Origin of the sequence: Candidatus Parakkermansia intestinigallinarum (assembly GCF_944389695.1) — a bacterium.
GTDB classification, from domain to species: Bacteria; Verrucomicrobiota; Verrucomicrobiia; order Verrucomicrobiales; family Akkermansiaceae; genus Akkermansia; species Akkermansia intestinigallinarum.
This window is the reverse complement of record NZ_CALXNG010000007.1, coordinates 57,672-106,078: the sequence shown is the minus strand read 5'-3', so window position 1 is coordinate 106,078 and position 48,407 is coordinate 57,672. Positions and strand designations below refer to the sequence as shown.

At 63.4% G+C, this 48,407-nt stretch carries 44 protein-coding genes (1 of these 44 only partly in view); 21 read left to right on the top strand and 23 right to left on the bottom strand.

Annotated elements, in window-relative coordinates:
* The first annotated feature begins 326 nt into the window (after positions 1 to 326).
* Positions 327 to 806, top strand: a complete 480-nt coding sequence (locus AC6UAL_RS03555; RefSeq protein ID WP_500681985.1) for a GNAT family N-acetyltransferase — start codon at positions 327 to 329, stop codon at positions 804 to 806.
* A 131-nt stretch (positions 807 to 937) separates the two neighbouring features.
* Positions 938 to 2,008 carry a dTDP-glucose 4,6-dehydratase gene (gene rfbB / locus AC6UAL_RS03550; protein WP_500681984.1) on the top strand — a complete coding sequence of 357 codons (1,071 nt, stop codon included), beginning with the start codon at positions 938 to 940 and terminating at the stop codon, positions 2,006 to 2,008.
* 149 nt (positions 2,009 to 2,157) lie between these two features.
* On the opposite strand, the gene AC6UAL_RS03545 is transcribed toward rfbB, so the two are convergent.
* The 3 genes from AC6UAL_RS03545 to AC6UAL_RS03535 form a co-directional block, all read right to left on the bottom strand.
* A complete protein-coding gene (locus AC6UAL_RS03545; RefSeq protein ID WP_500681983.1) occupies positions 2,158 to 3,882 on the bottom strand; it encodes a hypothetical protein in 1,725 nt (574 codons plus the stop codon).
* 203 nt (positions 3,883 to 4,085) lie between these two features.
* Positions 4,086 to 6,251, bottom strand: a complete 2,166-nt coding sequence (lnt, locus tag AC6UAL_RS03540) for an apolipoprotein N-acyltransferase (RefSeq protein WP_500681982.1) — start codon at positions 6,249 to 6,251, stop codon at positions 4,086 to 4,088.
* 14 nt (positions 6,252 to 6,265) lie between these two features.
* Positions 6,266 to 6,901, bottom strand: coding sequence for a hypothetical protein (locus tag AC6UAL_RS03535; RefSeq protein WP_500681981.1), 636 nt, complete (start codon positions 6,899 to 6,901; stop codon positions 6,266 to 6,268).
* A 109-nt stretch (positions 6,902 to 7,010) separates the two neighbouring features.
* On the opposite strand from AC6UAL_RS03535, the gene AC6UAL_RS03530 reads away from it, so the two are divergent.
* Positions 7,011 to 7,244 carry a ferredoxin gene (locus AC6UAL_RS03530; RefSeq protein ID WP_500681990.1) on the top strand — a complete coding sequence of 78 codons (234 nt, stop codon included), beginning with the start codon at positions 7,011 to 7,013 and terminating at the stop codon, positions 7,242 to 7,244.
* Positions 7,245 to 7,308: 64 nt separating this feature from the next.
* Positions 7,309 to 7,812 (top strand): DciA family protein, encoded by a 504-nt coding sequence (locus AC6UAL_RS03525; RefSeq protein WP_500681980.1) that lies wholly within the window; start codon positions 7,309 to 7,311, stop codon positions 7,810 to 7,812.
* Between the two features lie 101 nt (positions 7,813 to 7,913).
* Here AC6UAL_RS03525 and AC6UAL_RS03520 read toward each other — a convergent pair whose 3' ends face one another.
* The 9 genes from AC6UAL_RS03520 to trmB all read right to left on the bottom strand — a co-directional run bounded on the left by AC6UAL_RS03520 (position 7,914) and on the right by trmB (position 17,289).
* Positions 7,914 to 8,267: an SEL1-like repeat protein gene (locus AC6UAL_RS03520; protein WP_500681979.1), complete on the bottom strand. Its 354-nt coding sequence runs from the start codon at positions 8,265 to 8,267 to the stop codon at positions 7,914 to 7,916.
* Positions 8,268 to 8,283: 16 nt separating this feature from the next.
* Complete coding sequence (locus AC6UAL_RS03515) at positions 8,284 to 10,626, bottom strand: beta-N-acetylhexosaminidase (protein WP_500681978.1); 2,343 nt, start codon at positions 10,624 to 10,626, stop codon at positions 8,284 to 8,286.
* A gap of 119 nt (positions 10,627 to 10,745) precedes the next feature.
* Entirely contained in the window at positions 10,746 to 11,519 is a 774-nt protein-coding gene (locus tag AC6UAL_RS03510) for an MBL fold metallo-hydrolase (RefSeq protein WP_500681977.1), read from the bottom strand.
* Positions 11,520 to 11,533: 14 nt separating this feature from the next.
* Entirely contained in the window at positions 11,534 to 12,991 is a 1,458-nt protein-coding gene (locus AC6UAL_RS03505) for a cytochrome c peroxidase (protein WP_500681976.1), read from the bottom strand.
* A gap of 107 nt (positions 12,992 to 13,098) precedes the next feature.
* Entirely contained in the window at positions 13,099 to 13,995 is an 897-nt protein-coding gene (locus AC6UAL_RS03500) for a shikimate dehydrogenase family protein (protein WP_500681975.1), read from the bottom strand.
* Positions 13,973 to 14,917, bottom strand: a complete 945-nt coding sequence (locus AC6UAL_RS03495) for an EF-hand domain-containing protein (RefSeq protein WP_500681974.1) — start codon at positions 14,915 to 14,917, stop codon at positions 13,973 to 13,975. The genes AC6UAL_RS03500 and AC6UAL_RS03495 overlap by 23 nt, the downstream gene beginning before the upstream one ends.
* A 109-nt stretch (positions 14,918 to 15,026) precedes the next feature.
* Positions 15,027 to 15,563 carry a preprotein translocase subunit YajC gene (yajC, locus tag AC6UAL_RS03490; protein ID WP_500681973.1) on the bottom strand — a complete coding sequence of 179 codons (537 nt, stop codon included), beginning with the start codon at positions 15,561 to 15,563 and terminating at the stop codon, positions 15,027 to 15,029.
* The gene (tgt, locus tag AC6UAL_RS03485) at positions 15,560 to 16,690 is read right to left on the bottom strand and encodes a tRNA guanosine(34) transglycosylase Tgt (protein ID WP_500681972.1); all 1,131 of its coding nucleotides are present in this window, start codon (positions 16,688 to 16,690) and stop codon (positions 15,560 to 15,562) included. The genes yajC and tgt overlap by 4 nt, the downstream gene beginning before the upstream one ends.
* Before the next feature lie 5 nt (positions 16,691 to 16,695).
* Positions 16,696 to 17,289: a tRNA (guanosine(46)-N7)-methyltransferase TrmB gene (trmB, locus tag AC6UAL_RS03480; RefSeq protein ID WP_500681971.1), complete on the bottom strand. Its 594-nt coding sequence runs from the start codon at positions 17,287 to 17,289 to the stop codon at positions 16,696 to 16,698.
* A 271-nt stretch (positions 17,290 to 17,560) separates the two neighbouring features.
* Between trmB and thiM the strand changes: the two genes are divergently transcribed.
* Together thiM and thiE are read left to right on the top strand one after the other, a co-directional pair.
* Positions 17,561 to 18,325 carry a hydroxyethylthiazole kinase gene (gene thiM / locus AC6UAL_RS03475; protein ID WP_500681970.1) on the top strand — a complete coding sequence of 255 codons (765 nt, stop codon included), beginning with the start codon at positions 17,561 to 17,563 and terminating at the stop codon, positions 18,323 to 18,325.
* 109 nt (positions 18,326 to 18,434) lie between these two features.
* The gene (gene thiE / locus AC6UAL_RS03470) at positions 18,435 to 19,088 is read left to right on the top strand and encodes a thiamine phosphate synthase (RefSeq protein ID WP_500681969.1); all 654 of its coding nucleotides are present in this window, start codon (positions 18,435 to 18,437) and stop codon (positions 19,086 to 19,088) included.
* A 116-nt stretch (positions 19,089 to 19,204) separates the two neighbouring features.
* On the opposite strand, the gene AC6UAL_RS03465 is transcribed toward thiE, so the two are convergent.
* Complete coding sequence (locus tag AC6UAL_RS03465; RefSeq protein WP_500681968.1) at positions 19,205 to 19,705, bottom strand: hypothetical protein; 501 nt, start codon at positions 19,703 to 19,705, stop codon at positions 19,205 to 19,207.
* Between the two features lie 239 nt (positions 19,706 to 19,944).
* On the opposite strand from AC6UAL_RS03465, the gene gap reads away from it, so the two are divergent.
* From gap to AC6UAL_RS03445, 4 genes are all read left to right on the top strand, one after another.
* Complete coding sequence (gap, locus tag AC6UAL_RS03460) at positions 19,945 to 20,952, top strand: type I glyceraldehyde-3-phosphate dehydrogenase (RefSeq protein WP_500681967.1); 1,008 nt, start codon at positions 19,945 to 19,947, stop codon at positions 20,950 to 20,952.
* 221 nt (positions 20,953 to 21,173) lie between these two features.
* Positions 21,174 to 21,617, top strand: coding sequence for a hypothetical protein (locus AC6UAL_RS03455; protein WP_500681966.1), 444 nt, complete (start codon positions 21,174 to 21,176; stop codon positions 21,615 to 21,617).
* Entirely contained in the window at positions 21,614 to 22,732 is a 1,119-nt protein-coding gene (locus tag AC6UAL_RS03450; protein WP_500681965.1) for a cysteine desulfurase family protein, read from the top strand. The genes AC6UAL_RS03455 and AC6UAL_RS03450 overlap by 4 nt, the downstream gene beginning before the upstream one ends.
* Before the next feature lie 55 nt (positions 22,733 to 22,787).
* Positions 22,788 to 24,938, top strand: coding sequence for a ComEC/Rec2 family competence protein (locus AC6UAL_RS03445; protein WP_500681964.1), 2,151 nt, complete (start codon positions 22,788 to 22,790; stop codon positions 24,936 to 24,938).
* On the opposite strand, the gene eno is transcribed toward AC6UAL_RS03445, so the two are convergent.
* The 4 genes from eno to pyrC all read right to left on the bottom strand — a co-directional run bounded on the left by eno (position 24,905) and on the right by pyrC (position 28,735).
* Positions 24,905 to 26,206 carry a phosphopyruvate hydratase gene (gene eno / locus AC6UAL_RS03440; protein WP_500681963.1) on the bottom strand — a complete coding sequence of 434 codons (1,302 nt, stop codon included), beginning with the start codon at positions 26,204 to 26,206 and terminating at the stop codon, positions 24,905 to 24,907. The two genes, AC6UAL_RS03445 and eno, sit on opposite strands and share 34 nt — an antisense overlap.
* Before the next feature lie 111 nt (positions 26,207 to 26,317).
* Positions 26,318 to 27,229 carry a 1,4-dihydroxy-2-naphthoate octaprenyltransferase gene (gene menA / locus AC6UAL_RS03435; protein WP_500681962.1) on the bottom strand — a complete coding sequence of 304 codons (912 nt, stop codon included), beginning with the start codon at positions 27,227 to 27,229 and terminating at the stop codon, positions 26,318 to 26,320.
* A 147-nt stretch (positions 27,230 to 27,376) separates the two neighbouring features.
* The gene (locus AC6UAL_RS03430) at positions 27,377 to 27,670 is read right to left on the bottom strand and encodes a DUF3820 family protein (protein WP_500681961.1); all 294 of its coding nucleotides are present in this window, start codon (positions 27,668 to 27,670) and stop codon (positions 27,377 to 27,379) included.
* Between the two features lie 54 nt (positions 27,671 to 27,724).
* Positions 27,725 to 28,735: a dihydroorotase gene (gene pyrC, locus AC6UAL_RS03425; protein ID WP_500681960.1), complete on the bottom strand. Its 1,011-nt coding sequence runs from the start codon at positions 28,733 to 28,735 to the stop codon at positions 27,725 to 27,727.
* Positions 28,736 to 28,831: 96 nt separating this feature from the next.
* Here pyrC and AC6UAL_RS03420 point away from each other — a divergent pair, with 96 nt between their 5' ends.
* Together AC6UAL_RS03420 and AC6UAL_RS03415 are read left to right on the top strand one after the other, a co-directional pair.
* Entirely contained in the window at positions 28,832 to 30,301 is a 1,470-nt protein-coding gene (locus tag AC6UAL_RS03420) for an alpha-L-fucosidase (protein WP_500681959.1), read from the top strand.
* Between the two features lie 38 nt (positions 30,302 to 30,339).
* Positions 30,340 to 31,197 (top strand): hypothetical protein, encoded by an 858-nt coding sequence (locus AC6UAL_RS03415; RefSeq protein ID WP_500681958.1) that lies wholly within the window; start codon positions 30,340 to 30,342, stop codon positions 31,195 to 31,197.
* A gap of 174 nt (positions 31,198 to 31,371) precedes the next feature.
* Here the strand turns inward: AC6UAL_RS03415 and argH are convergent, their stop codons facing one another.
* On the bottom strand, positions 31,372 to 32,742 hold the full coding sequence (gene argH, locus AC6UAL_RS03410; protein WP_500681957.1) for an argininosuccinate lyase: 1,371 nt from the start codon (positions 32,740 to 32,742) through the stop codon (positions 31,372 to 31,374).
* A gap of 128 nt (positions 32,743 to 32,870) precedes the next feature.
* On the opposite strand from argH, the gene AC6UAL_RS03405 reads away from it, so the two are divergent.
* The 5 genes from AC6UAL_RS03405 to AC6UAL_RS03385 all read left to right on the top strand — a co-directional run bounded on the left by AC6UAL_RS03405 (position 32,871) and on the right by AC6UAL_RS03385 (position 38,320).
* Entirely contained in the window at positions 32,871 to 34,085 is a 1,215-nt protein-coding gene (locus tag AC6UAL_RS03405; RefSeq protein WP_500681956.1) for a pyridoxal phosphate-dependent aminotransferase, read from the top strand.
* A gap of 302 nt (positions 34,086 to 34,387) precedes the next feature.
* The gene (locus AC6UAL_RS03400; protein ID WP_500681955.1) at positions 34,388 to 34,876 is read left to right on the top strand and encodes a ferritin; all 489 of its coding nucleotides are present in this window, start codon (positions 34,388 to 34,390) and stop codon (positions 34,874 to 34,876) included.
* Between the two features lie 186 nt (positions 34,877 to 35,062).
* Positions 35,063 to 35,884, top strand: a complete 822-nt coding sequence (gene dapF / locus AC6UAL_RS03395) for a diaminopimelate epimerase (RefSeq protein ID WP_500681954.1) — start codon at positions 35,063 to 35,065, stop codon at positions 35,882 to 35,884.
* 139 nt (positions 35,885 to 36,023) lie between these two features.
* On the top strand, positions 36,024 to 36,605 hold the full coding sequence (locus tag AC6UAL_RS03390) for a shikimate kinase (RefSeq protein ID WP_500681953.1): 582 nt from the start codon (positions 36,024 to 36,026) through the stop codon (positions 36,603 to 36,605).
* Between the two features lie 206 nt (positions 36,606 to 36,811).
* Positions 36,812 to 38,320 carry a pyruvate carboxylase subunit B gene (locus AC6UAL_RS03385; protein WP_500681952.1) on the top strand — a complete coding sequence of 503 codons (1,509 nt, stop codon included), beginning with the start codon at positions 36,812 to 36,814 and terminating at the stop codon, positions 38,318 to 38,320.
* Positions 38,321 to 38,689: 369 nt separating this feature from the next.
* Here the strand turns inward: AC6UAL_RS03385 and AC6UAL_RS03380 are convergent, their stop codons facing one another.
* From AC6UAL_RS03380 to msrB, 3 genes are all read right to left on the bottom strand, one after another.
* Positions 38,690 to 39,376, bottom strand: a complete 687-nt coding sequence (locus AC6UAL_RS03380) for a response regulator transcription factor (protein WP_500681951.1) — start codon at positions 39,374 to 39,376, stop codon at positions 38,690 to 38,692.
* A 24-nt stretch (positions 39,377 to 39,400) separates the two neighbouring features.
* Positions 39,401 to 40,054 (bottom strand): PhoU domain-containing protein, encoded by a 654-nt coding sequence (locus AC6UAL_RS03375; protein ID WP_500681950.1) that lies wholly within the window; start codon positions 40,052 to 40,054, stop codon positions 39,401 to 39,403.
* Between the two features lie 257 nt (positions 40,055 to 40,311).
* Positions 40,312 to 41,289 carry a peptide-methionine (R)-S-oxide reductase MsrB gene (gene msrB / locus AC6UAL_RS03370; RefSeq protein WP_500681989.1) on the bottom strand — a complete coding sequence of 326 codons (978 nt, stop codon included), beginning with the start codon at positions 41,287 to 41,289 and terminating at the stop codon, positions 40,312 to 40,314.
* 363 nt (positions 41,290 to 41,652) lie between these two features.
* Between msrB and AC6UAL_RS03365 the strand changes: the two genes are divergently transcribed.
* The 3 genes from AC6UAL_RS03365 (at position 41,653) to AC6UAL_RS03355 (ending at position 44,667) form a co-directional block, all read left to right on the top strand.
* The gene (locus AC6UAL_RS03365; protein ID WP_500681949.1) at positions 41,653 to 41,862 is read left to right on the top strand and encodes a hypothetical protein; all 210 of its coding nucleotides are present in this window, start codon (positions 41,653 to 41,655) and stop codon (positions 41,860 to 41,862) included.
* Between the two features lie 6 nt (positions 41,863 to 41,868).
* Positions 41,869 to 42,147 (top strand): ankyrin repeat domain-containing protein, encoded by a 279-nt coding sequence (locus AC6UAL_RS03360; protein ID WP_500681948.1) that lies wholly within the window; start codon positions 41,869 to 41,871, stop codon positions 42,145 to 42,147.
* Between the two features lie 303 nt (positions 42,148 to 42,450).
* On the top strand, positions 42,451 to 44,667 hold the full coding sequence (locus AC6UAL_RS03355) for an inorganic phosphate transporter (RefSeq protein ID WP_500681947.1): 2,217 nt from the start codon (positions 42,451 to 42,453) through the stop codon (positions 44,665 to 44,667).
* A gap of 190 nt (positions 44,668 to 44,857) precedes the next feature.
* Here AC6UAL_RS03355 and AC6UAL_RS03350 read toward each other — a convergent pair whose 3' ends face one another.
* Positions 44,858 to 45,679 carry a hypothetical protein gene (locus AC6UAL_RS03350; RefSeq protein WP_500681946.1) on the bottom strand — a complete coding sequence of 274 codons (822 nt, stop codon included), beginning with the start codon at positions 45,677 to 45,679 and terminating at the stop codon, positions 44,858 to 44,860.
* Between the two features lie 233 nt (positions 45,680 to 45,912).
* On the opposite strand from AC6UAL_RS03350, the gene AC6UAL_RS03345 reads away from it, so the two are divergent.
* A complete protein-coding gene (locus AC6UAL_RS03345) occupies positions 45,913 to 47,022 on the top strand; it encodes a tyrosine-type recombinase/integrase (RefSeq protein WP_500681988.1) in 1,110 nt (369 codons plus the stop codon).
* Between the two features lie 127 nt (positions 47,023 to 47,149).
* Here the strand turns inward: AC6UAL_RS03345 and AC6UAL_RS03340 are convergent, their stop codons facing one another.
* Positions 47,150 to 48,407: the 3' portion of an alpha-galactosidase gene (locus AC6UAL_RS03340; protein WP_500681945.1), read on the bottom strand. Its footprint extends 794 nt past the window's final position; 1,258 of the gene's 2,052 nt are visible here — the last part of the coding sequence; the start codon falls outside the window, past its right edge; the stop codon is at positions 47,150 to 47,152.

The window sequence follows — 48,407 nt, the reverse complement described above, 5'->3', positions numbered from 1 at the left end:
GGTCGCGCGGCGGTGGAGTCGGCGCAGGTGGGTGTGTTTGGCGTGGAGTTGGGCGCGGGTGTGTCGGTGCCGCTGGGCGAGGGCTGCGGTTCCGTGTTCGCGGATGTGAGTGCGGAGTTTTACCGCGAGTACAGTTCGGTGGATGCGTCGGTGGGTTACCGCTTGCGCTTCTGAGGGCTGAAAGTTGGTGTGCGTTTTTCTCTGTTGCCGGGGGGAAGGGGCCTTGTGCTCCTTCCCCCTGATTGTTTTGCCGAGGCGTTATTTGCTTGTCTGTTGCGGGGGGCTGTGGCATGATGCCTTCGTGCGTTGTTGGCGCACTTGTTGAGATGATGCGTTTGAGTGTGGAGATAAGGCCTTACGCTGTTGCGGATTTGCCGGCGTTGTGCTCTTTGTTTTATCAGACGGTGCATGCGGTGAATGCCCGTGATTATTCGCCGGAGCAGTTGCAGGTCTGGGCGCCTGAGCTGCCGGACCTGCGGCGCTGGAATGCTTCGCTGCTGGCGCATCGGTCTTATGTGGCTGTGTATGAGGGGTGCTTGGTGGGCTTTGGCGATATAAGTCCGGAGGGGTATTTGGATCGCTTGTATGTGCACAAGGATTATCAGGGCCGGGGTGTTGGGTCGGCTTTGTGCGATGTGCTGGAGTCTTGTGTGTCGGCCGGGTGTTTGACGGTTCATGCGTCGCTGACGGCGCGGGGATTTTTTGAGCGGCGCGGTTACGAGCTTGTTTGTGAGCGGGAGGTGGTGTTGCGCGGGGTGTCGCTGAGGAATTTTTTGATGAGAAGGTGCCGCGAGGGGAAGGGCTGAGGACGGGGACGTCGGACGGCGGGGGCTTGTTGCGTTTCGGCGCGTTTTCCTTTGGTGTTCGGCGCAGGTGCGGAATGTGTTTGACGCGGGCTGTGTCTTTTGCTAGGATGCAGGTGCTTCTTTGTTTTTGTATGTCTACGGGTGTTCATCGCTGTGTTTTGGTGACGGGTGGCGCGGGTTTCATCGGGTCGCATGTGGTGCGGCGTTTTGTGCTGCAACATCCCGATTGGTGTGTGGTGAATTTGGATAAGCTGACTTACGCCGGCAATTTGGATAATCTCCGGGATGTGGAGCATGCGCCGAATTATCGTTTTGTGCGGGCTGATGTTGCGGATTTTGAGGCGCTGCGCTCGATTTTTGCCGAGTATGGCGTTGATGGTGTGGTTCATCTGGCGGCTGAGAGTCATGTGGATCGTTCGATACGGGACCCTTTTGTTTTTGCCCGTACGAATGTGATGGGGACGCTCAGTTTGCTGGAGGCGGCTCGCGAGGCGTGGCGGGGGGACTGGGGCGGGCGGCTTTTTCTGCATGTTTCGACGGATGAGGTTTACGGGACGCTGGGGTATGAGGGGGCGGCGTTTACGGAGTTGTCGCGCTATGAGCCTCACAGTCCCTATGCTGCGTCGAAGGCTTCTTCGGATCATTTTGTGCGGGCTTACCACGATACGTACGGTATGCCGACGCTGGTGACGAATTGTTCGAATAATTACGGGCCTTATCAGTTCCCGGAGAAGTTGATTCCGCTCTTTATCAATAATATTCGCTTGGGGCGGCCGCTGCCGATTTACGGCCGCGGTGAGAATGTGCGCGATTGGCTTTATGTGGAGGATCATGCGCGCGCGCTGGAGTTGGTTTTTCTCCGGGGACGCCCCGGTGAGTCATACAATATCGGCGGGTTTAATGAGTGGCGCAATATTGATTTGGTGCGCTTGCTGGTTGAGACGACGAATCGTTTGCTGGGGCGTGCGCCCGGTTTCAGCGAGGGGTTGATTTCATTTGTGACGGATCGGGCGGGGCACGATTTGCGTTATGCGATGGATTCGTCGAAGCTGGGTCGGGAGTTGGGCTGGCAGCCTTCGGTGCCTTTTGCCGAGGGGCTGGAGAGGACGGTGCGCTGGTATCTGGAGCATCAGGAGTGGGTGGATCGCGTGACTTCGGGTGAGTACGCGCGATATTATGAGGAGATGTACGGCGGGCGCTGAGGTGGGCGGGGCAGCGTGGGCGGGGCGGCTTTTGCCTGTCGCGGAGGGGTGCGCGGGTGAGGTTGCTGCGGCGGCGCGGCATAAAAAGCCCCCGCTGTCGCCGAGGGGCGAGGCAGCGGGGGATGATGGGGGGGTGTTGGCGGACGCGGTCAGTCGTCGATTTCCTCCGTGGTGACGGTTTCTTCGTCGTATTCGTCCGGGCTTGTTTCTTCGTCGGCGGGGGCGTCATCCATGGGCTCAAGGGCGGGGGTCGGCCGGATGTCGACGGTGGGCAGGGGCATTTCCGAGCCTTTGAAGCTGATGTTCAGGGTGAGTTTCCCGTCTCGGTCACAGAGGGTTCCGGTGACGCTTTCTGCCGTTTCGCTGAGGTCTCCGAGCAGGTAGCCGATGGTGGAGACCATGTTGTTGTCGATCGCCGTCAGCAGCTCGCCGAGTGCTCCCGGTTTGAAGGTGAAGACGGCTCCGCTGTAGGCGTCGATGCCGGTGACGTCGGTCGTGAGGGCTGCGGCGCTCTCGTCATGGCTGCTGAGGACGAATTTTTGGCCGTCGAGTTTGCCGGTGAGGGTGAGCTCGGGTGTGACTTGCCAGCGGATGGCTTTGCTGAGGTCAAAATCCTGCCCGGTGATCTGCTTGCAGATGCGGGAGAAGGCGGGGGCGTCTAGGATGTTGAGGCTGAGGGCGGCGGCGGGTGCGCCTGCCTGTGTCATGCCGATGAGGCTGAAGCCTTCGCTCATGGTGCCGATGGCTGAGGCGATGTTTTGGTCAAGGCCTTCCGAGTTGATGCTCATCGGGCCGGCGGCGACATAGAGGAAGGTGTCGTCTTGTTCGGCTGCCTTCGGCAGGTTCAGCTGCGCGGGGCGGAAGTTGATGCCTTTGAGGCCGAAGTTGATGCGGACTTGGCCATCGCGGCCCTGATCCGTGAGGCCGATGGAGAGGTCTTCGCAGGAGAGCAGGTTGAAGAGGCCGGAGGCGAGGCGGAGCATGTCGGTTGCTTCTTCCGTGCTTTCCGTTTGATCGTAGAGGGTCGCGACGCTGTTTATCTCTCGGCTGAGGGAGGCGAGTGTGTCTTTGCTCATCTGCAAGGCGGCGGCGCAATGGCCGTCGGGCAGGGAGTTTTGAACGATCGAGTCGCTGAGGCGTGAGTCGGCGATGCCGGTGGGCCACTGCATCCGGGTCGGATCGGTGCAGATGCAGATGCGGATGACCTTGCCTTCGACACGGTAGCAGATGTGGATGCGCACGCCCTCAAACATGGGGCGCATCCATTGGCGCATCTTCTCACTTTCTCCGCCTGAAACGGCTTCGCCGTAGAGGTCTATGGCCAGATCTTTCCAGCCGTCGGGGCGTTCTTCCAGACTGACGGATTGCTTGGCGAGCATGACCATGCCTTCTTCAAAGTCTGCAACGGCGATTTCAGCTCGATCTCCTTCCAGCACGGTGGCTATGTAGATGGGCTCGATGCTCAGGGGGGCGGCGCTAGCGATCAGTTGGCGGAGGTTCTCTTCCATCGCTTGGATCACGGCTTTTTCCTGCTCGTTATCCGGATTCGAGAAGGCCAATTCCTCCATGAGGAAGGTGAAGTGGGCGTACTCGAGGAGCGTGCCGAGGTCGCCCGCGGTGCCGATGGCGACGGAGCCGGCGGATTGGATGATGTAGTTGTGGTCTCCGAGCTTGATGGTAAAGGAGGCGCTGAGCTTTGAGGGAAGCAGGGCAAGGGCGGGCATTCGTTCCGCGAGTTGCTCTGCGGTGGCGGCCGAGGCGCTGTTTTGCTGCGTGGCTTTGATGTTGTCCTGCAAGGGGGTGGCGGCCGGTTGCTGGGCGTAGACGGGGCTCGTCGCGATGGCTAGGGTCAGTAGGGCTGTACGGATGTTCATGGTGTTTTGTTGTTGGGATGTTGCAAGTGAGGTGCCGCCTTTGTCGGGCGGCTTGGCCATTCTACCTCATGTCGTTCCGTTGTGTCAATGATATTTGTGAGCGGGTCGGCCGCCCGAACCGAGGCCGGGGCGGTCGGGGCGGATGCGGGCGGGCGCACGCGGGAGGACGGGCGGATGCGGGTAGTCGGGCGGCTGCGGGGGCTTCAGGCTTGCTCGGCTCGGCGGCGACGGGCGGCGCGGCGGAGGAGTTGCCGACGGGTGATGAGGGCGATGACGCCGAGGGCGCAGAGGGCGCTGAACCAGTCTCCCCAGCGGGCGTAGAGGGTGATGCGGCCGCTGAGGTCTACGGGGAGTTCAGCGTAGCTGTAGCCGGCGGTCCATGGGCGGCCGTCGTCGCGGCGCAGTTCGTCGATGGGGGCTCCGTTGGGAGCGAGGCAGCAGGTGACGCCCATGTTGGCGGCTCGCACCATGGGGCGGCGCAGTTCGATGCAGCGGAAGGCGGCGGCTCGGGCCTGCTGTTCGCCGCAGGAGGAGTTGCGGAACCAGGCGTCGTTGGTGACGTTGACGATGACTTGGGCTTCGGGGCGCACGAATTGGGTCAGCAGGTCGCCGACGGTGTCTTCGTAGCAGACGGCGGGGATGATGCTGACGCTTTGCTCGCTGCCGGGCAGGGGGACGCTGATGGGGGCGGTGTTGCTGCCGGGGCGGATGCCGTCGCCGACTTGGGTGCCGGTGAGGGCGGAGTAGGCGCTGCCGATCCATTCGATGGTGGTGACCAAGGGGATGTATTCGCCGAAGGGCATGAGGTGCTGCTTGGCGGTGGTGCGGGCGCTTTCCAGCCCGTCGGGCATGATGAGGAGGGAGTTGTACATGCCGGCGGGGCGCAGGTGGCGCCCGTCGCTCATGGGGATGTCTCTCGGGCTGCTGCCGTCGCTTTCTTCCAGCAGGATTTCGTCGCCGCCGGCGAGGAGAACGAAGGGGGCTGCCCCGAGTTCTTCAGCCAGTTGTCGCCTCAGGCCGGGCAGGCCGTTTTCGCCGAGCAGGCGACGGGTGTTGAGGGCGTCGGGCAGCAGGCGGTCGCGGGAGACGTCGCGCCAGAGGTGGTCGGGCAGGGCGCTTTCCGGCCAGATGACCCAGAGGGGCAGGCGGGGGCTGAAGGCGTAGTCTTGGTTTTGGCGGGCACGGTCGACGGCGCGTTTGATGATGTCTCGGTAGGCGCTGCCTGTCAGGTTGATGTATTGTTCGTGGATTTTTTGCCGGAAGGCGGGGTCGTCGGCCATGCTCATTTTTTCGACTTGGTCGAGGTTGATTTGCACGGCCAGAACGGGGAGCATGAGGCAGCGGTCGGGGGCGCCGTTTTGCTCGGCTTTTTGTTGTGCGGCAAGCAGGCCGCTGACGGAGTTGTGACGCGCCATGAGCAGACCGCCGAGGAAGAGGACGAAGAGGGCGATGACGGTGGCGTAGAAGTCCCACGGGCGGTTGACGCGGCCGATGCCGCGCTGGTGCAGGTAGGCGCGCCGGGCGGCGCTCCGGATGATGATGCCGGTGGCGGCGGGTATGATGGACAGTCCGCTGACGCCGATGTATTCGGCCCACTGGGCGAAGGCGAGGCCGTCGTAGAGGCCGCTGCCGAGGCTGTTCCAGCTGAAGCCGAGGCAGAGGTAGTGGGCGCGCAGCCATTCGATGCAGACCCAGAGGGCGCCTAGGGCTAGGGCGCTGATGACGCTGCTGCGCGTGTCGGCGGCAGCCCAGCGGCTCCATGCTTCTTTGCGCTGTTCGTGCGAGGCGTTGCTGAGGTCTTGCTCGGGGCCTTTGCTGAGTGTCGGGCGCAGCAGGGTGCCGGCGATGCCGGCCCAGAGGGCGGGCAGCAGGGCGTAGAGCGCCATGAGGGGCAGGAAGGCGATGAGGGTGAAGAAGGTTTTGTTGAGGGCGGGCAGCAGGTCGGGGTTGTCGGCGAGCAGGGCGGGCATGTCTGCCGTGCTCCCGAAGCTGTTGTTGAGCAGGGGGAAGACTTGGCTGACTTCGGTGATCCACCAGAAGCTGACACAGTACCAGCCCATGCCGTAGAGCCAGCCCGCGCGGAAGCTCGGCCAGAATTTGGCGGGGCCCGTCCAGATGACGCTCAGGAGGGGGATGAGGGCAAACCAGACCAGAATGCTGTAGTCGTAGGGAGGGAAGGCAAGGGCGGTGAGGATGCCGCCGCCGAGGCAGAGCAGGCGCCGTTGCCAACGCCGGGATTTGGCGGCCGGGGGCGGCGCTGAGGGGGCCGGTGTGGGGGGCGCCGAGGGGCTGTTGTCGGAGGGGGAGGGGGCGTTGCCGCTTGCGGCCTCGGAGGAGGCGGGGGCTTGGGCTGTGGGGTCGGCGTTCATGCAGGGGCGGGGGCTTAGTCTTCCGTCAGTTCACTTGGGGTGACGGCGGCGGGGGCGATGGTGATGAGGCCGAGCTCGGTGGCGCGGTCTTGCCCGTCGGGTTGCACTTCGAGGCGCAGTGTCCAGAGTTTGAGGTCGTCGCGGATTTGCATTTCGCGCAGGTCGGCTTCGGTCGGCAGTCCGGCGGCGATGCTGATGACGGCTTTTTGTCCGGAGGCGTCGATGCCGGGGTCGTGTTTTTCTTCAAGGCTGCCGTCGCGGTAGCGCAGGACGATGAGGTCGCTGTAGCGGTTGCCGGCGCTGTTGCAGAAGGAGGCGTAGATGCGCCCGCTGCCCTCGGCTTCTTCCAAGTTGATGACGGCGGCGGGGACGTAGGCGGTGGAGTCGAAGTTGCCGCGCCGGCGCAGCAGGGGCTGGTCTTCTGCGGGGATCCAGCCGACGCGCACGTCGTCGATGGTGACGCCCGCTGCCTGCCACGGGAAGGGGGTGTGCATGTCTCTCCCCTCGCCGCGCATGTTGGTGTTGAGGGCGAGCAGGATGTTCAGGATGATGGCGGTGACGGCGACGGCTATCAGGGCTATGAGTGCTCGGCGGCGCAGTGTTCCGGCGGGTTTCGACGGGGCGGGCTCAGTTTCCGTTTCGTTTTGCACGTCGGTATTTTTACCCGAAAAAAGCTCTGTTGCAATAAAAAATGATTGCATTCCCGCCAAAATGAGCGAAAATACCTCGGGGAAGCATTACACCCCCCACATACACGCCATGGCCGATATCGACGAAAAGACAGAAAAGAATGTTCCCGGTAAGTTCTACGTTGACAGCAGCTGCATCGACTGCGATCTTTGCCGTGAGACGGCTCCCGATTTCTTCGCACGCGACGATGACGAAGGTGTCTCCTTCGTGCAGAAGCAGCCGGTGAGCGATGAGGAAGTTGCTCTTTGCCAGGAGGCTCTCGAGGGCTGCCCCGTGCAGGCTATCGGTGACGACGGCGAGTAAGGCGCAACGCGATTCATTTGAAACGGCCCGGGGGCCTTGCGCCTCCGGGCTCTTTTTTTGACTGATGCCGCCCCGTCGTCGAAAGGCGGATGCCTCGCGCGTTGAGGCCGATGCTCGTGCGCCGCTGCCGCCCGCACCGCCTGCGGCGCGCCGTTTCCGCATGGTGCGCTTCGAGGATGGTTCCGAGCGCGCCGTGCGCTGTGAGAGTCTGAAGCGCCGTTTCAACGGGCGTGCTTTGTCGGATTTTTACGGGGTGCCGCCGCGCTTGTCGCTTCGCGCCAATATGCGTTCCGTTGATTCCGTGCTCGGCGAGTTGCTCAGCGGGATGAATCTCAAGGTGGCGGAGTTGGCGCCCGAGCTTTTGGAAGAGGCTTGGCTGCGTGCGGCCGGTCCGGTGCTGGGGCCTCAGGCTGAGCTGGTGTCGGTGGTGAAGGGGGTGGCGACGCTGCGCACGATGCATCCTCTTGTGCACCGCGAGATTCTGACCTTGCGGCAGGTGCTCGTTCAGGCGCTCAACCGCGAGCTGGGCGAAGGGTCGGTTCGCAGTATTCGCGTGCGTTTCGGCTGAGGAGGCTGCGGCCGATGCCTCAGTCTCGACAAGCAAGCACCCCTCGCCGCTGCAAGATGTGAGCGGCGAGGGGTGCTGTGTTTTGTTTCGCGGTGTGAGCCTCAGCTCGCCTGCGTTCCGCGGAGCATGGAGGCCGCCATCAGGTTGCCTCGCTTGGCTGCGTGCTGCAGAACGGTCATGGCTTTATCCGTATCTTTGTCGATGAGTTTGCCGTCGATGAAGCACATGGCCAGCACAAACATGGCGACGTGGTCGCCGCTTTGAGCCGCTGCTTCAAGACGCCCGATGTCGTCTCGGCTTCGCGTCTGCGCGAAGTAGATGCGAGCCAGTTGGTTCTGGGCCTCGGCGTGCCCGGCAAAGGCGGCGCGGCGGAGGTGTTCGGCTCCCTCGCCGGCTCGCCCTTCGCGGAAGGCTTTGGCTCCGAGCTCGTACTCGGTCTCAGAATCGTCTTTCATGATGATGCGAGGCCTGTCACACGCCTGAGCCGGGGGTGGCCACGGCGTCTCCCGCAGGAGCTTCGGGCTCTTTGGCGTCAGATTTGAAGCGGTCGCGCAGGCTTTCCGGCGTTTCGTGCGTCACTTCCAGCGCGCTGACTTCGCCTTGGAAGGAGGGCGCGAGCATTTGCAGCGGCAGGATGAAGGTCGGCTTGAGCTTCTTGTTGCCGCCCTTGAAGGCCTTCATGGTGAGGCCTTCGGCCTTCTTGCCGTCGATGATCAGCTCGGTGCTGCCGGGCTTGCCGATGAGTTCCAGTGTCACTTCCTTGCCGACGGGCAGTTCGCAGTCCCAGTAGAACTCGATGGAGTCGTTGCGCTTGAAGCCCACTTTGCCCTCTTTGTTCACCGCCAGGAATTGCCCGTCCCGCGAGCTGAGCAGCACCTGCTTGCGGCCCTTGGGGGCTTTCTTGAGCGTCAGCTTCATCGTCAGGTGGTAGTTCGGGCCGACGGAGCCGAGGTCGAGCTTCTTGGCGCCCTGAACTTTCTGATCGAGCTTGAAGCTGGGCCAGGGCTGGAGTTTGTAGGGGTTCGTTCCCGGCGCGACGCCGAGTTTGGCGATCATGGCTTTGTGTTGCTCAAAGCTGACCGGGTTTTGCTCGGTGCCCCACATCTTCTGGCTGAGGATGTCAGCGGAGTCGCTGAACATGCCCCAGATGTCGTAGGGGGCGTAGCCGTTGTGCCGCATGTCCGTCATGTCATTCCAGATGGCGAAGGTGGCGCCCAGAAGCTTCGGGTGCCCGGCCGGCAGGGTTTCTCCGCCGATGACGTTGGGCTTCCAGTTGTTGTAGGTTTGTTTCGGGCGGAGATCCATGCGGTAGTAGTCGGCAAAGGGCACGATGTAGAGGGCGCCGTCATTGGTGTTGATGACGTCGAAGCCGTCATTGACCGAGTCCCAAGCCTTGGCCCAGCCGCTGCTCCAGAGGTTGAGCTGCACGCCCTCGGCTTGGACGGGAGTCTTGCCGGGTTTGTGGTTGAGGCTGCCCCAGACGCGCGGCGTGTAGCCGCGGCTGATGACGAACTTCACGAGGCCGTCCATGTATTTGCGGTAGTCCTCATTGGCGCCGTAGAACTCGTCCGCACCGATGTGCACCGTGCAGCCTTCGAAGACGGCCGTACCGATCTTTTTATCGGGTTTGAGGTATTCATCCCAGACCTTGCCGACGAACTTCAGGGCTTCGGGGTTAGAGGCATCGAGCATTTCGCAGCGGCGCTTCGGGTTGCTCATCGGGCCCTGATAAATGAGGTCGGGCCGCGTGCGCGTGAACGAGAGGGCGTGGCCCGGGGTGTCGAACTCGGGCACGATGTTGACGCCGCGCGCCCGTGCGAATTCGATCAGGGCGCGGAATTCTTTCTTGCTGTAGCTGAGGTCGCGCGAGGTGATGGGGCGCCCGTCGCGGCTCTTCATCCGAGACTCGAGGCGGAAGCCGTCATAGCTCTCGACGAAGGGATCCTTGCCGGCATCCACGTAGTTCTCGTGGAAGATGTAGTTGTCGTTGAGATGCAGGTGCAAGTCGTTCATCTTGTACCAAGCCATCGTGCGCACGACGTCGAAGAGGTAGTCCATCGGAATCGGGACGCGACCGACGTCGAGCATGAAGCCGCGCAGGCCGTAGCGGGGGAAGTCGATGGCCGTGCCGCAGGGCAGTTCTCCGTCGTGGAGTTGCAGAATCTGGACGAGCGAGCGCGTTCCCCAGTAGAGGGCTTGCTCGGTGCAGGCGGTGATGGTGACGCCGTTGTGCGAGATCTTGAGGATGTAACCTTCGTCGCCCAAGTTGTAGGCGGAGTCCTTCACCAAGTTGAGCTTCACGAGGGTGGTGGCGTCGCTTCCGGCCTCACCCGCTGCGCGTCGGCTGTTCAGTTCGTCCTGAATTTCCTTGATCGGCAGGGTCTTGATGCCCTTGCCGTCCGCCGTCACTTCGATGCGTCCGGGTTTCAGCGTGCCCTTGCCGCCCTTCCATTCGAGCAGGGCCGGAATGGTTTGCGGCTTCGGGTTCAGCCCTTCTTCCGCTGCCTTTTCCGGCCGGATGGTCAGGCCGTAGTCTTTGCTGACGGCGGTTTTGCCGTCTTTGGTCACTTTGAAGCTGATGTTGACGGGGGTGTCGGAAATGACGGGGCTGATTTTGCCTTTGTCGGTGATAATCTGTTCATAGTCAGCGCCGAGGATGGTTACTTCGGCTCCGGGCGCCTCCGGCACCGGAAACTGCGTGGCTCCGGGCTTCAGATCAGGCATTCTGAGATTATCCGCAACTTCTTTGGCACTTTGGGCAAAGAGTGTGCCCGCGCCGCACGCGGCTATCATCATGAGTGTGGTTGTTCTCATGCAACTATGTTACCAAATCCACCCCTCGGGTCAAGGTAAAAGAGCGCCGCTGCGCCGAGTATGTCAGAATCGCGCGCAGCGGCTGCAAGCTTCGGGGAGGAAGTGCGGGGAGGTCGGCTCTAGCTCAGCTCAATCCAGGGAAGTCGGTTGGCGGCGGGTGCACAGCGCACTTCTGCGGGGAGTCCCAGTTCGGCGACGGTGTGCTGCATGTTGCTCAGCGCGAGTTGCGGCGTGTTGCACTCTTCGCTGAGGTGCGCGAGCACGATGTGCCGAAGTCCCTCGTGAGCAATGTCTCGCACGAAGTCGCTTGCCTGACTGTTGGAGAGGTGCCCCCAGCGTCCGGCAATGCGGTCGATGAGCATGCGGGGACGCTGCGACTGCTTCAGCATGTCGGGATCGTAGTTTGACTCGAGGTAGAGCGCATCGACGCCCCGGAGCAGTTCGCGCATTTCGCGCATGATGCGTCCGGTATCGGTGACGTAGCCGAGGCGCTTCTCTCCGCTTTCGAAGAGGAAGCCCACCGGGTCAATGGCATCGTGGCTCGTGCAGAAGGCGGTTACGGTGATGTCCCCGATCTGAACGGGCTGCCCCGGCTCCAGACAGGTGAAGGGGGAATGAGGCGCCACGCCGAGCAACTCTTGCCGCATGTGGCGCGTGCAGAAAATAGGCAGGGGTCCGCGTTTGACCAGCACGCCCAGACCGCAGATGTGATCGTGGTGTTCGTGGGTGAGGCAAAGCCCGGCGAGCTTCGGCAACTCAAGGCCGCATTCCTTGAGCCCGGTGCGTATGCGCGTGGCGCTGATGCCCGCATCGACCAGCAGCGACGTTTTGCCGCTGCTGATCACCGTGGCGTTGCCCTTGCTGCTCGACGCCAAAACCGAAAATCGCAGCATGCCTGCCGTCTCCCTTACTTCTGGTTCACCTGCGGATTGAGATACTTGGCCGGCGTGACGTCTTCGGGGCGCAGCTCGCTGAGCTTTTTGCCCTTGTAATACCCCGTCGTCGAGCGAAGGAAGTCGGCCACCTGCTGCACCTGCTTCGCGGTGACGGGCGTTTCGGACTGCGTCTTGAACATGATGCGCACCGCCTCTTCGAGCGATGCCACCGTGCCCGTGTGGAAGTACGGAGCCGTCAGCTCGACGTTGCGCAGCGTGGGCACGCGGAAGAGGTCGCGGTGGTTCTCCTGCTTCGTGAAGTCCATGCGTCCGAAGGCGCCTTCCTTGTAGTCGGCCGGCGCCGCTTCGGCGCGCAGGTCGCCGAAGGTGTTGATGTATTCGAAGCTGTGGCCGCCCATGGCCGAGCCGCCGTGGCAGGTCGCGCAGCCGTGCGCCAGGAAGAGCTTCCAGCCTTCCTTCTGGTCATCCGTCAGCGCTTTGTCGTTGCCCATGAGGTAGTCGTCAAAGGCCGAGAAGGGCGTCACGAGCGTCTCTTCGAAGGCGGCGATGGCCTCGGTGATGGTCTCGGCCGTCATGCCGCGCTCGCCGAACACGAGCGCAAAGCGGGCGACCAGATCGGGATCCTGCTGCAATTTAGCGATGATGGCGTTCCAATCTTCGGGTTTGGCGTAGCCCATCTCGACCGGGTTGAGGGGAGGACCGCCGGCTTGCTCCTGAAGGTCGCGAGCGCGGCCGTCCCAGAACTGGCAGATGTGGCCCGAGGCGTTGAACACCGTCGGTGCGTTGACGCCGCCGAGCTGCGGTTTGCCGTCCGCTCCGGGGACGCCTTCCGACTTCGCCTTGTTATCCGTGCCGCCCTTGGTGAGGTCGTGGCAGGAGGAGCAGGAGACGGTGTTTGTCGTGGAGAGTCGGCCGTCGTAGAAGAGCAGGCTGCCGAGCTCTATCTTCGCTGCCTGTTCGGCGGAGGGAGTTTCGGCAGGCATAATGGGCCCGATGTAGGGATTTTCCCCTTCTTCGGGCATGGCGAAGGCCTTGCGGAGCACGGCGACGTCCCGCGGCGTCAGGCGGCTGCCCCAGTGAATGGCCGAATACGAGGTGGGCGGCATGTGGCGCCGCTCCAGCGTTCTGTTTAGCTTGAAGAGGTCGACGGCGTCGCGGCGGATGCTGCTGTCGCCTTCCATGAGCCATGCGCGCCGGGCACCCGTGACGTGGCGCTCCATCATGCCGAAGGTGAGGTGATTGAGGTCGCTGTTGTAAGCGGCATTCGGTCCGTGGCAGCTCGCGCACTTGTCCTGCAGAATCTGTTCGGCTTCCTGTTTGGCGTCTTGCTGAGACAAGCGCGAGATGCGCAGGTCTTCCGCCGACGGGGAGGTCAGCATGACGGAGAAGGCGGACACCACGGCCGCTGCGCCGCAAACCCCTACAAAGGCAGTCGCGTACGTGAGAAAGGAGGAGCGATTGTTGTTCATGACAATGGGAAAGGCTCGCTCATCCTAGCATGCGGGGCGGAGAAACTCAAGCCCAAACCGCCGTGAAAACGGCTTCCAAACGACAAAAGGGCGGAGATGTTGGTGCGTTATTCCGCATCGGCGAGCGCTCGTCGCATCAGGTCCGTATCGGGAAGTCGGCCGAACCAATGTTCGTACGAGAGGGCGCCCTGCCAGAGGAGCATGCCGAGCCCGTTGGCGGTGAGGCAGCCGCGAGCTTCGGCAGCCCGGCGCAGGGGGGTGTCGTGCGGCACGATGTCGCAGACGTACTGCCCGGGACGCAGCAGGGACGGATCCAAGGGCAGGGCGTCGCCTTCGCGCAGCCCGAGGCTCGTGGCGTTGACGATCAGCTCGGCTTCGGCCACTCGGTCGGCGAGAGCCGGATCGCCGAAGCAGGCGCAGCGGACGACGCCGCGCGTCAGCGGAGCGAGGCGCTCTGCCGCCACGCCCAGCTCCGGCCGAGGGCGGTTCACGATAGTCAGCGCCGGGCAGCCTTCGAGGGCGCACTGGCATGCCAGAGCCGAGCCCGCTCCGCCGCAGGCGCCGAGAATGAGGACGCGAAGCGAGGCGAGCGGGCGCGCCGTCTCCTCCTGAATCGCTCGCGAGAAGCCCGGGCCGTCGGTGTTGAAGCCTTCCCAGCTCCCGTCCTCGCGCCGTCGAAGGGTGTTGACGGCACCGCACAGTGCCGCCAGCGCATCCGTCGAGGCGCAGGCTTCGTATGCCTGCTTTTTGAAGGGAACCGTCACGTTGGCGCCGATGAAGCGCAGATCGGCGAGAAGGCGCAGCAGCGCGGCGAAGTCTCCCTCTCCGGTGCCGCAGAGCAGGCGCACGTAGCGCAGCGCGCGGCCGTCTGCATCGAGAGCGGCCTGTTGCATCTGAGGGGAACGCGAATGGGCAATCGGGTTGCCGATGACGCCGAGCCGTATCGGAGCGGCGGCATCTCGGCAGGCTTTTTCCAGCTCGTCAGGGCAGAGAAACGGATTCATGGTCGTCTGCGGAAATCAGTTTTACGCGAAAATCTCCCTGCTGATCGATACGGACTTCGATGTCGATGCCGTTTTCGCGGCAGAGGTTGAGGATGATTTCCAAATCGTAACAAGATTCGGAGAAGCGCTCATCCCACGCTCCTGCGTGCCGCATGGCTCGCGCGAAGCGGCGGTCGTGCTCGCACAGGGCAATGGCAATCTTCCATTCCGTGAGCGAGAGGCTTCCGTCGCCGTTGAGGTCGAATTGCTCGATGAGAGCCTGCTCGCGGGCGCGGTAGAGCAGCATGCCGTCCGCCTTGATCTTGAGGATCTCCGGCGGATCGAGTTTGCCGTTGCCGTTGGCGTCGTAGGTTTCGATGATCAGGTGCTGCGCCATGAAGGCCACCGGAATGCTCGAGCGCGGCAGGTCGGACGCTCGGGGCAGAGCCCGGGCTGTCGTATCGGGGGCGGCTTCCTGCCGCTGGGCGGTTTCGCCCGCGAGCCTAGCCTTTTGTCGCACGGTGGGTTTCGGTGCGGTGGCGGGCTCGACTTCATTGGCCGGCTTGCAGGCCAGAAAGAGGCTCAGGCGGCGTGATTCCGTTGCCTGAAGTTTTTCGCCGCCGCTCGCATCGTCGGCGGAGAGGAGGAGGCAGGCAAGTTTCTCCTGCTTGACCCGCGCGTCTCGTTTCAGCTTGGCGAGTTCCTGCTCATCAAGTTTGCCGTCGCGATTCAGATCATAGTTCTCGATGAGAAGTTTGCGAACGACGAGGCAGCAGGCAATCTGCTCGCGCCCCATGTCGTTCGGGCGACGGGGAGCTGCTGCGAGCTGCTGTCCCTCGTCGGCGGCTTCTCGGTTCGCATGCAGCTGCTGGGCGCTGAGGCCATCCGGAGCACTCTCGCTTCCTTTGTTGAGCCCCTCGTGTGCGGTGAACAACGGGGCCATAGAGGAGCAAAGCAGAAGAGGAGCAGAGAGATACAACATCAGCCTCATGACGAAAAGAACCCCGCGCAGCGCGCGGGGTTCTTGAAAAGATTGCGCCAAGTGCAAATCTTTACTTTTTATTCTCGGGAGAGCCGCTCTTCGAGATGTTCGCGGCAATCGAACGCTTGTCAACCTTGATCACCACGTTCGGCGCAAGTTCGAGGCGCACGGCATCCTGCATCACTTCGCGGATGATGCCGTAGAGACCGCCCGCCGTGATGACCTTGTCGCCCTCCTTCAGGCTGTCCTGACGCTCCTGCATCTCCTTCTGCTGCTTCTTCTGCGGACGAATGATCAGGAAGTAGAAGATGACGGCAATCAGGATGAAAGGCAGCAGCATGTCAAAGAGGCTGCCCCCTTCCTGCTGCTGATCCGCAGGGGGGACATCGTTGACGGGCTGCGTCGTCACGGCCTGCGTCTCATTGCCGGTCGGCGGAGTGCCGGCGGCCGGAGCGGCGTCTGTTGCCGGGGCGGGAGCAGGAGCCGGAGCGGCGTCTGTTGCCGGGGCGGGAGCAGGAGCCGGAGCGGGGGCGGGAGTCGGAGCGGGGGCAGGGGCGGGAGCGTCGGCTGCGGGAGCGGCCTGAGCGAGGATAACGGAGTTGTTCATTGTATGTTGTTGGCTTGGTAGCGCGCGATGAAGCTGCGCTTGAACGCAGCGAATTGACCGACCTCAATGGCGCTTCGCGCTTGCGCCATGAGTCGAAGATAGAAGTGAAGATTCTGAAACGAGAGCACGCGCAGGGCGATCATCTCTCCGGCTCGGAAGAAATGCCTGAGAGCCGCGCGCGTGAAGCGCGTCACATGCGGATGCCCCTCCGGATCCAGAGGGCTTGTGTCGGCCTTCCAGCGCTCATTTTTGATGTGAATCGGGCCGTCCGGCGTCAGCGCAACGCCGTGGCGTGCGAGGCGCGTCGGCATCACGCAGTCGAACATGTCAACCCCGCGCTCGATCATCTCGAGCAGCTGCACCGGCGTGCCGAGCCCCATGGCGTAGCGGGCTTTGTCCTGCGGCAGCCAAGGAGTGCTGTGCTCAATGGCTCGCAGCATTTCTTCCTCGGGCTCGCCCACGGACACACCGCCGATCGCGTAGCCGTCGAAGTCCATCGCGACCAGTTCTTCGGCGCAGCGGCGGCGCAAATCGGCGAATACCGAGCCCTGCACGATGCCGAAGTGCTGCTGAAGACCGTTGCCGCTGCGCGGTTGATGTTCGTCGATCCAGTTTTTGCAGCGGCGAGCCCAGCGCAGCGTCAGCTCCAGAGACTTCTCGGCGTAGCGCCGATCGCAGGGGTAGGGCGGGCACTCATCAAAAAGCATCGCAATATCGCTGCCGAGATTCGCCTGAATCTCCATGCTTTTCTCCGGGCTGAGCATCATGTAGGCGCCGTCGATGTGGTTGCAGAAGCGCACGCCCTCCTCCGTGATTTTGCGCAGCCTCGCCAAGCTCCACACCTGAAAGCCGCCTGAATCCGTCAGCATCGGGCGCTGCCAGCCCGCGAAGCGGTGCAGACCGCCCAGATCGCGGATGGCTTCATCCCCCGGGCGCAGGCAGAGGTGGTAGGTGTTGCCCAGAATGATTTGAGCCCCCAGCGCCTCAAGCTCGTCCGGATGCAGCGTTTTGACCGTTCCCTGCGTGCCCACGGGCATGAAAATCGGCGTCTGCACGTCGCCGTGAGGCAGGTGCAGGACACCTCGGCGCGCGCCGCTCGGGTCGGTATGAAGAAGCTCAAAGGACATGGCGGTCAGCTATTCGGCAGCTCGCAGCGGCGAAACTCGGCGGCGTAAATCGGCTTGCCCATCGCCTCCCACTGCTGTTGAAAATCCGTCTTGGGGTAAAAGGGCGCACTCCACTCGACCCGCTTGAAGAGCGGAGAGGCCTCCATGCGCTCGCAGACCCACTCGAAGTAGCCCTCGTGATCCGTCTTGAAGAGAAAGGAGCCGTCGACGGTGAGAGCCCGATGCAAGACGGGGATGAAATCCTCCTGCACAAGGCGGTTCTTGTGGTGCTTCTCCTTGGGCCAGGGATCGGGAAAGAGGTAGTGCAGCCGACTGACGGAGCCCGGCTCGATGAACCATTCGAGAAAGTAGCGGCTCTCGATGCGCAGCACGCGCAGGTTGTCCAGTTCGCGTTTTTGTGCATCGCGGCACACTTTGCGAACGCGACCGAGCAAGCGCTCAATGCCGAGGAAGCGGCGCTCGGGGTAGTGCTCGGCCATGGCGAGCAGAAAGCCGCCGTCACCGCAGCCGAGGTCGACCTCGCAGCTTTCGCCGTCGCCGAAGATATCGCTGACCCGATGTCGGCGAAAATAGTCATCCGGTACGTACGCGCTGTTCATGCGCGGGCATTCTATCTCACCTTGAGCAGAAAGTCAAAGACGAAATGCGGCATGACGAGTCAGCGGCCGCGTGCGGGGTGCCAAGCGGCGCGGGACGAGGGACGCGAGACGCGGAGCTCTTCCGGCCGCTGTGCCCTGCTGCTGTGCCCTGCTGCTGCGCCCGGCCGCTGCACACTACTGCGCGACTGAGGCTTGACAGGCGGGGGTGCGTCGGGCTAAGATTCGCCCCGATGCGGCCATGCTCCGCACGCTTGCAGACCTTTTCGACGCTATGGAAACCCTCAGTGACCAACTTTATCAAAGTCGGCTCGCGGCGCTGCGCGCCTGCCGACCGCTCGTTCATTGCATCACCAATGACGTGGTGCAGGAGATGACGGCCAACGTCTTGCTGGCCGCCGGCGCATCGCCCGCCATGATTGTCGCGCCGGAGGAGGCCGCGGATTTTGCGGCCGTGGCTTCGGTTGTGCTGATCAACGTCGGCACGCTGCGCGCGGATCTGGTGCGCGCGATGCGACTCGCCATCGAGTCGGCGAAGGCGCACGACAAGCCTTGGGTGCTCGACCCCGTCGCCGCCGGGCTGCTGCCCTGGCGCGATGCCCAACTGGCCGAGCTGTTGCGCTTCGGCCCGGCGGCCATCCGCGGCAACGGCTCGGAGATTCGCGCTCTCGCCGGACTGGGCAGCGGCGGCAAGGGGGTCGACAGCACGGAGGGTAGTGAGGCGGCTCTCGAGGCGGCGGGGCATTTGGCGCGCCTGCACGGCTGCGTCGTCTGCGTTACGGGTGCGACGGATTTCATCACGGACGGTGAACGCGTCTTGTCCGTCGGCGGAGGTTCGGAGACGGCCACGCGCGTGGTGGGTACGGGCTGCTCTCTCTCCGCTCTCGCGGCGGCCTTCATCGCCGCTTCGCCCGGGCAGAGGACGGAGGCCGTTGCGGCGGCCTGCATGATGGCCAAGAAAGCGGCGGAGGCCGCGGCCGCTCAGGCGCAGGGACCGGGCAGTTTCCGCACGGCCTACATCGATGCACTGAGTCGCTGATGATGAATGGGAACGGATGGTGAACGGATGGTGGGCGGATGGTGGGCGGATGGTGGGCGGACGCGATGGCGAGAGAAGCCGGACGTCGCCGAACGATTCAGGCAGGTGTATGAGAAACCCTGATTATTTGTCGCTCTACCTCGTGCTCGACCCCGAGCTCTGCGGCGGTGAGCGAGGGATGGTGGAGACGGCGCGGCTTGCGGTGGCCGGGGGCGCGAGCTGCGTGCAGCTGCGGGCTCCTCAGTGGGAGAAAAGTCGTTGGCTGAGCTGCGGACGCGCCCTCAAGGAGCTGCTGGCGCCGCTCGGCGTGCCGCTCATTGTCAATGACCATGCCGATGTGTGTCTCGCGCTCGATGCCGACGGGCTGCACATCGGGCAGCAGGATTTGCCCGCGGCTGAGGCGCGAGCTCTCATCGGTCCGCACCGTTTGCTCGGCCTTTCCGTCTCCTCAGAGCAGGAGATGAGGGCCGTGGACGCCTCGCTTGTTGACTACGTCGGCGTCGGCCCCGTTTTCGCGACGCCGACCAAGGCGGATGCCGCCCCGGCCATGGGATGGGTCGGCCTCGCGCGGGCACTGGCCGTCAAGCCCTGTCCGGCCGTGGCCATCGGCGGTATCAAGCTGCCGATGCTGCCGCAGATCGCGGCTTCGGGGGCGGACGGCGCAGCCGTTGTCAGTGCCGTCTGCGGGCAGCCGGATCCTCGCGCGGCCGCCGCTGAGCTTCGCCGCTGTTGGGATGCTGCCCGGCAGCAGCCGGGCACGTGAGAGCTCGAACAGCCGAGCACTTGAGCGCTTGGGGTAGGGCGGACTCCCCGTCGCGTCGGCCTCCGCTCCTTGTCAAGCTTGGCGTGCGGGGGGCCAAGGCGGAAACTCGGGCTGCTCTATTGCTGTTTTTCGCCGCAGAAGAGCGCGCGCCGGAGCGTGTCGGAACCGTAAAAGTCCTTGGCTTCCAAGTCGCTCGTCTGTTCGTCGATCTGCATCAGGAAGCGTCTGGTATCGTCGATGGCCTCGCGGACGTACGGGTTCTCGACACCGCCCTCCGCCAGCTCCGAGCATCCCAGTAGCTTGTCAAAGACGTCGGAGAGAGAGTCGTTGAGCTTTTCGAGTTCGTCGGCTGCCGCATCGGCCGAGGCGCGGTCGGTGACGCCCCTGAGCGTGGCGGATGTCGAGGACAAAAGCATGTTGAACTCCGTGAGCAACATGGTGGCTTCCGTGAGGACGTCGTAGTCGCCGTTGGCTTCGGCTTCGGCTTCGGGGAGAGCGTCGGCTTCGGGGAGGGCGGCGGATTCGGCGGCAGGGCCGGCGCCGTGCGGTGCAATCGGGCTTTCATCGGCAAGTGCAACGGCACAGGTGAGCAGGCAGCAGAGAAGGGGATTTTTCATGTCGGCAAAGGTCGGCTGGGACAACGCGAGACTAACACGTCCGCAGCAGCCTGTCAAACATGAAGAGTCTCGCTCCGGCGAAATTTTGTTGCTCGGGGCGTCGGATCGCGCAGCTTCGTGTTTTTTCTTTTTCACGCAAAATTTTAGTTGACGGAATCGCGGGGCCGCATTACAATCGGGTTGGCTCGCTGGGCCGGGTGGCTTGGCGGCAAAAGAAACAAGAACACATCCTTATACATATGGCTAAATACGCTATTAACGGTTTCGGTCGCATTGGTCGCAACGTGCTCCGCGCCATGTCCCAGACCGAGCTTGAGAAGGTTGTTGCCATCCACGACCTTACCCCCATCGAGACTACCGCTCACCTGCTTAAGTACGACTCCACGCAGGGCAAGTTCAACGGCACTGTTGAAATCGACGGCGACAACCTGATCGTCAACGGTCACGCCATCAAGATTCTCGGCGGTATGCTGGGCCCCGATCAGCTTCCCTGGGCTGAGCTCGGCGTCGACGTCGTCCTCGAGTCCACCGGTCTCTTCACGGATCGCGCCAAGGCTGAGGGTCACATCAAGGCCGGTGCCAAGAAGGTTCTCATCTCCGCTCCCGCCAAGAACCCCGACCTCACCTTCTGCATCGGCATCAACGATCAGGAGTACGATCCCGCCAAGCACAACATCGTGTCCAACGCTTCCTGCACCACGAACTGCCTCAGCCCGATGGTGAAGGTTCTCAACGACAAGTTCGGTATCGAGAAGGGCATGATGAGCACCATCCACTCCTACACGAACGACCAGCGCATCCTCGACCTGCCCCACAAGGATCCCCGCCGTATGCGCTCGGCCGCTATCAACATCATCCCCACCACGACCGGCGCTGCCAAGGCCATCGGTGAGGTGATTCCCCAGCTCAAGGGCCTGCTCAACGGCGCTTCCTTCCGCGTGCCGACCCCGACGGGCTCTCTGACCGACTTCGTGGCCATCCTCAAGAAGGATGTGACCGTCGAGGAGGTCAACGCCGCCATGAAGGAGGCTGCCGAGGGTCCGCTCAAGGGCATCCTCGAGTACTCCGAGGAGGCTCTCGTGCTTCAGGACATCGTCTCCAACCCGCACTCCTGCATCTTCGACTCCGGCTTCACCTACGTGGTCGGCGGCAACATGGTCAAGGTTTGCGGCTGGTACGACAACGAATGGGGTTACTCCAACCGCGCTGCCGAGGCTATGAAGAAGCTGGGCGATTCCATCGCCTAAGTTCTTCCTCAGCTAGCGTAGCTGCATGACTTTGTGCGGAGGGATGCTTCGGCATCCCTCTGCTTTCTTTTGTGATGAGGGAGGAGGGAGCGTGCGGAGGCCCAACAAGCTGACATTCGCGCGGCTCGTTCTTGGGGGCGGGGGAAGGCAGGGGCAAAAGCTGCCGGAGTTCGCGGAGGATAGCGCTTGACTTGACGGCGGCACTGTGCGATATTGGGCGCATGGTGAAATGCCTGATGACTGTTCTGGTTGCCTGCGTGGGCTTTGCGCCGCTGGCTGAGTATGCTCCTGCTGCCGTTGATCGCGTAGCCCTCAAAGAGGCAAAGGAATGGGTGAAGAATGACATGAAGCAGCTCCGCTCTGCTCTGTCGATCCTCAAGCGCGTGAAGGACGAGAAGTCCGCTGAAAAGGCCGGTAAGGCCTTGCAAAAGCTCTACGATAAGCCTGCGGGCAAGTCGACGGCCATGGGGGATGAGGCTCCGCCCGAGCGCCCCTCCGGTGAGGAGATGACGCAGGTTATGGAGAAGAATAAGCGCTCTTTTGAGAAGCTGCAGGCCGAGATCGAGGAGCAGATTCAGCGCATCGAGGAGCTCCATATCGACAACGCTTCCCTCGGTACCGGCATTGATATGGTGACGGAGCAGATCGCGGAGTTGGCACAGTGATTTATTGGGACAACAACGCGACGACGCCTCTTGCACCCGAGGTGCTGGAGGCGATGATGCCCTACCTGCGCGACGAGTTTTTCAACCCCTCGTCCGCAAGTCGGCCGGCGCGTCGCGTGCGCCGCGCCGTGGAGGAGGCTCGCGAGAAGGTGGCGGCTCTGGTCGGGGCGTCTCCCTCAGAGATTGTGTTTACGTCGGGCGGGACGGAGGCCACGAACGCCGCTCTGGCGCAGTTCCGTTCGGTGATCAAGCTCGCCACGGAGCATCCCGCGACGCTGCGAACCGGCAGCGGGGCTTTTTGCCCGGTCTTGAGTACGGGGCAGGCGGATACCGAGGCTTGGTGCCGGATGCTGCCCGGCTGCGACGGTGCGAGCTTCGCTTGGGCCAATCACGAGACGGGAGTGGTGCAGCCTGTGGGCGAACTGGCCGAGGCCGCACGTGCGGCAGGCGTGCGCCTTCATCTCGACCTCGTTCAGGCGGCCGGCAAGCTGCCGATTGATATCCATGCGCTGCGGGCGGACTTTGCGTCGCTTTCGGCGCACAAGCTTCATGGCCCCAAGGGCATCGGAGCTTTGTACATTCGCAGCGGGGCCGAGTTTGCGCCGACGCACACGGGCGGAGCTCAGGAGGATTACCGCCGTGCCGGGACGGAAAACGTGCCCGGCATTATCGGCTTCGGCAAGGCCGCCGAGCTGGCCATGGAGGCGCGCGACACCTATGCGGCTCTGGCATCGCTGCGCGACCGTTTTGAACAACGGCTGCGCGAGGACGGCTTGGAGCCCGTGATCAACGGAGCCGCGGCACCGCGCCTGCCGCATGTGAGCAATCTGCGCATCCCCGGGCTCAAGGCCGAGGCTCTTTCGCTGCTGCTTGAGGCCGATGGGCTGATCTGCTCGACGGGCTCCGCCTGCACGAGTTCCGAGCCTCACCCCAGCCACGTGCTGCTCGCGATGGGGCTGACGGATGCCCAAGTGCGCGAATCGCTGCGATTCTCGCTCAGTCGCTACACGACGGCAGACGAGGTGGAGGCCGCGGCCGATGTGATGCAGGCCGCCGCGCGGAAGCTGCGCTCGGTGCAGTCGAGCGTGACCGGGCCCGTCATGGTTTATCGCTGAGCATTCCCGCCGATGCCCGAGGCGAGAATGCCGGCTCTTTTTTTGTTGGGGAGCGATGCCGGAGTCCCATGCCAGGGCAGCGTCTGCCGGAGGAGCGCTTCCTGAGGACGCGTGGCGCCGCCGCCTGCGCTTGTTTTTGCTGCGGGCGCCCCTGCTGCTTCCGCTGTTGAGCTGTTGCGGGGCCATTGTCGGCGGGCAGGGCTGGGCTTTGAGCCTCGCGGCGACGCTGCTCTGTTTGCTGTTGCATCGGCGGCGATTGGCGCTGTTTGTCCTGCTCTGCACCGCCATCGTTTGCCTCAGGATGATGACGGATGAGCGGGCTCGCGAGCAGGCGCTGGAGGCGTGGCATGAGGCGGGCACAGTCGTGTTGAGCGGCACGGTCGAGCGCGAGCTGAGCAGCGGCGTGATTCTCGGGCTTGATGACTCGCCTCTGCGCGTTTCGGTGCACGGCGATGAGCTCTCGGAGATCAGAACAGGCGAGCGCATCCGAGTCATGGGGGAGCTCCGGCCGGTGAGGCGCGCCGCGCTTCCCGGCATGTTTGATTCTGCGGCGTGGATGCGCGGGCAGGGAATTGTCGCTTCATTCAGCGGGGCACGCCCCGAGCGCATCGGCTACGATGTCGGCTGGTACGGCCTTCTGGGCTATTGCGCAACGGCGCGCCGCCTGTTGGCTGATCGCATCATGCCGCCGGGAACCGAAAGCGAGCCGGAACGGCAGGTGCTCTGCGCCTTAGTGCTCGGGGCTCGCGACCGGGCGGATGATGAAACGATGCTCGACTTCCGGCGCGGAGGCTGCCTGCACGCTTTCGCCGTCAGCGGGCTGCATGTCGGGCTGGTGGCGATGATGCTTTGGCCCTTGCTCTACGCGCTGCGGGTGCGGCCGCAAGTTGCCCGCCCTCTCATTCTGCTGCTCTCCGGGGTGTATGTATTGCTCACGGGGGCACAGGCGCCGGCTCTGCGCGCCTACATCATGTTGGCCGCTGCCCTGTTCGGGCTGATGCTTCTGCGGCGCATCAGCCTCGTGAACATCTGGAGTCTGGCCGCTTTGCTGCTGCTGCTCATCAACCCGTACCAGCTGATGCAGCCCGGGTTTCAGCTTTCCTTCGGCGTGTACGCCGCCATTTGCCTCGGCATAGCCTTTTGCCGACGCGACACCCCTTGGTTTCGTCCCGACCCCTTCATCCCCTATCGCATCATGACGCGCGGCGAGATGCGCATCCAAGCCTTCGATCGCGGTGTCCGCGGCGTGGTCGTCGTCGCTCTGAGCGCTTGGTTGATTTCGGTGCCGCTTGGTGCCGTGCATTTTCACAGTTTTAATCCTTGGAGCTTTCTGACCAACATCGCCATTACGCCGCTTCTGCCCCTCGTGATGATCAGCGGCTTTGCCCTGCTGTTTTTCGGCTCCGTCCCTTGGATCGGCCCCTTGGCCCATGCGGCGGCCTGCCATTGTTGCTCTTGGTTCATAGCCACGGTCGGCTTCTTTGCGTCGCTGCCGGGCGCTTACATACCGGCGACTCGCGCGGCGGATCCCGGCGCCTACATGATCATGGGGCTCGGCTACGGTAAGAGCTCCTGCATGCTGGGCAACCCCGGCATCCTCGTCGATACCGGATCTTCCTCATCGGCACGGTGGACGATTGATCCGGCCGTCTTTCACGGCGGATATGCCCCGGCCGTCATCCTGCCGACGTCGAATCTGCGATCGGCAACTGAGGGACTGGACGTCCTGCGGCAGAGCTGGCCCGAGGCCCGCATCCTGAATCCCGACGAACTCCGAGGGCGCTTTTTACGCGTTGAGACGGAGGCCGGGCAATACCTCATTTGCGGACCGCCCGACGACCTGCCGACGCGGCCGGCCATCAACCAAAGCCCCGTCCTCATCTGGCAGAACGCTTATCGGCGGCTTCTCTATCTGGGCGACGCCGCCGCGGAAACTTACGAGCGACTGCCTCGGGGCGAGCGCCGGGCCGACGTCATCATCATCGGCCGCAACGCCGCCCGAGGCCTTGATCCGTATACCGTTCAACAGGAATGCGGTGCCCGCCGCGTCATCCTCTTGCCCTCGCTCACCACCTCATTTGAGGCGGCTGACTGGCAATGGCCCGAGGACTTCCTCAAGCCGGGCGTCGACGCCGTAGAGCAGGGGAGCTTGGAGGGGGCGAACCTGCCGCCTCAGCCCTTCGGCCAAAGCGTCTCTGACCCGTAGCAGGCGTTGCCGCCCAGTTCCTCTTCGATGCGCAGCAGCTGGTTGTATTTGGCCAGACGGTCGGAGCGCGAGAGCGAGCCCGCCTTGATCAGTCCGGCGTTGGTGCCCACGGCGAGGTCGGCGATGAAGCAGTCTTCGGTTTCGCCGCTGCGGTGCGAGATGATAGCGCCGTAGCTGTGGGTCTGAGCGAGCCGCACGGCTTCGAGGGTCTCGCTGAGGCTGCCGATTTGGTTGGGTTTGATGAGGATGGCGTTGGCGACGTTTTGCTCAATGCCGCGCTGCAGGAATTCCGTGTTGGTGACGAAGAGGTCATCGCCGACGAGCCGGCAGCGCGAACCGAGATTCTGCGTCAGGAGCTTCCAGCCTTCCCAGTCATTTTCAGCGCAACCGTCCTCGATGGAGACAATGGGGTAGCGGTCGAGCAAGAGGCTGTAGCGGGCGCAGAGATCAGCCGCCGTCATCTCCGGCCCGCCGCTTTTGCGCATCACGTAAAGCCGGCGGTCGGTATCGTAGAATTCGCTGGCCGCCACGTCGAGGGCGATGCCGACGTCGCGCCCGGGCTCATAGCCGGCGTTGCCGATGGCTGTCATGATGGCGTCCAGCACTTCCTCGACGCTCTTGAGCATGGGTGCATAGCCGCCTTCGTCCCCTACGGCCGTGCTCTGACCGCACATGTGCAGCACGTCGCCCAGAGCGTGAAAAATCTCCGAGCCCGCCCGCACGGCTTCGGCCATGCTCGGCAATCCCCGGGGCACAATCATGAACTCCTGCACGTCGATCGGCGCATCCGAGTGTGCTCCGGCATTGACGACGTTCATCATCGGCACGGGCAGCACGTGGGCATTGACGCCTCCCAGATAGCGGTAGAGCGGCAGACCGCAGCACTGAGCAGCCGCTCGCGCCGTGGCGAGAGAGACGGCCAGAATCGCGTTGGCGCCCAGCCGCGACTTGTTCGGCGAATGATCCGTTTGCAGGAGTTGTGCATCGACGCCGAGCTGATCGAGCGCATCGAGCCCGACCAGCGCCGGAGCCAGTTCGCTGCGGATGTTCTCCACGGCCGTCTGCACGCCTTTGCCGCCGTATCGGCCGCTGTTGCAGACGTCTCGCGCCTCGTGCGCCTCGTGTTCGCCGGTGGAGGCCCCGCTCGGTACGGATGCGCGACCGATGAGCCCGTCGGCGAGCTCAACCTCTGCCTCCACCGTCGGGTTGCCCCGCGAATCCAGAATTTCGCGTCCGCGTACGGACGCAATGCGTGTAGCGTTTTTCATCTCTTTGGTGTATCTCTACCCGCCGCTCGGGGCAAGAAAATAGAGCCCGGGGCTCCGTGACAGGTGGAGACCCGGGGAGAAGAGACCGGAGGAAAGAGACGGCGCTTCCGTTCAACCGATCGTCAGAGCCGTGAGGTAGAGAATCATGTGCAGCGAGGCCAAGCCCAGCATCACATTCATCTTTTTGTTGGCGGGCGTCGTATGCAGCTTGATGAGGATGATGCCGCCCACAAAAATAGAGGCGGCCCAGCAGTAATTCCACCCCAGCCCGGGTACCAGGCGGAAGAGCTGGCTGATGACGGCGTAGGGGGCGACGAGGAAGGCGAGAGCCAGCCCGCGGGCGCGGCTGTCACCGAGGCGCACGGCCAGTGTGCGCTTGCCTGTCTGCGCATCCTCCTTGCGGTCGCGGATGTTGTTGACTTCGATGAGCAGGCATGAGAGCAGCCCGCAGATTATGCCGAGACAGACGGCTGAGTAGTAGACGACTTGGTAGTCCGGCTGCCAGCCGATCTGCACAAACACCGTGCCGGTCACCGCCACGAGACCGAAAAAGAGCATCACGAAGAGCTCGCCGAGCCCGTGGTAGGCCAAGGGAAAGGGGCCGCCCGTGTAGCCGTAGGCGAAGAACATGCTCGGAATGCCGATGGCTATGACGGGCCAACCCTGCGCTGCAATCAGCGGAAGGGCCAGCAGAGCCGCCGCCAGCAGAAAACCGCAGGCCCAGAGCTTGACGGCCAGCGGGCTCATGGCGCCGCTCGCCGTCATGCGGCGCGGGCCTTGGCGCTTGGCCGTGTCCGCTTGGCGCGTCGCATCGAGGGAATCGTTGAAGAAGTTGCAGGCAATCTGAATGCACATGCAGCTCAGTGCCGTCAGAATCGCCAGCGTCCAATTGAGGGTGATGCCCGTCTCCGGGAATGCCTGTTGATATTTCCAAACGACGAGGCAGCCGGCCCAGACGGCGACGAGGCCGGCGGGCAGCGTTTTGGGTCTTGCGGCCAGAATGACGGAGGTGAGTGTCTTCATGAGTGAGATCGGATGGGGAAAACTGAGGATGGGGGAATGAGGAAAGCGGAAAGAGGGGGATGAGGAAGGCCGGGAGGAAGAGGAGAAGGCGAAGGCTGATTCGGAGAGGTGTGGGGAGGCGGCGGAAGGGAAGCCGCAGGCTCTGTGTCAGCGCCGGGGAAAGTGGCGCCTGCCGCCGTTGGCCTGCCGATAGGGATCGAAGAGGCGGTCGAGTCCGCTGTTTTTGATGAGCAGAGCCTGCTCCATGAGCTGCCCCAGCTTGCCCTTTGGCCAGCCGCGCTGCCAAAACCAGTCGAGGTACTCCGTCGGCAGATCGGAAAGCGGGCATCCGTCGGGCGGGAAATTCTTCGGCCCGTACATGCCGTAGGGCATGCGGGCGGCAGCAATCTCCGCCAGCAGAGCCGACAAATCATCCGCCGAGGGCAGGGGAATGTCTTGCATGGGTGAGGAAGGGCGAAAGGCGGAAAAGAGAGGCCGGAGAGACGGGTGAAGCGCTCAGCGAACGATGCTCCAAGGCAGGCGCTCTCCGGCAAACATCGGCACGACCTCGCAGCCGTAGCTGCGGTACGAGGAGGGCACCGGCATGGCCGACGGCTCGTCGCGCAGCGTCACGCTGCGCTCCGTCGGGCGGATGCCGTAGAGCTTGCAGGCATTGCCCGACACGAATCCCTGCAACTTGTCCGCCGCACCGTGCCGGGCAAAGAGCTCCGCGAGAACGGGCAGCGCCACCGGAGCCGTAAAGACACCCGCCGCGCAGCCGCAGGCCTCTTTTCGGCATCGGGGGTGCGGCGCCGAATCGCTGCCGAACATCAGGCGAGGGTGTCCGCCGAGCGCGGCTGCGAGCAGCGCATCGCGATCCTGCGGGCGCTTGGCAATCGGTTTGCAGAAGAGGTGCGGCCTGAGCTGCCCTCCCGCCACGTCGTCGAGCGTGATGAGAAGGTGTTGGAGCGTGACGGTCGCGCAGAGGTTCGGAAACTCGTCGAGCAGGCGGAGCGCCGCCGCCGTCGTGATGTGCTCCATGCTGATGCGCAGCTTGGGGTAGCGCGTTGCCAGATCGCGGTAGACCGCGAGAAACTCCTCCTCGCGATCCATCACGAAGCCGTGGCTTTCACCGTGCACCAGCAGGGGGATGCCCATCTCCTCCATCAGCCGCAGCGTCGTCTCGGCCTCGGCGAGGTTGCTCACGCCGCCTTCGCTGTTCGTCGTGATGCCGGCGGGGTAGAGCTTCATGCCGAAAAAGCCCGGCAGAGCCCGCGCCGCCTCCAGCTCCTTTTCGCCCAGCGGCGTGAAGAAAAGCGTCATCAGCGGAGTGAAGCTGCAGCCGACGGCCTCCAGCACGCGCTGCCGGTAAGCCTCCATCATGTCCGGCGTCGTGACGGGCGGTACGAGGTTGGGCATGATCACCGCCCCGGCGAAATCGGAGGAAAGCGGAGCCACGAGCTTCATCATCTCGGCGTCGCGGAGATGCAGGTGCATATCCAACGGACTGTGCAGCGTGATTTCCATGCCCCTATGTTACCACAGCGCCGCCTCTGACTCAAGCCCGCCATGCGGCACAAAAAGAATTTGACAGATTCGGGGCACTCTGATAGAGTCGGAGACATGAATTGGATGACCAAACTCGCCCTCTGTGCCCTCTCCCTGACTCCCCTCAACCTCGCGGCTCAGCACGTGCAGACCCTGCCGGTCGAAGGTGATGACAACCACGCCGCCGTCACCGAAACGCTCGACGAGCGCAACGCACGCATGGACTGGTGGCGCAAGGCGAAGTTCGGCATGTTCATCCACTACGGCCTCTACTCCGGGCTCGGCGGTGAGTTCAAGGGCGTGCCCGGCGGCGCCGAGTGGATTCAGAAAAACCTCGAACTCGACACCGACACCTACGCCGCTGAGGCTGCCCAATACTTCCGCCCCGCTCCCGGCTGCACGGAAGCTTGGGCCGAGCTCGCCCGCGAGGCGGGGTGCCGCTACATGGTGATGACGACGAAGCACCACGAGGGCTTCGCCATGTTCGACACGAAGCTGAGCGACTACAGCTCCCAGAAACTGATCGGTCGCGACATCGTGCGCGAATTTGTCGATTCCGCCCGCAGCCGCGGCATGAAAGTGGGCTTTTACCACAGCGTCATCGACTGGCATCACCCTGACTACGACAACAGCATCTGCCCGGGGCTCTGCTACCCGAAGAATCAGGAGGCCCTGCTCAAGCAGCGCGGCATTCCGCGCAATCAGGCCGCCTACATCGAGTTTTTGCACGGTCAGGTGCGCGAGCTGCTCACGCAGTACGGCGACGTCGCCATCATGTGGTGGGATTACTCCCAAGGAGCGGCCGAGGGAGAACGCGCCTGGAAGGCTCCGGCTCTCATCCGCATGTGTCGCGAGTTGCAACCCGGCATCATCATGAACAATCGCCTCTACTCGTATTCGGGCTTTGACTCTTCGCTCGACGGGCTTCAGCTCGACCTGCGCTGCGGCGACTACACGACGCCCGAGAAGCGCATCCCGGCCGCCGGCTATCCCGGCCTCGACTGGGAATCCTGCATGACCGTCGGCGATAAGTGGGGGTATAATCGCTACGACGCCAACATCAAGAGCCCGGCCGTCGTCATCGGCCAGCTGCAGGAGTGCGCCGCCAAAGGCGGCAACCTGCTGCTCAACATCGGCCCTAAGGGCGACGGCTCCATCCCCGAGGCCTTGGTGAAGGTCTTTAAGCGCGTCGGCGCTTGGATGCGCGTCAATGGCGAGTCCATCTACGAGAGCGAACCCTGCACCATCCTCAGTCTGCCCGACGGCCTCATGGCCAGCATGGTCGGCGAGCAACTCTACATCTTCTTGCCCGCAGGGCCCCGAACGGAGCCCTATGAAATCAAAATCAAGGCCAATCAGCTCAACTCCGTCGAGCCCTCCGTGCTCGGCCAGCCGGACTGCAAGGTCGGCCTCAGGCGCGTGGAAGAGCCGCGCGAGGGCGCGGATGAACCCGAGGCCTTCCTCATCTTCACCGTTCCGGCCGAGGCTTGGACGCAGGCCGTCGAAGGCATGCCCGTGCTGCGTCTCGAAATCAACAACGCCTGAGCCATTCTCCCCGCCTTTTTCTGCCTGGCTCTGCTGCCATGAGCAATAAAATCTACGCCCTCCCCATGGTGTTGGGAGATCAGTACATCCTCTCCAATGTCGTGCGGGAGACGGAAGACACCGTCGTTTACGCCGCCATGCAGAAGGACATGCGGCGCGAGGTTTTGGTCGAGTCGCTGAGCCCTGCCGCCATGCAGGATCCCGCCAAAGTCAGCAACTTTTTGGAGACCGCGCGCATTCAGGCGAGCATTCCCGCCAAGGTCGTGGCTTCGACCCTCGAGTTGATTCAGGCGGAGGGCTCTTGGCATCTCACCAAAGAGAGAATCAAAGGCGAGCCGCTCGACGTCATGGTCTCCACCGGGCGCAAATTGCCGGCTCTGGTGCTCTGCAACCTCTTTCTCGAGCTCTGCCATGCGGCCATCTACCTTGACATTCGCGGGGTGAACAACCGACCGATGCGCCCCGACGCCATTTATCTGATGGATCATGGCTTCCGCTTTGAGAACCTCGCCTGTGCCGGCGAGCGTTCGAGCAAGGCCACCCCCGAGCTGCTCTCGGTCTTGGCCGCCGATCTGCTGCCTCTGCTCGATGCGAGCTCCTACGAGGCCTTTCGCATGGGGGAAATCCTCAGGCGCGTGCGCTACGGCTGCAACTGGACGCCGATGAGCGTCTTGGTCCTCGATGAAGAGCTGGTGCGTCTGCAAGCCGACATCATCGCGCTGATCGAGGGTGACTCCTCCGCATCCGATGCCGGAGCCCCCGGCGCCGTCGAGCCTCGCTGCAGCGACTACCTGCCGCCGCCTGCCGCACAGCGGAGCACCGGCACCGACGTCGCCGCAAACTCGGCGCCTCGGCCGGCCGTCATCCCGGCAGCTCCCGCCTTCTTCGACCCCTGAGCCGCCACTGAGGCGCTCCCCCCTCTTTCGGAGCTCTCCCTCGGAGGCCGGGCGCGCCGAAAGGCAACGCGAACGAGAGCGCACCGCGATAACGAAAGCCCCCTGCCTGAAGAAAAGGGCAGGGGGCTTTGGCGTGCCCGAGAGCGCATCGGGCCGGAGCCGGGCGGCGACGCGTCAGGCCTCGCCGAGCTGCTGCTTCCACCAAGCGAGACGCTGCTGCGTGTTGCTCGGGTTGGGAGCGCCGGGATTCGTGCGCAGGCGGAAAGCGCGATCGAGATCGAACACCGCATGCACGTCATCGCCGTACTCCGGTGAAATCTCGCGGAACTGCTCGAGCGTCAGCTTATTGAGCGGCGTGCCGCTCGAGACCGCGAGCGCCACAGCCTTGCCCACCAACGCATGCGCCTTGCGGAACGGAACCCCGCGGCGCACGAGATAATCGGCCAGATCCGTCGCCAGCAGCAGCGGATCTGCCACCGCCGCCTCGCAGGCTGCGGCATTGATGCGCATCGCCGCCACCATCTCGGCATTCACTTGCAGCGCCAGCTGCACCGTCTCAAAGGAATCGAACAGCGGCTCCTTGTCCTCCTGCAAATCGCGGTTGTAGGTCAGCGGCAGCCCCTTCACGGCCACCATCACGCTGACCAGATTGCCGTACAGACGGCCGCTCTTGCCGCGCGTCAGCTCGCAGACATCGGGGTTTTTCTTCTGCGGCATCAGGCTCGAGCCCGTCGTGTGTGCGTCCGAGAGCGTGCAGTAGCCGAACTCGGCGCTGCTCCAGAGCACCAAGTCCTCACTCAGGCGCGAGAGATGCGTGCCGATGAGCGAGAGACAGAAGAGACACTCGAGAATATAATCGCGATCCGCAATCGCATCCATCGAGTTCTGCGTCACGCCGTCGAAGCCCAGCTCGGCCGCAATGGCCTCGCGATCCAAATTGATAGTCGAGCCGGCAATCGCCCCCGAACCGAGGGGAGACAGGTTGAGGCGGCGACGGCAGTCGCGCAGGCGATCCGCATCCCGCGCCAGCATCTCCACATACGCCAGCAGGTGGTGCCCGATCGTCACCGGCTGAGCCCGCTGCAAATGCGTGTAGCCCGGCAGGCGCACATCGGCATACTCGTCCGCCTTGCCCACCAGCGCCAGCTGCATGCGGCGCAGCAGCTCGAGCGTCACGTCAATCTCGGCGCGGCAGTAGAGGCGCGTATCCGTAGCCACCTGATCATTGCGCGAGCGCGCCGTGTGCAGCTTGGCGCCGGGCGCACCGATGCGGCGCGTCAGCTCGCTCTCAATGTTCATGTGAACATCCTCCAGCTTCGTGCTCCAAGAGAAATGGCCCGTCTCGATATCAGCCAGAATCCCCTCGAGCCCCGAGCGAATCGCCTCGAACTCCTCCTCCGTCAGCATCCCCGCCTTGAGCTGAGCCCTCGCATGAGCAATCGAACCGGCCACATCGTGGCGGTAAAGCTTCCAGTCATATGAAACGGATTCGCCGTACCGGAGAACCAGGTCGGCCGTCGCCTGTGAAAATCTGCCTGTCCACATATCGCAGGCAGATTACACCAAAGCGGCTCAGCGTGCAAGCCGTAAACACCGCTAACGCGGCAAAAGCGGGCAAGGCGAGCACATTTTTCTTGCCAAAGCCCATTCATGCGGGTAAAATGCCCTGTGGCGTGCGTCACGTGCGCAACGTCGCTAACTTCAACCCATCTCAGATTCCCATGGACTTTATCTCACCGAATGTAGCTGCCCTCACCCCCTCTCTGACGCTTGCTGTGACCAACCGCGCCAAGGAGATGAAAGCGAATGGCGAGCAGGTATACGGCCTCGCCGGTGGTGAGCCCGACAAGGACACGCCCGAGAACGTCAAGCAGGCCGCCATCAAGGCCCTGGAGAACGGCGCCACCAAATACACGCCGTCCGTCGGCCTGCCCCAGCTGCGCCAAGCCATCGCCGACAAGCTCAAGCGCGACAACAACCTCGAGTACGGCATCGACCAGATCTGCGTTGCCTGCGGTGCCAAGCCCGCCGTCTACAACGCCCTGCGCGCCTGCATCGGCGAAGGAGACGAAGTCATCATCCCGAGCCCCTACTGGGTGAGCTATCCCGCCATGATCCAACTGTGCGGCGGCACGCCCGTGTTTGTGGAGACGACGGCGGAAAACGGCTGGAAGATCACGGCCAAGCAGTTTGAAGAGGCCATGACGCCGCGCACCAAGATGATCATCCTCACCACGCCGCACAACCCGACCGGCGCCGTCTACACCGAGGAAGAGCTCCGCGCGATCGGCGAAGTCGCCATCGAGGAAGACATCCTCATCATCTCCGACGAAATCTACGAGCACCTCGTCTACGGCGAGGCCAAGCACGTCTCCATCGCCTCGCTGAGCAAAGAGCTCTACGACCTGACGATCACCGTCAACGGCTTCTCGAAGAGCTACGCCATGACCGGCTGGCGCCTCGGCTACACCGCAGCCCCCGAGCCGATTGCCAAATACATCAAGCTCATTCAGGACCACACCGCCTCCAACGCCACGACCTTCGCACAGTACGGCGCTATCGAGGCTCTCACGGGTGATCAGAGCTTCATCGACGACCTGCGCGAGGAGTACGACTTCCGCCGCCAGTACGTCTACAGCAGGCTCGCTGCCATGCCGAAAGTCAAAGTCGTCGAACCGAAGGGCGCCTTCTACTTCTTCATCGACCTCAGCGAGCTGGGCATGAGCTCCCTGAACATCTGCAACAAACTGCTCGAGCGCTACAAAGTTGCAGCCGTTCCCGGCATCGCCTTCGGCAATGATCAGGCCATCCGCATCTCCTACTGCACCTCGCTCGACGTGCTCAAGGAGGGCCTCGACCGCCTCGAAGACTTCTGCAAAAAACACTGATGCGGTAACGCACAGCACGCGGCGAGCCCCGGCCGACAAAGCGGGGTGCCCGCGCTCAAAAGCCGCCTGCCCGAAGCATCGGGCGGGCGGCTTTTTGCTGCCTGCGGAAAGAGGAGCTGCCCCTGCCTGCTCGCCGAAACAGGTGGGCGGCTTCCCTTGACAGGAGCCGCAAATCCTGCTGCAATAGAGAGCGGAAACCCCGGGCAGCGTCACCGCCCGTGCCGCGCACCGCCCGTGCCGTGCACCCGCCCGTGCCGCGCACCCGCCCCATCCGCACAACCCGACACCCTATTACCCGCAACATGAAAGACAACATCGCAGAAGCCATCTGCCGGCAAATCGGCATCGAATTCGACTCCGCCTACCTCTACCTCGCCCTCTCCGCCGACATGGCCTCCCAAGGCTATCGCGGCGCCGCACACTGGCTGCGCCTCCAGTACCGGGAAGAATGCGAGCACGCCCTGCGCCTCATCGACTACCTGGAGCAGCGGAGCGGCACCGTCCGCCTCAGCGCCATCCCCGCCCACTTGCCCGAGCGGCGCAGCCTTGCCGAGACCTTCCGCCACACCCTTGAACACGAACGCGCCATCACCGCCGCCATCAACAAACTACTCGACCTCTGCGTCAGCGAACAAGACTACGCCTCCCAGCACCTCCTGCTCGAATACGCCGCTGAGCAAGTGCAGGAAGAAAACGCCGTCACCGAAATCGTCGACTACATCGCCCTCTGCGAAGGCAACACCGGCGGCCTCATGCGCGTCGACGCCCGCTTGGGTGAACGCCGCGAATAATAAGCCTCGCAGCCCCCGCCGCCGCGCCGCCGCGCCGCCGCGCTGCGAGCCCGGCTCTGACATCATCGCGGCACCGTCGAGTCCCCGTCGCGCCTCCGTCGCGGCAGCGCCGGACGCCCCGTGAAACACAGCGTATCGAGCCTCGGGCTTGCACCCGGGGCTCAACTCTGCTACAATAGCCCCGCTATGATGCTTCAGTTTTACAAAATGACGGGTGCGGGTAACGACTTTGTCATGATCGACAACCGCGACCTCTCCCTCAGCGAGCTGCTCACCCGCGACAACATCGCCGCGCTCTGCGACCGCCGCTTCGGCATCGGAGCCGACGGCCTCATCGCCGTTGAACCCGCGCAGGGCCAAGGCGACGTGCGCATGCGCTACTACAACTCCGACGGCGGAGAAGCCGAAATGTGCGGCAACGGCGCGCGCTGCTTCACCGCCTTCGTCGAATTCCTCACCGACGGCCAACTGCGAGACATGCACTTTGAAACCATCGCCGGCCTCGTGCGCGGCACCGTCAACGACGACGACAGCGTCACCATTCAGCTCACCACGCCGAAAGACCTCAAACTCAACGCCCTGCCGGCCGACGACGTCATCCCGGCGCCCGTCCACTTCCTCAACACCGGCGTCCCCCATGCCGTCGCCTACCTCCCGTCGGTCGACGACATCGACATCCGCAAAATGGGCGCCTACCTGCGCTACCACAAAGCCTTCGCCCCCGCCGGCACCAACGCCAACTTCGCCACCGTCCTCAGCCCGCAGCACCTCAAACTGCGCACCTACGAACGCGGCGTTGAAGACGAAACCCTCGCCTGCGGCACCGGCATGACCGCCACCGCCCTCCTGCACGCCCTGCTCACGGACGCCCCCTCGCCCATCAGCCTCGACGTCGCCGGCGGCGACACCCTCTCCGTAGGCTTCAAGCGCGTCGGCGCCACCGAATTCAGCGACGTCACCCTCACCGGGCCCGCCCTCATCGTCTTCCGCGGCGAAGTCATCCTCTGAAGAGCCCTAGCCGCATCGGAACGGCGGAGCGCGGGAGATGGTCATCCCCCGCGCTCCGCCGCCTCCATCCCGCCGAGCCATCCTGACGAGCCGTCCTGACGAGCCGTCCCGCCGCCTCCTCTCGGCAGCAGCCCCCTCCATGCCACCGCGCTACCAAATCAACACCAACGGTCGCCCCATCATCCTCGTCGGACTGATGGGCTGCGGCAAATCGACCGTCGGCAAAGAGCTCAGCCGCCAGACCGGCATGCCCCTGCTCGACACGGACGCCGTCATCGAAGAGCAAATCGGCAAAAGCATCCCCGACATCTTTGCCGAATACGGCGAAGCCCACTTTCGCGCCCTTGAAACCGCCCTGCTGCGCTACCTCGACACCCAGCACGATGAAACGCGCGTACCGCCCATCATCTCCACGGGCGGCGGCACCGTCATCCGCGACGAAAACCGCCGCCTGCTGCGCCACATCGGCTTCGTCGTCTGGCTCAACGTCGACGTCCGCATCCTGCTGCAGCGCACCGCCGGCAGCAACCATCGCCCCCTGCTGCAAAACGCCGACCCCGAAGGCACCCTCAGGCGCCTCTTCAACGAGCGCCGCGCCGCCTATGCCGCCGCCTCGCACCTCTCGCTCGACTGCTCGCACACCAACGTCTTTGCCACCGCGCGGCGCATCTGCAAAGCCGCCAATCGCTACTTTGCCGCCCTGCGGCGCTCCCACCGCTGACGCAGCCGTCGGGAACCGCGCCGAAAACCGCGTCCGAGGCTGCGCCGAAAGCTGCGCCGAAAGCTCCGCCGAGAGCTCCGTCGAGACCGCGTTCGGCGATGCGCGTCAGCAAGCGGACAAATTGCGTTTCCTGCTTGACGCCAACCCGCCGACTGTGGTAGGATTCCCGCAGAGCCGCAACAGCGGCACCGCAGCCTTTTTTCATCATGAAACCCGCTACATTCAACTGCACTGTCCTGCGCGACGGCCACCAGTCGCTCGCAGCCACCCGCATGTCCACCGAGCAGATGCTCGATCTTGCACCGATTCTGGACACGATGGGCTTCTCGGCCCTCGAGACTTGGGGCGGCGCCTCCATCGACGCCGGCCTTCGCTTCCTCGGTGAACTCCCCTTCGAACGCCTTGACACGCTCAAGAAGCTCGCGCCGAAGACCCCGCACATGATGCTGCTGCGCGGTCAGAACATGGTCGGCTACACCAACTACGCCGACGACGTCGTCGAAGCCTTCGTCAAGCTCAGCGCCAAGCACGGCATGAACATCTTCCGCATCTTCGACTGCCTGAACGATCCGGAAAACATGCGCACCTCCATCCGCGCAGCCAAGGAAGCCGGCGCCACCGCCCACGGCACCATCTGCTACACCACCTCCCCGGTGCACAACCTCGAATACTTCGGCAAGCTCGGCCGCAAGATTGCCGACATGGGCGCTGACGGCATCGTCATCAAAGACATGGCCGGCCTCATCCCCCCGAGCGAAGCCGCCGCCCTGACGGCGATGCTCAAGAAGGAAGTCGGCCTGCCCGTCTGGGTGCACACGCACGATACCGCCGGCTTGGGTGCAGCCACCTACGTTGCCGCCATCAACGCCGGAGCCGATGCGGTCGACTGCTCCATCGCCCCCTTTGCCAACGGCACGGGCCAGCCCGACTGCATGCGCATGCTTGCTCTTCTCAAGGGCTATGATCGCTGCCCGGTCGTGGCGGACGACTTCTGCGCCAAGCTCGCCGACCTCTCGGCTCGCCTGCAGCCCATCTACGACAGCCTCTCGCGCTTCACCAGCCACAAGAACGAAATCGTCAACAGCGACACGCTGCGCTATCAGGTGCCCGGCGGCATGCTCTCGAACTTCCGCAACCAGCTCAAGGAGATGAACATGACCGACAAGTTCGAGGAAGTGTTCGCCGAAATCCCCGTCGTGCGCGAAGCCCTCGGCTGGATCCCGCTCGTCACCCCGACCTCCCAGATCGTCGGCGTGCAGGCCATGATGAACGTCAAGTTCGGCCGCTGGAAGAACATCACCCCGCAGTGCGCCGACGTCGCCCTCGGCTACTACGGCCACACCCCCGCCCCGGTGGACAAAGACCTTCAGGCCCTCTGCGCCAAGAAGATGGGCAAGGATCCCATCACCTGCCGCCCCGCCGACCTCATCAAGCCCGGCATGCCGGCCCTCCGCGAGAAACTCGCCGCCAAGGGCCTGCCCGTCACCGACGAGAACTGCGTCATCTACGCCATGTTCCCGCAGCAGCTGGAGGACTACTACGCCGGCAAGCGCCCCGAGCCGCCGACCGCCAAGCCCAAGGAAAGCGCCCCGCAGGCCAGCCTCGGCACGCAGGTCGCGCTGAACTCCGTCGGCGTCAGCGCCTCCATCAACGGCCACGACATGACGCTCAACATCATGGGCCGTCAGTACGACGTCCACATCGTCGAGAAGTAAAACCTCTCAAGCCCTCGGCTCAAGAGCAGGGGGCTTCACCCTTCTCATCGACCGCCCCCGCGCAGCAGCCGGGGGCGGTCTTTTGTCGAGCACGCCGGGATGCACCCGCGCCGAGATCTCCCCGCGCCGGACTCCCCCCGCGCCGGGGCGCCATCGCGCCGGGCTTCCCCGAGCAGCTTTCCCCGCAGTTTCTCCCGAGCAGCCTTCACCCCGGCGATTATATCCCCCCTCCGGCTGCGGGAAATCCGCCCTGTCGCATCCGGAGCGAGCAGGCGGGGTCAACGCGCGTGCGAAAACAAAAACGGTGCGCCCCCAAAGGCGCACCGTTTTGTACTCAATGACATCCGTCAAGCCGGCGGCTCGCGCCGATCAGACCCCCTCGGCCATCGGCTCGAAATAATACCCCGTGCCGCGTTCCGTCACAATACAGCCCGCATAAGAACCGAGCTTCTGGCGCAGGCGCTTCACGTGCGTATCGAGCGCGCGCGACTGCGTCGTATCGGCATAGCCGAAGAGAATCTTCTGCAGCTCATAGCGATCCTGCACCTTGCCGGGGCGCTCCATGAGATAAGCCAGAAGCTTGAACTCGGCCGTCGTCAAATCGAGAGGCTCCCCCGCGAGCGAAGCGTGCAGCGTATTTTTGTCGAGCACCAGAGAGCCCGAGCGCACAATCAAACGCGCCGCCCCCGCATTCGCGCGCGAGAGGATATTGCGGACGCGCAGCATCAACTCCTTCGGGCTGAAAGGCTTCGTCACATAATCATCCGCCCCCAGCTTCAACCCCGCCAGCCTATCCTCAAGCTGCGCACGAGCCGTCAGAAAAAGCACCGGAATCGACGCCGTCAGCGGACTGCCCTTCATCGCTCGGTAAATCTCAAGCCCGTCCATCCCCGGCAGCATAATATCGAGAATCACGAGATCCGGGCGCGTGCTGCGAATCAGCTCCAGCCCCTCCGTTCCCTCGTGAGCCATCGAAGCCGACCACCCCTGCCGCTCGAGATTGAAAGCCACCAACTCGGCGATATCCTCATCATCCTCGACAATCAGAATATTCATGGCGCAATTGTATCAGAAAAGAACTCAGATCGCACACCTTTTCTCACCGACGCTGCGTCCCCCTGCCGTCAACAGGTAAAAAGACGGAATCGCCAACTCCTTCGCATGATCGCCGATACGCTCGATCGCCCGCAGAATGAACAGCAAACTCGTCCCCGTGTGAAAATTGTAAAACATCGCCGAAGACGTATTGTGGAAAATCCGCTCCATCTCCTTGGCATACATCTGATCCAGCTCCTCATCCTTCGAGCGAACCCCGTAAGCCAGGCGCTCATCATCGCGCAGAATCGACAGCACCGCATCCTGCAACTCCACCTCAGCCATCAGATAAATCGGCTTAAACGCCTCAATATCCGACGGCTCAATCTGATCCGCAATCTCGTGCACATTCTGCACAATCTGGAGAGCCTGATGCACGATGCGCCCCAGACGGCTACAGCGCTGCGCACAGCGCACCAACTGCAGGCGATCCTCAGCGTCCGTCATCCCCACCAGCAGATTCGCATTGCAATCTGCCTCCGCCTTGCGCGTCTCCGTCTGCAGCGCCGAGCACTCCGCCATCAAGCGCAGGCAAAGCTGCGAATCGACGCGGAAAAGCGCATCGCGAACACGGTTGATCAGATCGCGCACCTTGCGGCTGAGTTCCGGGAAATAATCAGGCGTTTCAATATTATCCATATCCATATACTTCTTTACTTCTTGGTGCCGCGGGAACCACTCCCTCGCAGCGCCTCTATCTCACCATGAACCCCGGCATAAATCAAGCATCCTCGAGTGAATAAAACGCCACGCCGCCCCGGCACCAACGTGGCGCAAACGCCACAAAGCAACCCCGCGAGAGGCAAAAGCCCCGCTGACGGCGCACAAAAGACGCAGCGCAGCCGGCCCTGCCGAGCCGGCTGCGCCACAAAGCGAACCCCGCGCCCCCGAACAGCTCAGGAACGCTCCGGAAGCAGCGCCAGATAATCCCCGTAGCCCTGAGCCTCCATCTCCTCGCGGGGCACAAAGCGCAGCGCCGCACTGTTGATGCAGTAACGCAAACCCCCGAGCTCGGCCGGCCCGTCGTTAAACACATGGCCGAGGTGCGCATCACCCGTCGCGCTCCGCACCTCCGTGCGAATGCGGTGAGCATACGTACGGTCCTCATGCTCCGTCAGTAAACTCCTATCAATAGGCTTGGAAAAAGCCGGCCAGCCGCAGCCCGACTCAAACTTATCCGTCGACACGAAAAGCGGCTCACCCGTCGTCACATCCACGTAAATCCCCTCGCGCGTCTCCTTGAAATAAGCGTTGAAAAAAGGATTCTCCGTCGCCGACTCCTGCGTCACCGCATACTGCTCGCGCGTCAGCGTGCGGCGCAGCGTCTCATCATCCGGGCGGTGAAAACGGGAAGCCGGGCGAAAAGCCCTAGCCTCCGCAAACAACTCCGGCGCCAGATGGCAGTACCCGTCCGGCCGCAGCTCCAAATAATCCTGATGGTACGCCTCCGCCGGGAAAAAATTCTCCAGCGGGAGCAACTCAACCGCCAGCGGCTTCCCCAGCTCCGCCGCCCGCTCCTCCAACAGCTCGCGCAGCACCGGCTCATCCGCCGCATCCGTAAAATAAATACCCGTGCGATACTGCGTGCCGACATCGTTCCCCTGCTGATTCACACTCAGAGGATCAATACTCCGCAGGTAAAGCTCCGCCAGCTCGCGCAGCGAAACAATCAGCGGATGATAGCGCACGCGCACCGTCTCCGCCGCCTGCGTCTCCCCGGTCTTCACCTGCTCATAACTCGGCGAAGCAACCACACTGTTCGCGTAGCCCACCTCCGTGTCCGTCACCCCGGCCACCTGCTTCATATAATGCTCCGTGCCCCAAAAGCACCCGCCGGCCAAATACAGCTCCTTCATCATCATCGTCATCTTCATCACGCGACTTCCCCGTCGCACCTCGCCTCTTATACCGCGAAACAGGCCGCAACGCAAGCCGTAAACGGCAGCCCCACCGCATCCGCCCCTGTTCCCGCCCCGTGTGAGCGCAGTGCACCCTTTGAACCCCGCCGTGAAAAGCGACGTGCGGAAAGTCCCTCCGCTGCCCGTAGACAGCGTCGATGAGATGGCCACAGTCTTTGCGCCGTCCCGACAACACCCTGATGAGGCACGCCCAGGCTCCCGCATCCCGACTCCGTGCCGACCCGTCACACGTGGCCGCAGCACCGAGCAAGAGAACCGTCCGCCTTGACAAATTCCCCTCCGCTTAGGAGAGTATCCGCACCCTCTCTCCGGTTTCACATGAGCACGCAAGCCATCGGCATCGACTTCGGCACCGCTAAAACCCTCGTGGCGTATCCGGACCCGCATGAAAAGCGCCCCGAGACCCTGCGGCTCGAAGCGCAGGAAAAAGTCTTCACGGGCGGCGAAGTCCGCGAAGCCGTCATCACCCGCCCCGTCTCATTCAGCCCGGAGTACGCCGACGCCTTGGCAACCAAGGGCGAGGAGTAAACACCCATGACGCCGACAAAAACTCCAGCCTGCAACTCAGCCTCTGCCGAAGGACTCGCGCAGAGCACCCCGGAGCAAGCGAGAAAACAACTCTCAGAGCGCGGCATTGCCCGCGAGAAATACCCCATAGCACTCTCCCGCGCCTGTGAAGAGAGAGACACCGAGCTCATCCGCCTGCTGACGGCAGCGGGAGCCGACATCAACGCCGAGGATGAGGACGGCACCCCTCCGCTGCACCGAGCTGCCGAATATGGTCACGCGGACGTCGTCCGCCTGCCGCCCTGAGCCGCCCTGAGCCACCCTGAGCCACCCTGAGGCGTCCAGAAGGCGTCCAGAAGGCGTCCAGAAGGCGTCTTGAGGCGTCTTGAGGCGCCCTGAGGCGCCCTGAGGCGCCCGGAAGGCGCAGGCGAAGCCGGCCCCAAGCAGCGCCCCGTCCTGCGCCGCAGGGCAGGGGCCTGCATCGCGATTTAGCCGCCCGAAAGCGGCTCAAAATCTCGGCTCGCGCCCCTGAAACAGGTGATGCTCTGCGGCGAGATCGACACATTTTTCTTGCCATTCCGCCGTGAACATGATACGAAAAGTGTCAACATGGACACGACATACTATGTGATCTACGGCATGCTGTTGCTCCTCTCCGTCTTCGGCCTCATCGTCGGCGTGAGCAACGATGCCTGCAACTTCCTCAACTCATCACTCGGTTGCCGTGCCGGCACCTACATGCAGGTGGCCGCCGTCGCCGCCGTCGGCGTCATTCTGGGTGCCTGCTTCTCCAACGGCATGATGGAGATCGCCCGCAGCGGCGTCATCGTCCCGCAGTACTTCACCTTCCGCGAAGTCATGCTCCTCTTCCTGGCCGTCATGGTGGCCAACGTCATCCTGCTGGACGTCTTCAACACCTTGGGACTGCCCACCTCAACAACCGTCTCCCTCGTCTTCTCCTTGCTCGGCTCAGCCCTCGGCACCGCCGTCTACAGCCTGCAAAACTCCGCACTCGGCAGCGGCTTGGGCCAGTACATCAACACAGAGAAAGCCGTCATCATCGTCAGCGGCATCTTCTGCTCCGTCGCCATCGCCTTCATCGCCGGCACCATCGTCATGTGGCTGGCGCGCCTGCTCTTCAGCTTCCGCTACCACCGCACCTTCCGCCTCATCGGCCCGTTGTGGTGCGGCGCCGCCCTCACGGCCATCTGCTACTTCGCCATCTTCAAAGGCCTCAAGAGCAGCCCCATCATGGATCCTGAGCTCATGCAGCTCATGGAGCTCAACCTCGGCAGCCTGCTGCTGGCAACCTTCGGCGGCTGGGTCGTCATCACCGCCATCCTGCAACATCTCCTGCACGTCAACACCCTGCGCATCACCGTGCTGGCCGGCACCGGCGCCCTCGCCCTCGCCTTCGCCGGCAACGACCTCGTCAACTTCATCGGCGTCTTCATGGCCGCGCAGTCATCCATGCAAATCGCCGACGCCTGGCTGGCCCAGGGCGGCAGCCTCGATGACCTCTCCATGGGTGCGCTCGCCGAACCCGCCCACACCGACTTCATCTACCTGTTCATCGCCGGGCTCATCATGGTCGGCGCCCTCTTCATGTCGAAGAAAGCCCGCAAAGTCACCGAAACCGAGCTCAAACTCTCCTCATCGAACACCGCCGGCAAAGAGCGCTTCGGCTCCAGCCCGCCCGCCCGCGTCATGGTGCGCTACGCGCTCAACACCATCCGCTTCGTGCGCCGCATCACCCCCGCCCCCGTCGCCGGATTCGTCGCCAAGCGCTTCGAGCCCCTGCGCCCCGAAGAAGAAAGCAGTGCGCTCTACGACCAGATTCGCGGCTCCGTCAACCTCACCCTGGCCGCGCTGCTCATCTCCGTCGCCACCTCCTACCAGCTCCCCCTCTCCACCACCTACGTCACCTTCATGGTCGCCATGGGCTCCTCCCTCTCCGATCGCGCTTGGGGGAGAGACAGCGCCGTCTACCGCATCACCGGCGTACTCACCGTCATCGGCGGCTGGTTCCTCACCGCGCTTGCGGCCTGCTTCGCCGCCTTCATCGTCGCGCTCATCATGTGCTTCGGCGGCTTCTGGGGCGTCGTCGTCATGCTGCTCATCGTCGGCGCCCTGCTCATCAAATCCACCTTCTTCACCCGAGGGGACAAGCAGGAAATCAAACTGCTCGACGTCAACAAAGAAGGCGCCGTGCACGACTTCGGTGAAGCCGCAGCCGGGCGCCTCGGCCGCATGATCGGCATCTACAAAGCCATGGTGCAGGCCCTGCTCAACGAAGACCGAGACAGCCTCAAGCGCCTGCGCAAGAAAACCCGCTCCCTCAAGCGAGACCTCGAACTCATGCGCGAGAACGAAGTCATCCCCACCCTCTCCAGCCTGCCGAGCCAGTTAGCCGACCGCGGCCAGCTCATCTTCCGCATCTCGCAAATCTCCTGCGCCACCTGCGAATGCCTGCTCACCCTCGTCAAAGCCGCCTTCAACCACATCGACAACAACCACGCCGGACTCAACGAAGAGCAGGGGCGCGACCTGCTGGCCCTCACCGACAAAATCGGCCGCTTCTACCCCAACCTCACCGACATGCTCGTCGCCGGAGACTACAAAGGCATCGAAAGCATGCTCGAAGACAGCGTCAAGCTCGGCAACGACTTCGCCGAGCTCATCACGCGCCACCTCATGCACAGCGCCGGAGACGAGAGCGGCCTGCGCAACGGCATCCTCTACCTCACCCTGCTCAACGAAACCCGAGCCATGGTCAGCCACGCCTTCTCGCTCATCCGCTGCATCAAAGAGCTCTTCGAAGGCTGAGCCCTGCACCTCGGCGCCCCGCCCACCCGTCGGCGGGCCCGCAGCAGAGACACCGAAGGGGGCTGCCGCATCGTCCGGGATGCGGCAGCCCCTCGCATTTCGCCCCCGCTCTCTCCCGCGCCTCCGGGCAGGGAAGCTGATCGCGGGAACCGATCGGGGGAAACTGATGAGGAAAAGCGGCTCGGCAAACTCAGCGCGACGAAAACAAATTCAAAAACGCCATGGCGAACACATCCTCCCCGAACAACTTCAGACAAAACTCGCGGTGCGAGCGGTAAACCGCCTCCATCGGCTCCGTCACACCGTCCGGATCAAGATACAAATTCTTGTTCTGCCAGCGGTACAAATGGTCGGTGCGGCGCAGCCCCTGCGGAAAACCCGAGCCGTATACCAAATGCTCCTCGTACCCCCGCAGAATCCGCAACTCATGCGAATGCAAATTCGCCATCGTCAGCCGCACCTGCGGGTAAACCCCCAAAAGCCCGAGCAGAGACTCACTCAGAAACCGGGGCACCAACACCACCTTCACCTCCGGAAACTCCTCAAAAAAGCGGGTATATCGAGTCGCCTGCAACACCTCATCCTCATTCGTGCATATGTATACCGGCACCCGCCTCTCCTTCGCCTGCTCGAAGATGAAACGGTACATGCGGTCAGTGCCCAGCAGATTCTGCGACTCATCGATGATGAAACCCGCCCAGTCCCTCTCACCGAACAGATCAAAATTCCACAGAACCGGCGCAGCCGCCGAGAGCAGCGGCATGATGCGAGCCTTGTTCTCCTCCTGCATCATTCGCGTGCAGTTGTCGTACCACTCGGCATAATACTCAATCACGTCAACCGGCTCTGAGCAGGCCACGGCCCAGCATTTCAGGCCGAAGAAATCCATGAACTTCGCCAGCACGAGCGGCGAGACCGTCTCCATCATGAGCGGCTCGCGAATCCATACCAGGGCATCGCACATCGTGAGCGGCGGTTGGCACTCCGCCATTTTGAGATAATCTTTGGCCATAGCTGTCTGTCGTGTGTAGGGGGTGAATCCGAGTGGGGACGGAGAGAGACCGGAATGAGTCCTCCCCCTGTTATGATAAGCATCATCAATGCTGATTTTTATACTCCGTTCATTAAAAGTCTGTTGCATATATGTGAGAGATTTTTGGAGCCCTTGGGCCTTCGTGTATTCGTGAACGGGGCGACGTCGGGAAATGCGTTCCCGCCACGAACATAATGATTTCATTGAACTTCGTGCTTGATTTCAGCATTGATGATGCTGTTTCATGGAGGCGTCCGCAGGGCGCGGAGAACGCAGCGGCATCGGGAGACGACATGAACATCAGGAAACGAGAACACGCAGGGCGCATCCTGCTTCGGCAGCTCGGCATCGACACCGCCGATGCCGCACGCCTCATCCTCGAAGCCGCCGAGGCTCTCCGGCTGCGCGCCGACGCCGGGCGCAGCACCCTCATCCTCCGCCTGCGCGAACTCCTCCGGGCCGGGGCAGAAGCCCTGCGTCGGCGCGAGCAGACGCGCCCCTTCGCCGAAGTCGCCCGCCTGAGCCTCGCCGCCCGCGCCCACCGCCGCCCCCTCACCCTGCGCGACCTGCACAGCTTCACCAATCGCCTGCTGCGCCTGCCGGGCGTCGCGGAAAGCCCGCTGCGCAGCATCGGGGCCGACGAGTGCCGCCGGATGCTCGAGAGCGCCTTCGGGCGCAGCGCCCACAGCTACCGCAAGGGACGCGCCATCCTGCACAGCATCTTCGCCTACGGGCGGCGGCAGGGCTGGTGCAGCGCCAACCCCGTCGACGCCATCGACGCGCCGCCCGTGCGCGAGGCGGAAATACGCCCGCTCGCCCCGGCCGAATGCGAACGCCTGCTGCAAGCCGCCCGCCGCCCCGCCCACCGCGCCTGCCGCCCGGCTCTGGGGCTCATGCTCCACGCCGGGGTGCGCCCGGCAGAGGTGGCCCGCCTCGACTGGCAGGACATCTGCTGGCAAGACAGCGCCGTGTGCATCCGCCCCACGCATGCCAAGACCGGCGGCGGCCGTCTGGTGCCGCTCAGCCCGCCGCTCCGGCGCATGCTGCGGCTCTGCCGCCCGGCCTCGGGCTGCGGGCCGATCTGCCCGCCGCAGTGGCTGCGCCGCTGGCGCGAGCTGCGGCGCTGCGCGGGCTTTGAGCACTGGGTGCCCGACGTGCTGCGCCACACCTACGCCAGCTATCACGCGCGCCGATTCCGCAACCTCCCCGAGCTGCAACTCTACATGGGGCATCGCAGCCTCGCGCTGCTGCAAACGCGCTACCTCAACCCCGCCGGCATCACCGCCGCAGCGGCGCGGCGCTTCTGGCAGCTGCAACTTTGAAGCCCCCGCCGAAAGGCCCCCGCCGAAAGGCCTCGGCAGAAACGCCCCGCCGCAGAAACGGCAAGAGCCCGCCGATGCACTCAGGCATCGGCGGGCTCGAAAAAGAGATACGGCGCAGGGCCGAGGCTTACTTGACGGGCGTCGCCTCAAGCACCAGCACCTCGAAGGGCGCCAGCTTGATCGTCACCGGCTTGCCGGCCTCAATCGTCTCAGCCGGCAGCTTGTCACCCTTGGGGGAGCTGAGCTTGTAGACCGAGGCTGCTCCGACAGGCAGTTCGAAGACGGCCGCCGCATCGAAGCTGAAGCTCTGTTCGGTGGCATTCGGGTTGCGAAGCGTCAGAATGCCCTTCTTGGGCGACCAGGAGGCGAAGCCGTAGACGGCCAGATCGGCCGGATCGCCGCCCACCCAGTGAGAGTCGACCATCGTCTCCGCATTCTCGCGGGCCCACTTGGCGGCAGCGGCCAGCGTGTCCCACTCCTGCTGCGTGAGCATCGAGGGCGTGATGTAGAGCTCTTGCATCTGCGTGCCGAGGCCGAAGCCGCTCCAGATCTCCTTGGCGAGGTCATCGCCGGAGGTCGTCTTGAGGCCGCGGGCGCCCTTGTTGTAGATCACGCCGTGCGTCATCAGCGAATTGATCGGGAAAAGCGGAGAGCCCTCCACATTGTACTTGTAGATCATCGCATCGCGGAAGGTAATCCACTGGTTGCGCTCGCTGCCCTCACCGCAGAAGTCGTGGTCCCAGTTGCCGCGCCAGATCGAATCGGCAATGCCGAACCAGAAGGGCGAAGCCCAAGTGCCCGTCGTCAGGTTGATGTAGATATCGGGCTTCTCGTTGCGCAGCTCGTTGATCAGCGCGATAATAGCCTCGAAATCCGATCCGAACTTCGAGCCCTCGGCCGGCTCCGCCTCACCCGACGTACCGTCGAACTTGAAGTGGTTGATACCGTTCTCGCGGATCATGTGCTGGCACATCTCCAAGAAGCGCTTGTAGTACTTCGGGCCGGAGAGAGCAAAGCCGCTCTCGTTGGTCTCGTACTGATTGCCCGAGGCAGCGATGCGCTGCTTCTTCGGGTCGCCGTAGCCGCCCCAAGGTGAGAACCACACGCCGGGAGCCGCATTGTACTGGGCTGCCAGATCCTTGACTTTGCGGAACTCGTTGGGCAGCCCGTCGTGGAACTCCCACATCGTGGTCGTATCATCCCAACCGTCATCCATGAGGAAGGAGTCCATCTTCACGCCGCGCTTCTTGACCAGCTCTTCGCCGAAGATACGCACCGTCTCCATTGCAGCCTTCTCGTCGTAGGGCGTGAAGTAGCCGATGTCATACCAAGTGTTGTAGTTGAGGAAGGGCTCGTAGGCGCGGGCACGCTCCTTGTTGATGTAG

Bases quoted from the DNA above. Each gene is read 5' to 3' on its own strand.
- AC6UAL_RS03555 (WP_500681985.1), top strand. From the start codon at position 327: ATGATGCGTTTGAGTGTGGAGATAAGGCCTTACGCTGTTGCGGATTTG.
- rfbB (WP_500681984.1), top strand. From the start codon at position 938: ATGTCTACGGGTGTTCATCGCTGTGTTTTGGTGACGGGTGGCGCGGGT.
- AC6UAL_RS03545 (WP_500681983.1), bottom strand. From the start codon at position 3,882: ATGAACATCCGTACAGCCCTACTGACCCTAGCCATCGCGACGAGCCCC.
- lnt (WP_500681982.1), bottom strand. From the start codon at position 6,251: ATGAACGCCGACCCCACAGCCCAAGCCCCCGCCTCCTCCGAGGCCGCA.
- AC6UAL_RS03530 (WP_500681990.1), top strand. From the start codon at position 7,011: ATGGCCGATATCGACGAAAAGACAGAAAAGAATGTTCCCGGTAAGTTC.
- AC6UAL_RS03525 (WP_500681980.1), top strand. From the start codon at position 7,309: ATGCCGCCCCGTCGTCGAAAGGCGGATGCCTCGCGCGTTGAGGCCGAT.
- AC6UAL_RS03520 (WP_500681979.1), bottom strand. From the start codon at position 8,267: ATGAAAGACGATTCTGAGACCGAGTACGAGCTCGGAGCCAAAGCCTTC.
- AC6UAL_RS03515 (WP_500681978.1), bottom strand. From the start codon at position 10,626: ATGAGAACAACCACACTCATGATGATAGCCGCGTGCGGCGCGGGCACA.
- AC6UAL_RS03510 (WP_500681977.1), bottom strand. From the start codon at position 11,519: ATGCTGCGATTTTCGGTTTTGGCGTCGAGCAGCAAGGGCAACGCCACG.
- AC6UAL_RS03505 (WP_500681976.1), bottom strand. From the start codon at position 12,991: ATGAACAACAATCGCTCCTCCTTTCTCACGTACGCGACTGCCTTTGTA.
- AC6UAL_RS03500 (WP_500681975.1), bottom strand. From the start codon at position 13,995: ATGAATCCGTTTCTCTGCCCTGACGAGCTGGAAAAAGCCTGCCGAGAT.
- AC6UAL_RS03495 (WP_500681974.1), bottom strand. From the start codon at position 14,917: ATGGCCCCGTTGTTCACCGCACACGAGGGGCTCAACAAAGGAAGCGAG.
- yajC (WP_500681973.1), bottom strand. From the start codon at position 15,563: ATGAACAACTCCGTTATCCTCGCTCAGGCCGCTCCCGCAGCCGACGCT.
- tgt (WP_500681972.1), bottom strand. From the start codon at position 16,690: ATGTCCTTTGAGCTTCTTCATACCGACCCGAGCGGCGCGCGCCGAGGT.
- trmB (WP_500681971.1), bottom strand. From the start codon at position 17,289: ATGAACAGCGCGTACGTACCGGATGACTATTTTCGCCGACATCGGGTC.
- thiM (WP_500681970.1), top strand. From the start codon at position 17,561: ATGGAAACCCTCAGTGACCAACTTTATCAAAGTCGGCTCGCGGCGCTG.
- thiE (WP_500681969.1), top strand. From the start codon at position 18,435: ATGAGAAACCCTGATTATTTGTCGCTCTACCTCGTGCTCGACCCCGAG.
- AC6UAL_RS03465 (WP_500681968.1), bottom strand. From the start codon at position 19,705: ATGAAAAATCCCCTTCTCTGCTGCCTGCTCACCTGTGCCGTTGCACTT.
- gap (WP_500681967.1), top strand. From the start codon at position 19,945: ATGGCTAAATACGCTATTAACGGTTTCGGTCGCATTGGTCGCAACGTG.
- AC6UAL_RS03455 (WP_500681966.1), top strand. From the start codon at position 21,174: ATGGTGAAATGCCTGATGACTGTTCTGGTTGCCTGCGTGGGCTTTGCG.
- AC6UAL_RS03445 (WP_500681964.1), top strand. From the start codon at position 22,788: ATGCCGGAGTCCCATGCCAGGGCAGCGTCTGCCGGAGGAGCGCTTCCT.
- eno (WP_500681963.1), bottom strand. From the start codon at position 26,206: ATGAAAAACGCTACACGCATTGCGTCCGTACGCGGACGCGAAATTCTG.
- menA (WP_500681962.1), bottom strand. From the start codon at position 27,229: ATGAAGACACTCACCTCCGTCATTCTGGCCGCAAGACCCAAAACGCTG.
- AC6UAL_RS03430 (WP_500681961.1), bottom strand. From the start codon at position 27,670: ATGCAAGACATTCCCCTGCCCTCGGCGGATGATTTGTCGGCTCTGCTG.
- pyrC (WP_500681960.1), bottom strand. From the start codon at position 28,735: ATGGAAATCACGCTGCACAGTCCGTTGGATATGCACCTGCATCTCCGC.
- AC6UAL_RS03420 (WP_500681959.1), top strand. From the start codon at position 28,832: ATGAATTGGATGACCAAACTCGCCCTCTGTGCCCTCTCCCTGACTCCC.
- AC6UAL_RS03415 (WP_500681958.1), top strand. From the start codon at position 30,340: ATGAGCAATAAAATCTACGCCCTCCCCATGGTGTTGGGAGATCAGTAC.
- argH (WP_500681957.1), bottom strand. From the start codon at position 32,742: ATGTGGACAGGCAGATTTTCACAGGCGACGGCCGACCTGGTTCTCCGG.
- AC6UAL_RS03400 (WP_500681955.1), top strand. From the start codon at position 34,388: ATGAAAGACAACATCGCAGAAGCCATCTGCCGGCAAATCGGCATCGAA.
- dapF (WP_500681954.1), top strand. From the start codon at position 35,063: ATGATGCTTCAGTTTTACAAAATGACGGGTGCGGGTAACGACTTTGTC.
- AC6UAL_RS03390 (WP_500681953.1), top strand. From the start codon at position 36,024: ATGCCACCGCGCTACCAAATCAACACCAACGGTCGCCCCATCATCCTC.
- AC6UAL_RS03385 (WP_500681952.1), top strand. From the start codon at position 36,812: ATGAAACCCGCTACATTCAACTGCACTGTCCTGCGCGACGGCCACCAG.
- AC6UAL_RS03380 (WP_500681951.1), bottom strand. From the start codon at position 39,376: ATGAATATTCTGATTGTCGAGGATGATGAGGATATCGCCGAGTTGGTG.
- AC6UAL_RS03375 (WP_500681950.1), bottom strand. From the start codon at position 40,054: ATGGATAATATTGAAACGCCTGATTATTTCCCGGAACTCAGCCGCAAG.
- msrB (WP_500681989.1), bottom strand. From the start codon at position 41,289: ATGAAGATGACGATGATGATGAAGGAGCTGTATTTGGCCGGCGGGTGC.
- AC6UAL_RS03365 (WP_500681949.1), top strand. From the start codon at position 41,653: ATGAGCACGCAAGCCATCGGCATCGACTTCGGCACCGCTAAAACCCTC.
- AC6UAL_RS03360 (WP_500681948.1), top strand. From the start codon at position 41,869: ATGACGCCGACAAAAACTCCAGCCTGCAACTCAGCCTCTGCCGAAGGA.
- AC6UAL_RS03355 (WP_500681947.1), top strand. From the start codon at position 42,451: ATGGACACGACATACTATGTGATCTACGGCATGCTGTTGCTCCTCTCC.
- AC6UAL_RS03350 (WP_500681946.1), bottom strand. From the start codon at position 45,679: ATGGCCAAAGATTATCTCAAAATGGCGGAGTGCCAACCGCCGCTCACG.